General features: G+C 58.3%; 58 protein-coding genes and 4 pseudogenes (1 of these 62 running past the window's edge). 21 read left to right on the forward strand and 41 right to left on the reverse strand.

The annotated features are described in order from the left end of the window. From APH30_RS02880 to APH30_RS02890, 3 genes are all read right to left on the reverse strand, one after another. Positions 1-2,298, reverse strand: a 2,298-nt coding sequence (locus APH30_RS02880) for a diguanylate cyclase domain-containing protein (RefSeq protein WP_054911664.1), incomplete at its 3' end; no start/stop codon positions are given. A 140-nt stretch (positions 2,299-2,438) separates the two neighbouring features. Then, positions 2,439-3,809 (reverse strand): chromate efflux transporter, encoded by a 1,371-nt coding sequence (gene chrA / locus APH30_RS02885; RefSeq protein ID WP_016486352.1) that lies wholly within the window; start codon positions 3,807-3,809, stop codon positions 2,439-2,441. Continuing rightward, a complete protein-coding gene (locus tag APH30_RS02890; protein ID WP_145914299.1) occupies positions 3,802-4,743 on the reverse strand; it encodes a chromate resistance protein ChrB domain-containing protein in 942 nt (313 codons plus the stop codon). The genes chrA and APH30_RS02890 overlap by 8 nt, the downstream gene beginning before the upstream one ends. A gap of 383 nt (positions 4,744-5,126) precedes the next feature. Here APH30_RS02890 and APH30_RS02895 point away from each other — a divergent pair, with 383 nt between their 5' ends. Next, complete coding sequence (locus APH30_RS02895; RefSeq protein WP_016486354.1) at positions 5,127-6,266, forward strand: glutathione-independent formaldehyde dehydrogenase; 1,140 nt, start codon at positions 5,127-5,129, stop codon at positions 6,264-6,266. 181 nt (positions 6,267-6,447) lie between these two features. Here APH30_RS02895 and APH30_RS02900 read toward each other — a convergent pair whose 3' ends face one another. The 4 genes from APH30_RS02900 to APH30_RS02915 all read right to left on the reverse strand — a co-directional run bounded on the left by APH30_RS02900 (position 6,448) and on the right by APH30_RS02915 (position 9,857). Then, the gene (locus APH30_RS02900) at positions 6,448-8,202 is read right to left on the reverse strand and encodes a glycoside hydrolase family 15 protein (RefSeq protein ID WP_024717778.1); all 1,755 of its coding nucleotides are present in this window, start codon (positions 8,200-8,202) and stop codon (positions 6,448-6,450) included. A 180-nt stretch (positions 8,203-8,382) separates the two neighbouring features. Continuing rightward, entirely contained in the window at positions 8,383-8,826 is a 444-nt protein-coding gene (locus APH30_RS02905; RefSeq protein ID WP_054888264.1) for a DUF421 domain-containing protein, read from the reverse strand. A 9-nt stretch (positions 8,827-8,835) separates the two neighbouring features. Next, positions 8,836-9,342: a hypothetical protein gene (locus APH30_RS02910; protein ID WP_024717777.1), complete on the reverse strand. Its 507-nt coding sequence runs from the start codon at positions 9,340-9,342 to the stop codon at positions 8,836-8,838. Positions 9,343-9,353: 11 nt separating this feature from the next. After that, the gene (locus APH30_RS02915) at positions 9,354-9,857 is read right to left on the reverse strand and encodes a CinA family protein (RefSeq protein WP_054888265.1); all 504 of its coding nucleotides are present in this window, start codon (positions 9,855-9,857) and stop codon (positions 9,354-9,356) included. A gap of 153 nt (positions 9,858-10,010) precedes the next feature. Here APH30_RS02915 and APH30_RS28985 point away from each other — a divergent pair, with 153 nt between their 5' ends. Beyond that, positions 10,011-10,172 carry a hypothetical protein gene (locus APH30_RS28985; RefSeq protein ID WP_016486359.1) on the forward strand — a complete coding sequence of 54 codons (162 nt, stop codon included), beginning with the start codon at positions 10,011-10,013 and terminating at the stop codon, positions 10,170-10,172. A gap of 52 nt (positions 10,173-10,224) precedes the next feature. On the opposite strand, the gene APH30_RS02920 is transcribed toward APH30_RS28985, so the two are convergent. Beyond that, positions 10,225-11,082: a glucose 1-dehydrogenase gene (locus APH30_RS02920; protein WP_016486360.1), complete on the reverse strand. Its 858-nt coding sequence runs from the start codon at positions 11,080-11,082 to the stop codon at positions 10,225-10,227. A 196-nt stretch (positions 11,083-11,278) separates the two neighbouring features. Here APH30_RS02920 and APH30_RS02925 point away from each other — a divergent pair, with 196 nt between their 5' ends. From APH30_RS02925 to APH30_RS02930, 3 genes and pseudogenes are all read left to right on the forward strand, one after another. Beyond that, a complete protein-coding gene (locus APH30_RS02925) occupies positions 11,279-11,803 on the forward strand; it encodes a hypothetical protein (protein WP_016486361.1) in 525 nt (174 codons plus the stop codon). 264 nt (positions 11,804-12,067) lie between these two features. Next, positions 12,068-12,226, forward strand: a complete 159-nt coding sequence (locus APH30_RS28990) for a hypothetical protein (RefSeq protein ID WP_016486362.1) — start codon at positions 12,068-12,070, stop codon at positions 12,224-12,226. A 16-nt stretch (positions 12,227-12,242) separates the two neighbouring features. Beyond that, positions 12,243-12,467: pseudogene (locus APH30_RS02930) on the forward strand (DUF2188 domain-containing protein). 65 nt (positions 12,468-12,532) lie between these two features. On the opposite strand, the gene APH30_RS02935 reads toward APH30_RS02930, so the two are convergent. Next, complete coding sequence (locus APH30_RS02935) at positions 12,533-12,949, reverse strand: low affinity iron permease family protein (protein WP_054911665.1); 417 nt, start codon at positions 12,947-12,949, stop codon at positions 12,533-12,535. Between the two features lie 164 nt (positions 12,950-13,113). Here APH30_RS02935 and APH30_RS02940 point away from each other — a divergent pair, with 164 nt between their 5' ends. Continuing rightward, complete coding sequence (locus APH30_RS02940) at positions 13,114-14,457, forward strand: sodium:proton antiporter (RefSeq protein ID WP_054888266.1); 1,344 nt, start codon at positions 13,114-13,116, stop codon at positions 14,455-14,457. Between the two features lie 59 nt (positions 14,458-14,516). On the opposite strand, the pseudogene APH30_RS27475 reads toward APH30_RS02940, so the two are convergent. From APH30_RS27475 to APH30_RS02955, 5 genes and pseudogenes are all read right to left on the reverse strand, one after another. Then, a pseudogene (locus tag APH30_RS27475) lies at positions 14,517-14,711 on the reverse strand (general stress protein); the annotation flags it as partial. 401 nt (positions 14,712-15,112) lie between these two features. Next, positions 15,113-16,438 (reverse strand): SDR family oxidoreductase, encoded by a 1,326-nt coding sequence (locus APH30_RS02945; RefSeq protein ID WP_016486367.1) that lies wholly within the window; start codon positions 16,436-16,438, stop codon positions 15,113-15,115. Positions 16,439-16,457: 19 nt separating this feature from the next. Beyond that, positions 16,458-17,672: a zinc-dependent alcohol dehydrogenase gene (locus APH30_RS02950; RefSeq protein ID WP_016486368.1), complete on the reverse strand. Its 1,215-nt coding sequence runs from the start codon at positions 17,670-17,672 to the stop codon at positions 16,458-16,460. Between the two features lie 376 nt (positions 17,673-18,048). Next, positions 18,049-18,273, reverse strand: coding sequence for a DUF2061 domain-containing protein (locus APH30_RS27480; protein WP_080641021.1), 225 nt, complete (start codon positions 18,271-18,273; stop codon positions 18,049-18,051). A 59-nt stretch (positions 18,274-18,332) separates the two neighbouring features. Further along, positions 18,333-18,842: a ferritin-like domain-containing protein gene (locus APH30_RS02955; RefSeq protein ID WP_054888267.1), complete on the reverse strand. Its 510-nt coding sequence runs from the start codon at positions 18,840-18,842 to the stop codon at positions 18,333-18,335. 258 nt (positions 18,843-19,100) lie between these two features. Between APH30_RS02955 and APH30_RS02960 the strand changes: the two genes are divergently transcribed. From APH30_RS02960 to APH30_RS02970, 3 genes are read left to right on the forward strand one after another with little or no spacing between them, the layout of a single operon-like run. Continuing rightward, entirely contained in the window at positions 19,101-19,979 is an 879-nt protein-coding gene (locus APH30_RS02960) for a manganese catalase family protein (protein WP_054888268.1), read from the forward strand. 16 nt (positions 19,980-19,995) lie between these two features. Then, on the forward strand, positions 19,996-20,226 hold the full coding sequence (locus tag APH30_RS02965) for a hypothetical protein (RefSeq protein ID WP_054888269.1): 231 nt from the start codon (positions 19,996-19,998) through the stop codon (positions 20,224-20,226). A gap of 24 nt (positions 20,227-20,250) precedes the next feature. Further along, the gene (locus APH30_RS02970; protein ID WP_054888270.1) at positions 20,251-20,751 is read left to right on the forward strand and encodes a ferritin-like domain-containing protein; all 501 of its coding nucleotides are present in this window, start codon (positions 20,251-20,253) and stop codon (positions 20,749-20,751) included. 155 nt (positions 20,752-20,906) lie between these two features. Here APH30_RS02970 and APH30_RS02975 read toward each other — a convergent pair whose 3' ends face one another. Then, the gene (locus APH30_RS02975; RefSeq protein ID WP_054888271.1) at positions 20,907-21,701 is read right to left on the reverse strand and encodes an OBAP family protein; all 795 of its coding nucleotides are present in this window, start codon (positions 21,699-21,701) and stop codon (positions 20,907-20,909) included. A 298-nt stretch (positions 21,702-21,999) separates the two neighbouring features. Here APH30_RS02975 and APH30_RS02980 point away from each other — a divergent pair, with 298 nt between their 5' ends. Next, a complete protein-coding gene (locus tag APH30_RS02980; RefSeq protein ID WP_054888305.1) occupies positions 22,000-23,598 on the forward strand; it encodes a hybrid sensor histidine kinase/response regulator in 1,599 nt (532 codons plus the stop codon). Positions 23,599-23,774: 176 nt separating this feature from the next. Here APH30_RS02980 and APH30_RS29405 read toward each other — a convergent pair. Together APH30_RS29405 and APH30_RS02985 are read right to left on the reverse strand one after the other, a co-directional pair. Beyond that, positions 23,775-23,867: pseudogene (locus APH30_RS29405) on the reverse strand (general stress protein); the annotation flags it as partial. Continuing rightward, positions 23,868-24,185, reverse strand: a pseudogene (locus APH30_RS02985) (general stress protein); the annotation flags it as partial. A gap of 260 nt (positions 24,186-24,445) precedes the next feature. Here APH30_RS02985 and APH30_RS02990 point away from each other — a divergent pair. Further along, positions 24,446-24,664, forward strand: coding sequence for a hypothetical protein (locus APH30_RS02990; protein ID WP_054888273.1), 219 nt, complete (start codon positions 24,446-24,448; stop codon positions 24,662-24,664). Positions 24,665-24,751: 87 nt separating this feature from the next. Here the strand turns inward: APH30_RS02990 and cyoD are convergent, their stop codons facing one another. The 4 genes from cyoD to cyoA are packed head-to-tail and all read right to left on the reverse strand — an operon-like array spanning position 24,752 to position 28,607. After that, positions 24,752-25,090 (reverse strand): cytochrome o ubiquinol oxidase subunit IV, encoded by a 339-nt coding sequence (gene cyoD / locus APH30_RS02995; RefSeq protein WP_054888274.1) that lies wholly within the window; start codon positions 25,088-25,090, stop codon positions 24,752-24,754. After that, entirely contained in the window at positions 25,090-25,701 is a 612-nt protein-coding gene (gene cyoC, locus APH30_RS03000) for a cytochrome o ubiquinol oxidase subunit III (protein WP_054911666.1), read from the reverse strand. The genes cyoD and cyoC overlap by 1 nt, the downstream gene beginning before the upstream one ends. A 3-nt stretch (positions 25,702-25,704) precedes the next feature. Further along, positions 25,705-27,678 carry a cytochrome o ubiquinol oxidase subunit I gene (gene cyoB / locus APH30_RS03005; protein ID WP_054888276.1) on the reverse strand — a complete coding sequence of 658 codons (1,974 nt, stop codon included), beginning with the start codon at positions 27,676-27,678 and terminating at the stop codon, positions 25,705-25,707. Between the two features lie 5 nt (positions 27,679-27,683). Beyond that, a complete protein-coding gene (cyoA, locus tag APH30_RS03010) occupies positions 27,684-28,607 on the reverse strand; it encodes a ubiquinol oxidase subunit II (RefSeq protein WP_054888277.1) in 924 nt (307 codons plus the stop codon). Positions 28,608-28,824: 217 nt separating this feature from the next. Between cyoA and APH30_RS03015 the strand changes: the two genes are divergently transcribed. The 5 genes from APH30_RS03015 (at position 28,825) to APH30_RS28585 (ending at position 33,405) form a co-directional block, all read left to right on the forward strand. Continuing rightward, positions 28,825-29,121: a hypothetical protein gene (locus APH30_RS03015; protein WP_054888278.1), complete on the forward strand. Its 297-nt coding sequence runs from the start codon at positions 28,825-28,827 to the stop codon at positions 29,119-29,121. Between the two features lie 1,080 nt (positions 29,122-30,201). Then, the gene (locus APH30_RS03025) at positions 30,202-30,411 is read left to right on the forward strand and encodes a hypothetical protein (protein WP_016488107.1); all 210 of its coding nucleotides are present in this window, start codon (positions 30,202-30,204) and stop codon (positions 30,409-30,411) included. Positions 30,412-30,424: 13 nt separating this feature from the next. Then, entirely contained in the window at positions 30,425-30,631 is a 207-nt protein-coding gene (locus tag APH30_RS03030; protein ID WP_054911667.1) for a hypothetical protein, read from the forward strand. A 621-nt stretch (positions 30,632-31,252) separates the two neighbouring features. Next, positions 31,253-32,515: an AAA family ATPase gene (locus APH30_RS27485; protein WP_054888280.1), complete on the forward strand. Its 1,263-nt coding sequence runs from the start codon at positions 31,253-31,255 to the stop codon at positions 32,513-32,515. Further along, positions 32,512-33,405 (forward strand): DUF4435 domain-containing protein, encoded by an 894-nt coding sequence (locus tag APH30_RS28585; protein WP_139139546.1) that lies wholly within the window; start codon positions 32,512-32,514, stop codon positions 33,403-33,405. The genes APH30_RS27485 and APH30_RS28585 overlap by 4 nt, the downstream gene beginning before the upstream one ends. Positions 33,406-33,614: 209 nt before the next feature. Here APH30_RS28585 and mobH read toward each other — a convergent pair whose 3' ends face one another. Further along, positions 33,615-35,333, reverse strand: coding sequence for a MobH family relaxase (mobH, locus tag APH30_RS03040; protein WP_016488104.1), 1,719 nt, complete (start codon positions 35,331-35,333; stop codon positions 33,615-33,617). 222 nt (positions 35,334-35,555) lie between these two features. On the opposite strand from mobH, the gene APH30_RS03045 reads away from it, so the two are divergent. Next, the gene (locus tag APH30_RS03045) at positions 35,556-35,750 is read left to right on the forward strand and encodes a hypothetical protein (protein WP_016488103.1); all 195 of its coding nucleotides are present in this window, start codon (positions 35,556-35,558) and stop codon (positions 35,748-35,750) included. Positions 35,751-35,877: 127 nt separating this feature from the next. Then, a complete protein-coding gene (locus tag APH30_RS03050; RefSeq protein ID WP_016488102.1) occupies positions 35,878-36,207 on the forward strand; it encodes a histone-like nucleoid-structuring protein, MvaT/MvaU family in 330 nt (109 codons plus the stop codon). Between the two features lie 86 nt (positions 36,208-36,293). Here APH30_RS03050 and APH30_RS03055 read toward each other — a convergent pair whose 3' ends face one another. From APH30_RS03055 to APH30_RS03060, 3 genes are all read right to left on the reverse strand, one after another. Next, on the reverse strand, positions 36,294-37,232 hold the full coding sequence (locus tag APH30_RS03055) for an ArdC family protein (protein WP_016488101.1): 939 nt from the start codon (positions 37,230-37,232) through the stop codon (positions 36,294-36,296). Positions 37,233-37,316: 84 nt separating this feature from the next. After that, the gene (locus APH30_RS28590; RefSeq protein ID WP_139139547.1) at positions 37,317-37,826 is read right to left on the reverse strand and encodes a hypothetical protein; all 510 of its coding nucleotides are present in this window, start codon (positions 37,824-37,826) and stop codon (positions 37,317-37,319) included. Positions 37,827-37,941: 115 nt separating this feature from the next. Further along, a complete protein-coding gene (locus tag APH30_RS03060) occupies positions 37,942-38,244 on the reverse strand; it encodes a DUF3085 domain-containing protein (protein WP_200867647.1) in 303 nt (100 codons plus the stop codon). A 438-nt stretch (positions 38,245-38,682) separates the two neighbouring features. Here APH30_RS03060 and APH30_RS03065 point away from each other — a divergent pair, with 438 nt between their 5' ends. Continuing rightward, a complete protein-coding gene (locus tag APH30_RS03065; protein WP_016488099.1) occupies positions 38,683-39,042 on the forward strand; it encodes a hypothetical protein in 360 nt (119 codons plus the stop codon). 4 nt (positions 39,043-39,046) lie between these two features. On the opposite strand, the gene APH30_RS03070 is transcribed toward APH30_RS03065, so the two are convergent. Genes APH30_RS03070 through APH30_RS03085 form a run of 4 tightly spaced genes read right to left on the reverse strand, consistent with a single transcriptional unit; the run spans position 39,047 to position 43,151 of the window. Next, positions 39,047-40,585, reverse strand: a complete 1,539-nt coding sequence (locus tag APH30_RS03070; protein WP_016488098.1) for a conjugal transfer protein TraG N-terminal domain-containing protein — start codon at positions 40,583-40,585, stop codon at positions 39,047-39,049. A 9-nt stretch (positions 40,586-40,594) separates the two neighbouring features. Then, on the reverse strand, positions 40,595-40,900 hold the full coding sequence (locus tag APH30_RS03075; protein WP_016488097.1) for a hypothetical protein: 306 nt from the start codon (positions 40,898-40,900) through the stop codon (positions 40,595-40,597). Further along, positions 40,897-42,252 (reverse strand): integrating conjugative element protein, encoded by a 1,356-nt coding sequence (locus APH30_RS03080; protein ID WP_016488096.1) that lies wholly within the window; start codon positions 42,250-42,252, stop codon positions 40,897-40,899. The genes APH30_RS03075 and APH30_RS03080 overlap by 4 nt, the downstream gene beginning before the upstream one ends. After that, entirely contained in the window at positions 42,252-43,151 is a 900-nt protein-coding gene (locus APH30_RS03085; protein WP_016488095.1) for a TIGR03756 family integrating conjugative element protein, read from the reverse strand. The genes APH30_RS03080 and APH30_RS03085 overlap by 1 nt, the downstream gene beginning before the upstream one ends. Positions 43,152-43,468: 317 nt before the next feature. Between APH30_RS03085 and APH30_RS03090 the strand changes: the two genes are divergently transcribed. Continuing rightward, on the forward strand, positions 43,469-44,005 hold the full coding sequence (locus tag APH30_RS03090; protein ID WP_016488094.1) for a chalcone isomerase family protein: 537 nt from the start codon (positions 43,469-43,471) through the stop codon (positions 44,003-44,005). Positions 44,006-44,214: 209 nt separating this feature from the next. Further along, positions 44,215-44,517, forward strand: a complete 303-nt coding sequence (locus APH30_RS03095) for a hypothetical protein (RefSeq protein WP_054911668.1) — start codon at positions 44,215-44,217, stop codon at positions 44,515-44,517. A gap of 39 nt (positions 44,518-44,556) precedes the next feature. On the opposite strand, the gene APH30_RS03100 is transcribed toward APH30_RS03095, so the two are convergent. The 12 genes from APH30_RS03100 to nhaA all read right to left on the reverse strand — a co-directional run. Further along, positions 44,557-47,301, reverse strand: coding sequence for a conjugative transfer ATPase (locus APH30_RS03100; protein ID WP_016488092.1), 2,745 nt, complete (start codon positions 47,299-47,301; stop codon positions 44,557-44,559). Then, on the reverse strand, positions 47,301-47,720 hold the full coding sequence (locus tag APH30_RS03105; protein WP_016488091.1) for a TIGR03751 family conjugal transfer lipoprotein: 420 nt from the start codon (positions 47,718-47,720) through the stop codon (positions 47,301-47,303). The genes APH30_RS03100 and APH30_RS03105 overlap by 1 nt, the downstream gene beginning before the upstream one ends. Beyond that, entirely contained in the window at positions 47,683-49,191 is a 1,509-nt protein-coding gene (locus APH30_RS03110) for a TIGR03752 family integrating conjugative element protein (RefSeq protein ID WP_016488090.1), read from the reverse strand. The genes APH30_RS03105 and APH30_RS03110 overlap by 38 nt, the downstream gene beginning before the upstream one ends. After that, positions 49,181-49,987: a TIGR03749 family integrating conjugative element protein gene (locus APH30_RS03115; protein ID WP_016488089.1), complete on the reverse strand. Its 807-nt coding sequence runs from the start codon at positions 49,985-49,987 to the stop codon at positions 49,181-49,183. Before APH30_RS03115 ends, APH30_RS03110 begins: the two co-directional genes overlap by 11 nt. Next, positions 49,987-50,625 (reverse strand): PFL_4703 family integrating conjugative element protein, encoded by a 639-nt coding sequence (locus APH30_RS03120; RefSeq protein WP_016488088.1) that lies wholly within the window; start codon positions 50,623-50,625, stop codon positions 49,987-49,989. The genes APH30_RS03115 and APH30_RS03120 overlap by 1 nt, the downstream gene beginning before the upstream one ends. Beyond that, positions 50,622-51,023: a TIGR03750 family conjugal transfer protein gene (locus APH30_RS03125; protein ID WP_016488087.1), complete on the reverse strand. Its 402-nt coding sequence runs from the start codon at positions 51,021-51,023 to the stop codon at positions 50,622-50,624. The genes APH30_RS03120 and APH30_RS03125 overlap by 4 nt, the downstream gene beginning before the upstream one ends. A gap of 7 nt (positions 51,024-51,030) precedes the next feature. Continuing rightward, complete coding sequence (locus tag APH30_RS03130; RefSeq protein ID WP_016488086.1) at positions 51,031-51,408, reverse strand: TIGR03745 family integrating conjugative element membrane protein; 378 nt, start codon at positions 51,406-51,408, stop codon at positions 51,031-51,033. Between the two features lie 15 nt (positions 51,409-51,423). Beyond that, a complete protein-coding gene (locus tag APH30_RS03135) occupies positions 51,424-51,663 on the reverse strand; it encodes a TIGR03758 family integrating conjugative element protein (protein ID WP_016488085.1) in 240 nt (79 codons plus the stop codon). Then, positions 51,650-51,985 (reverse strand): RAQPRD family integrative conjugative element protein, encoded by a 336-nt coding sequence (locus APH30_RS03140; RefSeq protein ID WP_016488084.1) that lies wholly within the window; start codon positions 51,983-51,985, stop codon positions 51,650-51,652. Before APH30_RS03140 ends, APH30_RS03135 begins: the two co-directional genes overlap by 14 nt. Positions 51,986-52,194: 209 nt before the next feature. Next, entirely contained in the window at positions 52,195-52,614 is a 420-nt protein-coding gene (locus APH30_RS03150; RefSeq protein WP_016488082.1) for a helix-turn-helix domain-containing protein, read from the reverse strand. Between the two features lie 196 nt (positions 52,615-52,810). Then, positions 52,811-54,169, reverse strand: coding sequence for a chloride channel protein (locus tag APH30_RS03155; protein WP_016488081.1), 1,359 nt, complete (start codon positions 54,167-54,169; stop codon positions 52,811-52,813). 131 nt (positions 54,170-54,300) lie between these two features. Further along, on the reverse strand, positions 54,301-55,235 hold the 3' portion of the coding sequence (gene nhaA / locus APH30_RS03160) for a Na+/H+ antiporter NhaA (RefSeq protein ID WP_024717420.1). Its footprint extends 427 nt past the window's final position; only the last 935 of its 1,362 coding nucleotides appear in the window; its start codon lies off the right edge, out of view — the gene reads right to left on this strand; its stop codon occupies positions 54,301-54,303.

Genomic DNA, 55,235 nt, shown 5'->3' on the forward strand with positions numbered 1-55,235 from the left:
GTCGAACGGGTAGGTACGTAGGTAACCCAGAGAGGAGTAACCGGTCCCGAAGTCGTCCATGTTCAGGCGCACGCCTAGCTCCTTCAGTGCCTGCATGGTATGCAGAGCGCCTTCAACGTCATTGAGCATGACGTTTTCAGTAATTTCCAGTTCCAGGCGATGGGCCGGCAGGCCGGTGGTGCGCAATGCGTCTCCGACGTCGCGAACGACATCGCTGCGGCTGAACTGGGCCGGCGACATGTTTACCGACACCATCACTGCCTGCGGCCAGCCGCGGGCTTTATCGCAGGCTTCCTGCAACACCCAGTTGCCAAGCAACACGATCAGGTCTGACTCTTCGGCCAGCGGGATGAACCGATCCGGGCGCAGCAGACCCAGGCGTGGGTGTTGCCACCTCACGAGGGCCTCAGCCGAGGCGAGCGAGACCCCGTCGACCTTGAAGCGCGGCTGGAAATGCAGCACAAGCTCGCCACGTGGTATGCCGTCGCGTAGTTCGCTTTCCAGCACACGCTTGTCCATCAATGCTGCATTCAGTTGCGCCGAAAAAAAGCGCCAGGTGTTTTTGCCCGCCTGCTTGGCGCTGTAAAGGGCCACGTCAGCGTAGCGGATCAAATCGGTTGGCGTACCGGGATACTCGGCCGACATCACGACACCAAGACTCACACCCACTTGAACACTATGCCCCTCGACTTGCATGGGTCGCCTGATTGCTTCGATCAAGCGGATGCAGAATCGGTCCATGTCCTTGTGATCCCCTGGCCGTGTCACTACGACGATGAACTCGTCGCCTCCCAGGCGGGCGACAAGGTCACTCTCGCGAGTAACCTGACTTAGGCGGCCGGCCACCTCGAGCAACACCGCATCGCCGGCCGGATGCCCCAGGCTGTCGTTGATCGGCTTGAAATTATCAAGATCCAGTATCAGCAGTGCTACCTGGAGGGGGCCAGTGCCGGTAATGGTTTGTTCGAGGAACCGGAACAGCTTGTTGCGATTCGGCAGCCCGGTAAGGGCGTCGTGCAAGGAGAGGTGCTGAATGTGGGCATGTGCGGCTACTTCGTCGGTGATGTCGCTGCAAGTGCCACGAAATCCGGTACAGACGCTCTGATCCACGATTGCGCGGGAAGCGATTGTGCAAATACGCTGTTGGCCAAGATGATCCTGGTACTGGCAGCGTAGGGTACCGGAAGAGCCTGTCGCAGCCAGACTATGAAGCCAGGTCTGGAGATGGCTGGTATCACACGACAGCAGCTCGGTAATCGGGCGCTGTCGCCATACGTCGACAGGATGCCCGGTCAGTTCGCTAAACCGGTCCGACAGGTAGGTTAGTCTCAGGAGCACATCGGTTTCCCAGATCCAGTCCGACGCGGCTTCGGCCACGGCCTTGAAGCGTTCTTCACTCGATTGCAGGGCAGCTCTGGAGATCTCAAGCGCACGGTGGCTACGATCGATCCTGGTGCTGGCCCGCATCGCATAGCGTGCAAACAAGGCAATGGTCAGCGCAATCAGGAGCACAGCGATAGCGAGGGGCGTGATGACTGTCTTGATCAATTGGGAACCAGGCTGCGGTAAATCCCAGGTAAGGGCGCGACCGATGCCTTCGAGTGCAAGAGCACCGCGCCCTTTACGCTGCTCGGTCGAATCGCTTACAGCCACGCCGGACAACCCCGCCGACTTGCCCAGTTCCCACAGCAGCTTAGGCGAAAGAACACGAATGAATACCATCACCGCCGTAGGTTCCGGCAGGTGGTGGGGTTGGGCCTGTGGACGTATCAGTGCAGCGCTGTACAACGATGGCAGGCCACGAAACATGATGTATCCCGAAGTCGCCTGGTCATGCTGCGCGGCTTGGCGAGCAAGGTGCAAGATCTTGCCAGTACTGTCGGTTAGCTGCTCAAGCCCCCGCTCGCTGAGCTGACCTTCCAGCATGGCGTACCGGGTACCGTCATCATCGAGCACGTATACCCCCTCGTACCCATCGGAGGTGAAGAGCGTGGCTCCTACATTATCCTCGATGTATGCCCAATGCGCGTCGACCTGTCTCCCCAGGTGATCGTAGGCGGCCTGCCAATCGGCGTGGGTCAGCAGAAACGTCCTGTCGTTCCTCTGCAGTTGGTTGATGGCCGAATCAGCATGGAAACGGCTTTGCTCCATTTGTTGAACATCGAGCGCCTCGGCGAGGCGGTAGAGGGAAAACAGCCCCAGCAACAGGGCTAACAACAAGATCAGGGAGAACACCAGGATGAGTTGCCCCACCACATGACTACGGGTCGACATTTCATTGTCAGCAAGCACGTCCATTGGTTCACCGTCGCGGTCGAGGTCTCCAAGGGTTGACCGGGGAGCCGGCTTGGAGGTCAATGGCGCTGACGACCGGTGGTGGGCGAAAGGCGTGGTTGATCGACCGACACTGGCAGCATTGCTTGGCACATCCACTGGTTTCATGCCCGCCACAGGTGAACTGCCAGGCCGGCCAGGGCGCAAGCGAACAGCACTTCGATCACGCCCCGCTTGAAGCGGAACAAAGCAATCGCAGCTGCAGCCGCAATAGCCGCGCATGGCCAGTCAAGCGCTCCACCAAAGCCTTTCGGCCAGAGCACGTGGTAGCCGAAGAACAGGGCGAGGTTCAGGATCACGCCCACTACTGCGGCCGTGATCCCTGTCAGCGGTGCGGTAAATTTGATCGCGTTGTGGGTCGACTCTACCAATGGCCCACCGATGAGAATGAACAAGAAAGACGGCAAAAAGGTGAACCAGGTGACGAGGCTCGCCGCGACGGCGCCAGCAAGGAATGGGTGTTCGCTCCCGAACATCGGATTGACGTAGCCACCGACGAAGCCGACGAAGGCGACCACCATGATCAGTGGCCCCGGTGTGGTTTCTCCCAAGGCGAGACCATCGATCATCTGGGTGGGTGTCAGCCACCCGTAGTGCCCTACAGCGCCTTGGTAGACATAGGGCAATACCGCATATGCACCGCCAAAAGTCATCAGTGCGGCCTTCGTGAAGAACCAGCCCATCTGCGTCAGGGTGCCGTCCCAGCCAAACGACAGTGACAGAAGTCCCAGGGGCAGGACCCAGAGCCCAGCACCTATCAGCAGCAGGCATACCAGATGCCTCAAGCTGAAACGGGCATGTTCGGGTGTTGGGGTATCGTCATCGATCAGGGCAGGGCCATAGCTGTTCTTCGCGCCCCCATGACCGCCACCGATCACGAATTTGCCTGGGGCGAAGCGACCACCCACGTAGCCGATGATGGCAGCCACCAGCACGATCAGCGGGAACGGCACGTTGAGGGCGAAGATCGCCACGAACGAGGCGCCGGCCATGGCCCACAGCCAAGCATTCTTCAGGGCTCGCGAGCCAATCCGGTGGGCTGCGTGGAGGACAATCGCCGTCACCGCCGGCTTGATGCCATAGAAAATCCCTGCGACTACCGGTACTTCGCCAAAAGCGACGTAGACCCACGACAAACCGATCAGGATGAACAGCGAAGGTAGCACGAACAACGCGCCGGCAATTACCCCGCCCCATGTGCGGTGCATCAGCCAGCCGATGTAAGTGGCCAGCTGCTGAGCTTCAGGGCCAGGCAGCAACATGCAGTAGTTCAGCGCGTGCAGAAACCGCTTCTCGCTGATCCACCGCCGGCGCTCAACCAGCTCCTGGTGCATGATCGAGATCTGCCCGGCGGGCCCGCCAAAACTGATGAAGCCCAATTTGAGCCAGAACAGGAAGGCTTCATAGAGGCTAATCGGCTGCAGAGTCGCTTGCGATGGCGGCTGCTTGCTCACTGCAGAGGTGGTCTCAGCCATTTGGGGTTTCCTCAATCGCGAAAGCCGTCAGCAGGCCATCAAAGATGCCTCCGGCGACCATTGTCAGTTGATCGTCATCGCCAATGCTCTCTCTCAGGCCGGCGAGGACACGCTCGATACCGGGTGCTTCGGAAGGTTGGTATCCCCCAACATCCAGGTAGTGGATAACACCTGCCAGGCGTGCCAAGCCTGGCTGCTGAACGGCAAAGCTCTCAATGAGGGTTTCGAAGGAAACACGGTGGCCGACGTGGCTGAACATGGCCCCATCAAAATCGAAGCCGAGCGCATCGCTTGGGCAGTCACCTGGACTGTCCAGCCAAATGAATCGGGCGTCGGGATCGATGAAGCGACGGATCAGCCAGGCACATGCCAACCGGTCTACCCATGGGCGCTTTCGCGTTGCCCATCGGCGACCTTGGTATTCGCTGCGTTCCAGCTGGCTGATGGCCTCATCGTGTGCCCTCGGCTCATCGGGGGACAGTGCACGGCTAATCGAGGTCTCAAGCGCCTGCAGGGCCAAATCGGCTTGTGCCTTGAGCACGCCTGGGAAGAAGTCGATCGCCGCCAACTGACCGAAAGCCTTCCTGAGCTTGCGCACCTGCCGGGCTATCTGCAGTGCATTATCCGGGGACAGGTCAGCCCGCCAGCCTGCAATTTCCTCCAGCAGCTTTTCGTACTCATCGCTTCTGTCGAATAGCCCGCTGAAACGCTCCTCGCGCTCAGACAGCGACAGCAGAAATGCCGTGCCGTTGATGGCCAGCACATCTCGCTGCACGGCTTGAAACGCTTCACGGCCCACGCTTTTTTCAGGCAGCAGGTATACGCCATCCCGTAAAACTGCCGCACCAGAGGCCTTCAGGGTTCTCCAAGCGCGCATTCGCTCGGTAGCGTTCGCCGTGGGCAAACCAAGGATCAAAAGCGACCAATCAAGCATGTAGAGATCTCAACATAAAATGTTTATCTATTTACATTATGCAAGACCCACAGAAAAGCAATCCAACACAGGCGGAAGTGGCGTTGGTCAATATCTTCATGAATGCGCGTGACGCGCTCATCGGCCGCAAGCGCCCGCACGTGTTCATTGCTTGCGCGCAGGGTGAGGCAAGTTCTCGATGGCCCGACCGGCGTGGGGTGAGGTTGCGAGGCTGTCCTGCCTCTGGGCTTGACAGTCTAAGCGTGTTTGCAACGCCCGTAGCAACGTTGATTAGCGCCACTGATCCGGCTCAAGACGTGACGCATTGAACACTCAAACCTGAGTGAACGCCTGAACAGGGTAGGGCAACTTTTCTGTCGCCCCTCACTTTCAGGGAGTTCAACATGAAAGCAATCGTGTACAACGGCCCACGTGACGTAGCGGTCAAGGATGTGCCGGACGCAAAAATCGAAAAGCCTACGGATGTGCTGGTACGCATCACGACGACCAACATCTGCGGTTCTGATTTGCACATGTACGAAGGCCGCACCTCATTTGAAGCCGGGAGAGTGTTTGGCCACGAAAATCTCGGTGAGGTCATCGAGGTTGGGGCAGGGGTTGACCGGGTCAAGGTCGGTGATCGGGTCTGCCTACCTTTCAATATCGGCTGTGGGTTCTGTGAGAACTGTGAAAAAGGCCTCACTGGGTTTTGCCTTACAGCGAACCCTGGTGCTGCGGGCGCCGCTTACGGTTTTGCCGACATGGGCCCTTATCAGGGCGGGCAGGCTGAGCTGCTGCGTGTGCCTTATGCGGACTTCAACTGCTTGATACTGCCGGAGGACGCCCAGGAGCGTGAAGACGACTACGTCATGCTCTCGGATATTTTTCCCACCGGTTGGCATGCAACAGAACTGGCCGGCCTGCTTCCGGGTGAGAGCATTGCGATTTACGGCGCGGGGCCTGTCGGCCTGATGGCGGCCCATTCGGCAATCATCAAAGGCGCGTCTCAGGTGTTCGTCATCGACAACCAACCGGATCGGCTGCAACTTGCCGCGCAGCTGGGGGCAACCCCAATCAATGCAGTCGAGCAAAAAGCAGTCGAAGAGATCATGAACCTTACCCACGGCAAAGGCACCGACCGGGGCTGTGAGTGCGTGGGCTACCAGTGCTGCGACAAGCATGGCCATGAAGCGAACTACCTCACCATGAACAACCTGGTCGCTTCCACCAAGGCTACCGGTGGCATTGGCGTAGTAGGCGTGTTCGTGCCTGAAGACCCTGGTGCGAAGAACGACTTGGCGAAAGAGGGCAAGATGGCCTTCGATTTCGGTGCGTTCTGGTTCAAGGGCCAGCAGATCCGCACAGGTCAGGCGAACGTGAAGGCCTACAACCGTCGTCTTGCAGAGCTCATCCAGCATGGGCGTGCCAAGCCTTCCCAGATTATCTCTCATCGTTTGAAGCTTGCTGAAGGCCCAGATGCCTACAAGCACTTCGATGCGCGGGATGATGGCTGGACGAAAGTGGTGCTCAAGCCTGCGGCGTGATCCGCTCTCACTGCTTCCAAGGACGGAAGTTTGGTGAGAAGGGCAACCTGCATGTATTAGAAGCAACCCTCACCGGCTTGTCAGTGCGTTATCACCCGGCAATTTCCAGTTGTGTGTTCTTCCGCCATCCTCGCAGATTCATGGCGCAAGCGAGACGGTTCAACGCAGATGATGTCTGGCGTCATCGTTCAGGATGGCAGCCCCCGATAGCCATTGCAGCCTTGAGGGCTGCCAGGTGAGTCAGGCCCTGCGGAAGGTTGCCCAGATATTGCCCAGTCTGCGCATCGATCATCTCCGAGTAGATGCCTACCCCGTGTGATAGCCCTTTCAAAGCATCTGCATAGGCGGCTACGGCGCGATCCTGGTTACCCAGAATGGCCCAGGCTTCGATCAACCAGAATGTGCAGGCCAGGAAGCAACCTTCCTCTTCCTCTGCATCGGTGTAGCGATAATGGAAAGCTCCGGCCCTAAGATCATGATCAATGGCTTCCAGTGTGCTGCCCATACGTTCTTTACTGGGGTAACCGAACCTGACAGCCAGTGCCAGTGAAGCGTCAAGTCGGTCGCTGTCTGGATAGAACAGGTACGCCTGGCGTTCTTCGCTCCAGCAGTGCGCCTCGATCCATGCCTGGATGCGCTGCCGCTCGCGATCCCAGCGTTCCCGGCAGGTGGTGGGAAGGTGGCCACCATCTGCCAGTTCGATGGCCCGGCTCAAGGCTTGCCAGCAACTGATCTTGGACATCGTGTAGTGCTGCTTTTCCGGTAACTCCCAGATACCGGCGTCCTGCTGACGCCAACAGTCGGCGCATTGGTCGGCAAGGTCTGAGAGGAGCATTGCGCTCGGAGAATCAAGAATGTTGCCGCTGTCGATGAAGCAGCGCGCTGTTTCGAAGATATCGCCGAAGACGCCGTGTTGGAGTTGGTCGCGGGCATCATTGCCGACGACTGGCGGGGAGTTCTTGTAGCCAGGCAGATCGACGGGGCGCACGCAATCACCGATAGCACCGTCCAGGGTATAAAACACCCGTGGCCCATGTTCATCCAACCGGCGCAGTAGCCAAGTGAACGCAGCTTTGGCTTCCGGCTGCGCGCCGATACCCAGAAACGCTTCGATGGTGTAGCCGGCATCGCGTATCCAGGCGAAGCGGTAATCGTAGTTCTTGCTGCCGCCAATCCGTTCGGGAAGGGATGAGGTCGCTGCCGCCATGATCGACCCACTTGGAGAGGACAGCAGAAGCTTGAGGGCCAGCGTATTGCGGACTACTTGGGTCTGGTACGGGCCGTCATAGACCAACCCCTTCGACCATTGGCACCACTCCCGATGCGAGCCGTCGATGCGTTCATCGATCAGGGCCAATGGGGGTACCACCAAGGGCTCATCTCGTCCTGCGATGATTGCGACCACTGAGCGTTGTCCTGCTGCAAGGCTAAGGACAGCACGGACGCCCATGTCGTCTTTGCGTTCGATGTGCACATGATGGTCGTGCAGGAACATGCCGAGTATTCGGCCCGCATGAAAAACGCAGGCATTGTCATTCGGCGCCACGTAGGGGCTTACCGTGTCGGCCTGGGTTCCGAAGTCGATAGCTATCACGAAATCGACTTTACCCTCGATACCTTCGATGCGTCTGGCAAGTTCGGCCCAAGGCAGGCGTCCAGCAGGGCCACTGTTCAAGGATTCCGTCAGCCGGGCACGACCCTGACGGGTAATGAAAATTGTCTCAAGGACGTTGCTGTCTGCCAGGTAGCGGCGCTCAGCAACGAATGGCTCGCTAGGGGTGATGGCAAAGAAGCCTCCAGTCTGAGGGGCCAGCAACTTGTCGAACAGGGGGGGTGAATCCATGTGCGGCACACACCACCAGTCGATGGAACCGTCCAGTCCAATCAGTGCCACGGAACGTCCATCCCCGAGCGCACCATACTGCTCCAGGGGCAACCATCCATCCTCATCTCGCTGAGGTTTGCCCTGTTGGACTTCTGCCGGTTCTCTTTCCATCGGTATGCCTACCAGATCATGTGTTCTGCTTCCGACATGGCTACCTGGCGTCTGGTTCGTCTGAATTGAGTACTGAGCAATCGGGGGCAATTCGGGATGAGCGAGGAGCGGCCCCGTGCCTTACTCGGCAGGAATGATCGAAATCTTTCCGTTGCGTTCGACGATAGCGAACTTCACCTGCTCAATCCTCTCGATGCCTTGGCTGTCCCGCGCTGATTCAAGGATATCGTCCTCCGTGAGGCGTGCCCGACGCATGCGGTGATGCAGAAAGCGCCCATTCTCGACAACCAAGGTAGCGTGCCCATCCAGAAACCTGGCCAAGGGCCTGGAGTTCAGCTTCGCGAGTGAAAGGCCGACGTCCAGAACGATCAGCGTGGCAATCACCAGCATGGCATTGGTGAATGAAAAATCGTCACCCAGAAGCGCCTGCTGGGTGGCTTCCCCGATGATCAGCAACAACACGAAGTCGAAGGTCGTCAAATCGGCCAGCGAGCGCCGCCCGGCCACGCGAAACAGCAGCATGAGGGCGACGTACATTCCGGCTGCGCGGAGGATCGAGTCCATGACGCACTCCTAGGGGTAAAGGAATGTGGAGAAGTGAACGGCGCTTTCAGGGCCAGCCTTGACGCTGCACTCCAGAGTCCCCACGTGCTCACTTCGTAGGGTCAGGTACAGGGTGGCGACCCCATCGTGCTTGGTACCCAGCTGGAACAGCATGGCCTGGCCATGCGACATCGAACGTTGCGGCTCCGGTTGTAACGTCTCGATGCTGGCGTCACGGAGCAATGATCCCTCGAGTTGCAGCTCCACCGGCTGACCAGGAATACCCTGAACGGTGATGAAAAGGCTGTCTGTCGTGCCGCTTCGGCTGAGGCGTTGATACTCAACCCGTACCCGGCCATCCTGGCTGACCACCTCGGCATCGCTCAACGGGCCATTACCGAACAGGCCTGCCAAGGCAAGCAGTACGATGGCCACAAGCACATACCATCCCACGCGCTCGAAGCGCCAGACACGCTGCTGCATCGGCATGTCTTCTTGAACAGGATGACGCCTGGATAGCAGTTCATCTTCCGACATGATCACAGCCCTCAGGCGCGCTCGCCGCGTAACCAGCGCTGGTGATAGTGGGAAAGCCGGGTCAACCCGAACAGCGCGCCTTGGCGCATGACCTCAGACCGCTCGCCGAAGAAACGTTGAGTGCGCGTGAAAACGGCAACGGGGTCGCCGGCAAAAGCCCACGCAAAGCACATCGTCCCCGGTGGTATCCCGGACTCGGGCGCCGGCCCGGCTACCCCGGTGGTGGCGATCACCACATTGGCATCGCTGTCTCGCAAGGCGCCCAAGGCCATTTCCCGGGCTACTGCTTCGCTGGTCAGGCCGTATCGCTCGATGGTTTCGGCGCTGACCCCCAGCAGGCGTTTCTTGGCGCTGGGCGAGTAGACGACATAGCCGCTTTCCAGCACCTCTCCGGTACCCGGTATCGCCGCCAACAACGCCACAAGGCAGCCTGCAGTGCATGATTCTGCTGTGCTCAGAACCAGTTTGTTGTTTTTGAGATAGCCGAGAGTGGCCAGTACAGGGTCGTTTTCCATTCCAGCGTCGACTCGCTTGTTTTGCGGTGGACGCGATCCTGGTGTGTTTGGTTCATCTCATCTACTGCCCGGCTATCTCGAGAAGTGAACCTGACATGAACTTTGCCCGTGCTTTGGCTTCCCTTGTTCAAAGGCAAAGGACAGGAGCGCAAGATGAAGAAACAGAGCAACAGGCAAGAGGACGCCGCGCAGACGAGGCCGCCCGGCGAAGAGGAGCGAGATAACGATGCCCATCGTCCGGATGGGTCCACCGGCACATCCCATGACTCGACAGCGCAAAAAACGGCCCGTGATCACGATCAGCACAAACGCTGAAACTGCCACGCTAAAGGGGGTGAGGCTCGCCAGCACGGCGAGCCTCTTTTGGCTAGAGGATCGGTTTGCCACCCGTCACTGCGTAACGTGAGCCACTGATGTAACTGGCCTCGTCGGAGCCCAGCAGCACGTAGATCGGCGCGACCTCCACCGGTTGACCGGGGCGCCCCATCGGGTAGCTGGAACCAAAGTTCTTGACGGCCTCGTCCGGCATGGTGGCCGGAATCAAAGGCGTCCAGATAGGGCCTGGCGCGACGCTGTTGACCCGAATACCTTTCTTGCCTAGCAGCTGAGCAAGGCCCGCAGTGAAGTTGGCAATGGCCCCCTTGGTCGTGGCATAGGCAAGCAGGCTGGGGGATGGATCGTCGGAATTGACCGAGCTCGTGTTGATGATCGAACTACCCTTGGGCATGGAAGGCAGTGCCGCCTGGCAAATACGGAAGATGGCGGTGATGTTGGTATCGAAGGTCTTGACCCATTCGTCATCGTCAATTTCCTCCAGGGTCTCGTGGGACATCTGGAACGCCGCGTTGTTGACCAGGATGTCGATACGCCCGAACTGGCTGACGGTCTTTTCAACGATGTCGTAGCAGTGCTGTTTATGCGCCAGGTCTCCGGGCAACAGAAGGCATTGACGGCCTGCGGCCTCGACGCAGCGTGCGGTTTCTTGCGCGTCGTCATGCTCATTCAGATAAGCGATGGCGACGTCGGCTCCTTCACGGGCGTAGGCAATCGCTACTGCCCGCCCGATGCCGCTGTCGGCTCCGGTGATGAGTGCAATCTTGCCTTCGAGTCGATTGTGGCCGGTATACGACTGCTCACCACAATCCGGGTAGGGCTCCATCTTGCGCTGTGAGCCGGGGACATTTTGTGGCTGTGAAGGGAAGGGCGGGGTAGGGAAGTCTCGCATGGTAAAAGCTCCTGCAGTTGAGAACGGTCATACCGGTTCGAAAGGCCTGGCCTGTGTGTGTTGGTTTCAATCTGCGGTTGGTACGACGAGCGGTGCGGGCTATCAATTCAATTGAATTCCATGCCCCATCGCCTGTTCTACCGAATTCAGCTCCAGGCTCATCCCGTAGCTCGGAGCCCTACTCCCGGAGCAGCGAGTGCCTCGAATCATTACCCCTACGACCCCTGAGCACGAGATCAGCGAACACAATGCCAGGATGTTTGGCTCTCCCAAGGAGCGTCTGGATTTTTACCGGCGGGAAATCCAGTACGAAACCAGCATCCTCGCCAACCGCACGGACGCCTACCTGGCGGCGCAGTCATTCCTGGTCATCGCCTTCGTCTCCTCCATGGGCAACCTCAATCAAGGATGGGGCGAGATGTTCACCCTGATCGTACCGGCGTTCCTTGCCTTGCTCGGGGTATTGAGCTCGCTCAACGCCTGGCCTGGCATCCGCGCGGCGTACAACATCATCGATCACTGGCAGCTCAAACAAAGTCATTTGCTGCGCAGCGAGCCATTGATGGGACTGGCTTACGACGAATCGCCGCTGTTCTGCGAGGCGGAAACCTCGCGTGCCGGGCATCGAAAGTCATTGCTGTTCTCGCTACGGACGCCGTGGATCTTTCTGGTGTTCTGGGTGCTATTGGGTAGCTACTCGGTATACATCCAGCTGGCCTGAACACGTTTGCGTGAAAACATGGAGGTAACGTTTTGAAGACTGAGGGATTACTGACCGAGCTCCTCAATGCCCGTGGGCCGTGGCGGGCAGGACGAATAGCCCCGGCGCGCCGTCTATACGCAGTGGCTTACCACCTGCCATTTCGATGGAATTATTTGTTCCCTGGTTTGCTCAATAACGCATGACCAGGGAGGGAATTCTGGTGGTCGGTGCTACCTAAGGGGCCTGAGACCTGCATTCCATCAACGTGCTGGAGGTGTTGCCATGCAGCCTAAAACCGAAGGCTCTGAAGAGAAAGGCCCAAGCGACGTACCCTTCATCAACGATCCGGAAAAGCCCACGTCGCCGCCACTGAATGACGCTGATGCCACGGATGCAGCGGAGGCTGAAGAAGACATTCAGGACGATGGCCAATCCCTTTAGAGAGGAGAACCAGCCGATGGACAATTATCACCTCAGCCCGACTTCGGATGGCTGGGAATTGAAGAAAGCCGGTGCTGAGCGAGCCTCGAAACGAGCCGCCACGAAGCAGGAGCTCGTCAGTGTCCTGGCAGATTTCTTCGAGGGCAAGGCGGCGTCCGTGTAGATTCACAAGGCGGACGGCACGCTCGAGGAGGAACGCACCTACCCACGTTCAGCTGACCCGCGCCGTAGCAAAGGTTGAAGACTATAACTGCCTGTGACCTCGGCATTGAGGTCACAGATGCCCAGGGCGTGTTTAGATGGTGGCTAGCGCTGCTGGTTATCTCGAGCAGCTTCATCATCACGCTTATCACGAGGAGCCTGGTGGTGAGGAGCGCATTCGCTGCCCATCGCCTGATACGCCTTACGAAGTTGATGGATTTCCCGGTTATCGAGCGCTTCGAGATCCAATACTGACTGCTCCGCAGATTTTGTAGCGCGGATCAGTTCGGCGAGCTTCACGTGGATGATGTCGTTATCCCGGTTCTGGGTGTTCTGAATCAGGAAAACCATCAGGAATGTGATGATGGTGGTCGACGTGTTGACGATCAGTTGCCAGGTATCGTTGTAGTGAAACCAGGGCCCAGAGGCAGCCCACATGGCAATCAACACCACGGCGATCAAAAAGGTGCTCGGCTTACCGGCGTGGTTGGCGAGCCATTGGCAGAACTGGGCGAATTTCATGACGTCATCTCCATTGCGATCTATAGGGTTTGACCGCAGCGGCGCGCTGAAATCTTTTTTTACATTTACCCCAGGTATCGGGTTAACCACTAAGCGCAGCGGAACGACGTGGCGTCCTGGAACGTCAAAAAAATACTCGAAATCTTCCCAAGGCTTCTGCGCACATGACCTTCATCGTCTGGTTCGCCATGCTGGGCGCAGTCTTGCTGCTGCTCGCACTCTCATCCTCCTATTTGCGCTGGATCCCTGTGACCTCATCCGTAGTGTGCCTTGCCCTGGGTATCGGGCTGGGTACATCGGGGCTGGGTTTTCTTCAACTGGACTTGAGCAAGTCGAGCGGGTGGATGGAGCACCTCACAGAGGTCGCGGTGTTGTTCTCGCTGTTCTTCAGTGGCTTGAAATTGCGCCTGCCCTTGCACAACCGCCGTTGGTGCAGCGCCTTTTTTCTAGCGGGGCCGGTGATGTTGATCTGCATCGGTGGGGTAACGCTGGTGCTGCATTACGGCCTCAGCTTGGGGTGGGGAGTCTCGCTATTGATCGGGGCGATACTCGCACCCACTGACCCCGTGCTCGCAACCCTGGTGCAGGTGGTTGATGCCCAGGACGATGATCTTGTCCGCTTCAGCTTGTCGGGTGAGGCAGGGCTCAACGACGGCGTGGCGTTTCCCTTCGTCATGCTTGGACTGTTCCTGCAACTGGACACTGGCCAGCCTTGGTTCAGTGACTGGTTGCTCAAGGACATGCTGTGGGCAGTAACCGCAGGCCTCTTGCTTGGCTACTGGATGGGGCGCGGCCTGGGCAAACTCACGCTGTTCTTGCGTCTGCGCAACGACGACAGCACTGTCTCGCCCGATGACTATCTGGCCCTTGCCCTGATTGCGTTGACGTACGTGAGCGCCGAGTCGATACAGGCCTATGGGTTCCTCGCGGTGTTCGCTGCGGGCCTCGGTTTACGGCAGGCGGAGGTCAAGACCGCCAATAGCCCAGAAGGGCCGGCTGCTGAACATCTGGTACAGCCTGTGGTTGGTCACCAGCACGTGGCGCCGGAGCTAGCCGTCAAAGGCGATGTGAAAGGGCTCGACGACTCGCAGGTAGCAGCGGGGATCATGTTGGGTGACATGCTGGCTTTCGGAAGCATGATCGAACGGGCAATGGAAGTGTTTCTGGTGACCCTGCTCGGGGTAGTGCTCATTGAGCATTGGGACTGGCGGGCAGTGCTGGTTGCCAGCGCTTTGTTTTTTGTCATTCGCCCCATCAGCATCCTGCTGTTCCCGGCTCGAGGAATGCTGGATATCCGCCAGCGCGGGCTTTTAGGGTGGTTTGGCATTCGAGGTATCGGCAGCTTCTATTACTTGTTCTATGCCCTCAATCATGGGCTGCTTCCCACCTTGGCCGAGCAGAGCATCAACCTGGTGCTGTCAGTGGTGGCGTTGAGCATTCTGCTGCATGGGTTGAGTGTCCAGCCGCTCCTTGCCAGATACGAAGCGTGGAAGGAGAGGGTTTCCTGATGGCTGTTCAACAGAAAAGTGCCAGGGCAGCTATTGCCCTGGCACTGTATCACCCGCAGTTAGCGATTTTCGCTACCGCGTCCGCCGCCGTGGCTGTTTTGCCCGCCTTTACGGCCTGCCTCGGAGGCACGCTCACGGTCGTTGGCAAAATTGCCGCCTGAACTCTGCCCGCCTTTGCGACCTGCCTCTGACGCTTTCTCGCGATCATTGGCAAAATTGCCAGGATTGTTCTGAGCAGTACCACCTTGATTGCCACGGTTGGTTTGGTTGTTAGCCATGATCTTTCACCTCATGTCGTCACACAGGAAAGTCTGTGTTCAACTCGGACGTCAGGGCGCGGGGTGTTTACTTCGTGTTTTTTCGCCGAGGCCGACGGGTTGCGCGAAAGAACCGGTGCAAGTGTGTGTGGCGTCATTAAGCTTTGCTCGCGAACATTTGGGAAGGATCAAGCTTGGCGCCGACCTTCCAGCCAGGCCGGCGTGGTTAAGCGACCTTCTGGGCGCATCGACGCCGCTGACACGCTATACTGAATCCCTGAGAGCGGTAGCAGGGGAAGGCTATCACCCGGTTAATCGCACGAGCTCGTCAGCAGAGTAGGGATCGAACGTGATTTCGCAATGAAACCACGCTCATTCCTCTGTAAGTAGAGCTCCCGCTAGCTATCCCTGCGTCGTGAGTGTGTGAGTGTATAACCCACAAGGATTCCCAGTGCCGCTGCGCCGATCAGCAGCGGCGTCTTGTCGTTTGCCTCCCTCCAGCCTCCGACGATACCCCTCCTGCCACTTGGAGGCTCAAAAAGGTTGCCTGATGATGCTTCGGCTGTGGGGCTGCGATTTATCCCCCAGCGCGTCAGCTTCCCTGACAACAGAGGCAGCCCTGGTATCAGGTAGCTGGCCAAATGCGCGATGCGCGCTGCGGCGCCAACGGTGGTGTGAGCCCGAGGCGAGATTGCGCAGGCCACCATAGCCTTTGCCACCCTCTCGGGATCGTATACGGGGCCTGGCGGTCTCAGTGTATGTCCGGTGTAGTTGCCGCCGTCTCGGAAGCCTGGTGTGTCCATGACTGCTGGATAGATATCGCAGACATGGATGTCGGGATATTCAGTCAACTCGCCTCGCAATGCCTCGGTCAGTCCACGCAAGCCGAACTTGCTCGCCGAATAAGCGGCGGCATAGGGTTGGGCCATCCAGCTGCCCAGCGACAGCGTGTTGATGAGAATGCCGCTGCCCTGTGCCTTGAAGAAGGGAAGGGCGACGTAGGCGCCTCGCAGATATCCGATCAGATCTGTCTGGATGACCTGCTCGTGTGCCTCCAACGGCGTTTCTTCAAACTTGCCGACCGCGCCGACCCCGGCATTGTTGACCCAGATATCGATTCGTCCATGGCCAAAGTCTGCGGCCTGAGCAGCCAGCGCTTGAACCTGATCGCTGTGGGTGACATCGGTCATGATAGCTATGGCATCCGTACCACAATCGGTGCATTCATCCAGGACGTCGAACAACGCCTCTTCGTCGCGTGCTGCGAGTACCAGGCGAGCACCTTTGCACGCAAAGGCATGCGCGGCGGCCCGGCCTATACCGCTGGATGCGCCGGTGATGACCACAACCTTGCCGCCCAGAGGCCCTTTGAGCGTAGCGCCACGGTCAGGTGCTTCTCGTTCCGCACCCGAAGCGGCGGGGTCAAGGTGGGCAATGGTGTCGCTGGCCTCGATCTGCGAGAGCTCAAGGGAGGTACCATCGACCAGGGTCAATGTCAGCCCTTCGATCGTGCCTGCCTCCCGGTTTGGAAATACGGGCTCACCTGCGGCATCCAGGCTGTCGTAGATGAAGCGCGTACCTTCGAGCCAGCCCACGGCGGTGAGAAGCTCAGGGCCGAGGTAATACTTCCCGTCTTGAAAGAAGCCTGGAAACTGATGTGCCCGCTCCACGTTTTCCACGCGATAGCGTTCGCCGGATTTCATGCCTGTCGCTTGATCGATCATCTGACAGCCTCCTGTAGGGTCAGCCTTTGCTGTGCTCGTCGGAAGGGCCCAAGGTGCCCGCTGCCGCGCCTGGCACCAGGATCACCTTGCGGCAGTTATCCTCTTTCTGATCGAACATCTTGTAGCCCATGGCCGCTTCTTCGAGGGCCAGGCGGTGGGTGACGATCAGCTCTGGTTTCAGGCGCCCTGCTTCGATGTGCTGCAGCAGTTCGGGCAAGTATTTCTGGACATGGGTCTGGCCCATTTTGAAGGTGAGTCCCTTGTCGAAGGCATCGCCGAACATGAAGGCGTGGATGAAGCCGGCGTACACCCCCGGGACACTGACAACGCCGCCGCGACGCACTGCAGCAATGCTCTGGCGCAGCGCCTTGCCACTGCTGCCTTCGATCTTCAGCGCCGTCATCACCGTTTCGGCAGTGCTGCCTTTGGCCTCGAAACCGACCGCATCGATCACTGCATCGACGCCGCGCATGCCTGGCGTCTGGCGGATGATGCTGTCTGCGGGGTCGTCGTCCTGCTCGAAGTTGATCGGTATGACGCCGTAGGCCTCTCGGGCGTAGGCCAGGCGGTAATCGTTGTCATCGACCATGAAGATGGTCTGAGCCCCGAGCATTCGCGCACAGGCGGCGCTCAGCAAGCCGACTGGCCCGGCGCCGTAGATGGCTACCGATGAACCCTGGCCAATCTCGGCATTGATGACCGCCTGCCAAGCGGTTGGAAGAATATCCGAGAGGAACAGTACCTTGTCATCGCCCAGCTCGGTGGGCACTTTGAACGGGCCGACGTTGCCCTTGGGAACCCTGACGTAGTCAGCCTGGCCACCAGGAATACCGCCATAGAGATGGCTGTACCCGAACAGCGCTGCGCCTGGGGGAATGCCCTTCTTGTTGATGATCGCGCCACGGCCTGTGTTGGTGGTTTCACAGGCAGCGAACAGGTCGTGCTGGCAGAAGAAACAGCTGCCGCAAGCGATCACGAAGGGAATCACTACGCGGTCGCCGATCTGCAGATTGGTGACGGCACTGCCGGTATCTTCGACGATGCCCATGAACTCATGGCCGAAGATATCGCCCGCTTCGGTTTCTGGAATTTTGCCTCGGTAGAGGTGCAGGTCAGAGCCGCAAATGGCTGTGGCGGTGACCCTGAGGATGATGTCGTCTTCCTGCTCAATGATGGGATCGGGGACGTTATCGACCCTGACGTCGTGTGCTCCGTGGTAGGTCAATGCTCGCATAAGGTCAGCTCCTGCAGTCGTTTTTCCGTGATAGGTATGCAGGGGAAGCCATGACAGATGGCAAAGTTCAGACCAACAAGTCCAGTGGTACTTAAAACTCATTCTCGACCCTACCATTTCAAGCTAACCCTTCCTGATCCCACCGCTATCGAACGATCTGAGCCCGTGCCAGAAGAGCCAGGCCGTTCAAACGAGGGGCGTGGCGATGGACGACAGGATGTTGGCATTCATGGTGTTCGCTGCCTCACGACCTGACGTGCTTGAGCAGGTACATAATATTCAGAGAAGGTGGGTCAGGTGGGCGATCTCGCACTTTTACATTTGAGTGCCCACGTTGGGGGCAGGGGCAGGGGCAGGCGATCTGCGCCGCTTGTTTTCATCTGCGCTCTAGCTGGCGCCATAGTTTTTCGTGAAAATAGAATGCTAAGGTGTTACATGCCGGCTCAATTACAGCTATCAGTCCGCCTGTGAGCGCTGAGCCGGTAAGTAAATATGCAACTGTGAATGCAATGGTGAAGTGAAGAATGCTAAAGCTGAACGTTTTCCATAATGGGCCTTTCGTTCGTCCGGAGCAGCAGCGTGTGTCAGATAGGCTTCGCATTGGCGCCCCTTTATCAGTTGTTTGCGCCGCCGGGTATCGCAGACGGCGCAAATATTGGGTCATCGTTTCGCTTCTTCGCCAGGTGTTGCCGACCGGCTCAGGAATGCGCGGGTGATTTCTGGCAAGTGCTCCCTCAACCAGTCGGCCATCGCGACCTCCTCCTTCAAAATCGCTCGGCACGCTTCGGCAGTAAGCTCATCACCTGAGGCCGTTGCTGCCTCAATAAGCACGGTATAGGAGGCGATTTCAAGGTTCTCAAATACATAACCAGACATAGCCCCTTTGACGACTTCATCACTCATGGTCATACCACCCACAGCCTGCCCGAATGCCATGAGCTTTCCTGCAAGATCTTTCAAAGTTGAAGGACTTCCTCCCAAACGCTTAATGCATTCCCCAAGTAGACGTTGTTGTCCCTCCGTCTCTGCGATGTGTTGAACGATCCGCTCACGAAGCTCGGGATAATTTTCTAACCGCTCTGCTTGTGCTTTGAGCATTTTCTCCGCTTGCTGCTCCATTGCATGAGCATCTCGCAGCCAATCGAGTAAGTTTTCAGTCGGGGTCGTCATGGTCAATATCCTCGGAAATGAGTTATTGGGAATCCGGATTGTCTCAGGGGTTCGTTTCGGTCGACGAATGGATGGGTACGCTAAAGATTAGAGTTAAGGTATTTTCGAGTGATGTGAAATTTCGATTGAACTTATCTTCCCGGTCCATTCATCCAGAAAGCGGATATAGATTTAGCACGTAATAACATCTGTTCGCTCCTAAGCATTGATGGTGCCTACATTAGAGGGCGCCTGCTTACTAGCCGCGAGGAGCAAACCATGTTTATCCATAACAAACGCTTGCAATATACCGTGCGTGTCGCCCAGCCCAATCCCGGCCTGGCCAATCTGTTGCTCGAACAATTCGGTGGTGCTCAGGGCGAGCTGGCCGCTGCTAGCCGATATTTCACCCAGGCACTGGCGGAAGACGACCCAGGGCGTAAAGACCTGCTGATGGATATTGCAACCGAAGAGCTCAGCCACCTGGAGATCGTCGGCTCCATAATCGTCATGCTCAACAAGGGTGCCAAAGGCCGCTTGGCCGAAGGGGTCGAAGAGGAAGGCGAGCTGTATCGAGCAATCAATGGTGCGGGTAACGACTCCCACATCACCAGCATCTTGTATGGTGCCGGTGCTCCACTGACCAATTCGGCTGGCGTCCCTTGGAGCGCTGCCTATGTCGATACCATAGGCGAGCCTACAGCAGACTTTCGTTCGAACATTGCAGCTGAAGCGCGAGCCAAGATCGTCTACGAACGTCTGATGAACGTTACCGATGACCCGGGCGTGAAAGAGGCGCTGGGCTTTCTCATGACCCGGGAGATCGCCCATCAGCTTTCCTTTGAAAAGGCGCTTCATACCATTCAGCCGAACTTCCCCCAAGGCAAACTCCCTGGTATGCCGGAGTTCACCAACAAGTATTTCAATATGTCTGGTGAGCCCAATGTGCGTGGCCCTTGGAACGAGGGCAGTGAGTGGGAGTACGTGGAAAATCCATCAGCTGCTGTGGATGGTGGGGATGGCACCGCTTCGGTGACGCTCACTCCTGCCGAAGCTGAAACAGTTGAGGCGATGAAGCTTCGGACAATGTCTGATCCAACCGCCAACCCGGTTACAGGCGCAGATCTCGGCTCCGGCTTGATTAATGGCAAAGACTGAGAAAGTCGGAGGCATCATGAACATTCTGCGCAAGAAAGCCTCGCTACATCGCCTGTTTGGTGTTGAGCACCTCATGAGCCAAGCGTTGGCCGAATTTGAAGCTGAGTCCCGCCTGGCCTGTCGAGCTCTGCGTGTACGCATGGCCGTAATGACCTTCGGAGTCGGCTCGCTTCTACCCAACGACCTTCCCGGCGATGCGCCGGAAGTCGAGCGCCCGGAAACTTTTCTGAGTAACACCCTGCACTGATCACTACCGTCTAGGAGATAACCAATGGCTGCACGGAAAACTGTTGAAGACCTGTTTATCCATGAACTGTCTGATGTGTATAGCGCAGAAAAGCAGATCACCAAGGCGCTGCCTCGGTTGGCCAGGGCCGCCACCAATCCACTACTGGCCGACGCCTTCACATCCCACCTGGCCGAGACCCAGGGTCAGATCGAGCGCATCGACCAACTGGTGGAGTCGGCAGGTTTGAAGCTCAAGCGGATGAAGTGCGTTGCGATGGAGGGGCTGGTGGAGGAGAGCAAGGAATTGCTCGATGAAATCGAACAAGGCGCGGTGCTGGATGCCGCACTGATCGGCGCCTGCCAGAAGGTAGAGCATTACGAGATCGCCAGCTATGGAACGCTGATCGCCATGGCCAAGCACTTGGGAATGAAGGAAGCAGTGTCGTTGCTGGGCGATACCTTGGCCGAGGAAAAAGCGGCGGACGACAAGCTTTCTGCTATCGCTGAAGAAGGAGGTAACCAGGCGGCCACACTCGAAAAATGAAGGCGCAAGCCCGGTGCCGATGCACCGGGCTTTTCACACCTTACTTTCCCTTGGATTTTGGGGGATGATCACCATCATGATGATCGCCAAACACGACAGCCTCTCCCCGAAGGGGGCGCGCCCAAGACCTTATCTAACACAGTTGTTGCAGGCGGCTATTGGCTAGACCGGCTATTCGTAGTGGATGGCGTAGCTGTTGAAGAACGATGTACATGGGCACCGGTTGGATCGGTGATTTGAATGACATTACCGTGCTGCCAGCCATCCGCCTGGGGATCAGCATCAGGAATACGGATGTCAGCCCGCTCGCCTTTGGTTTTCCCAGCATCCACACCCAAGCGCCCATTGCGCTGTTCGACCATCGCCGGGTCAGCCTGCCCATCTGCGGTAAAGCCCATCATCAACTGCGGCACCCCCACCGGCAGCGCTTTGTCCTGATCGGTATGCCAGGTGTGCCACGTCTTCCCGTAGGTGTGAGCCAGTCGCGCCATCAGGGCATGTTCCGCAGGATCAGGGATGCCTGGGGCGATCAACTGCCCAGAGGAGACCTCGTAGCCATGACTGTGCCATATCGCCTTCTCCCTCGTTGGTAAGCCGGCAAAAAGCTTCTCGTCGATGATGTACTCGACGCCCATGATCTTCGCCCCCTTGGTATTGCCGTCGAATATCACACATTGAATGACATCCTCGTTGAGGATGGAGCAGTAGTGGTGCGCTTCCATCTGCACGTCCGGATGCCCGTTGTAGAAGTGAAAGCCATCCAGGTAAGCGTTGATGGCCTCAATGGGCGGCTTGGACTGCAGCGTCGCGGCGCCGGCTTCCAGCAGCTGGGTTTTAGCAGACTCGGGCCTGCCTGGTGTCTCCACAGGAGACTTCGTTTCGTGAGCGGAGCAGGCCCACAGCAGAGAGCAAGCGAGGGGAAGGGTTATCGTTTGAAATAGCTGTCGCATGAGAAAGGCTCTGGCTGGTGTCCTTAGAGGACAACCATGGCCAATAAAGCGGACAGCCCAACGGACGAGTGGTCTGAGTCAGTTTCAAATGGCTAATCCATCCAATAACGGCCTCTTCGCTGGCCAAAGCAGTGCTCGACCAGCTGAGGTAGTTGCCGTCCAGGGTGTCCAGCAGCGAGTGGATAGCCTGTTCCCTGAAACTGCCGACGTCGTGCAACTTGGCGGCTGACCGGGAGCAACCTGCCCACGAAAGTTGTCCAGATTTAACGAACCAGGCGCAATGATCAAGGAGATTCTCGTGACCGAAAAGAAGGCGCGCGTCAGCAACCAGGCTTCGGGCGACATTTCCGGCTTGGCCCGCGATATGTTCTTCGCCGCGGTGCAAACTACCCGGATGCCGATGATCGTCACCGATCCTAACCGAGACGACAACCCGATCATCTTCGCCAACCGGGCCTTCCTGGAAATGACAGGTTATGCCGCGGAGGAGATTCTGGGCCAAAACTGCCGATTCCTGCAGGGGCCCGACACCGACCGCACGGTGGTAGACAGCCTGCGTCAGGCCATAGAGCAGCGCGTCGATATTGCGGCTGAGATCCTCAACTATCGTAAGGACGGTTCAAGCTTCTGGAATGCCTTGTTTCTCTCGCCGATTTTCAATGAGCGCGGTGAGCTGATCTATTACTTTGCTTCTCAGCTGGATGTCAGCCGACGCCGCGACGCCGAAGACGCCCTGCGTCAGGCGCAAAAAATGGAAGCGTTGGGGCAGCTGACAGGCGGAATCGCCCACGACTTCAACAACCTGTTGCAGGTCATGGGTGGCTACCTGGGCCTGATCGCCCGTCAAGCCGAGAAGCCCCAGGCGGACCTGAACCGTATTCGCCGTAGCGTCGGGCATGCGCAATCGGCAGTCGACCGTGCCAGTACCTTGACCAAGCAATTGCTGGCGTTCGCCCGTAAGCAGAAGTTGCATGGACGGGTACTGAACCAGAACCACCTGATTGACGATGCGCGCCCAATCATCGAGCGTACGTTCGGCGCCGAGGTGACGGTGGAGTTTGATCTTGAGGACCAGCTGCGTAGCTGCCGGATCGACGCGACACAGGCAGAAGTGGCCCTGCTGAATATTTTCCTCAACGCCAGGGATGCCCTGATAGGCCGCAAGCGGCCGCACATATTCATCGCAACCCGAAACGTCCTGATCACCGATCCAAGCCTGTCGTTTGACGGATTGCTGCCGGGTGGCTACGTGAGTATATCCATCACCGACAACGGTGTCGGTATGCCTGCGGGCATCCGTGACCGTGTGATGGACCCTTTTTTCACCACAAAGGAAGAGGGAAAAGGGTCGGGGCTGGGGTTGTCGATGGTGTACGGTTTTGCCCGCCAGTCCGGGGGCGCGGCGCGTATCTACACCGAAGAAGGCGAAGGTACCACGTTGCGCCTGTACTTCCCGGTGGATGACGCTCAGCTGGTGCAGCAGCAACCGTCGAAAGTGGCTAAGCGCAGTGCTGGCAGTGAGCGCATCCTGATCGTCGAGGACCGGCCGGATGTGGCCGAGCTGGCGAAGATGGTGTTGGAGGACTACGGCTATGCCGCCGACATGGTGCTTAACGCCCGCGAGGCGCTTAAACTGATCCAGGCTGGGGAGCGATATGACTTGCTGTTTACCGACTTGATCATGCCGGGCGGCATGAACGGCGTAATGCTTGCCCGAGCCGTGCGGCGCCTGCAACCTGGGATCAAAGTCTTGCTGACGACAGGCTACGCGGAAAACGCGATCGAGCGGACTGACATTGGCGGCGCCGAGTTCGAGGTCATCTCCAAGCCCTGCCAGCCACACGATCTGGCTTGCCGGGTCAGACAGGTACTAGATGGTCCGACTGGCGTGGCGTGATGGGCAACGGGGCGCAAGCAAGCTGTTTTGATGGCAGGTGCGCGTGAGGCCGCCATGATGCCCGGATTGGGCTGCGCCACGGGCACGGTGTGTTGCAATCTTATTGTGCATGAACATGGGACGTCCACATCAGCGCGCAGGAGCAGCCCGGCTGCCCCTGCGATTTTCACGGATGACTAGCGGTTGTCATCACTCTTGCGACCGCCACCGTGGCTATGCTGGCCACCGACCCGTCCGGCTTCCGAGGCTTTTTCGCGGTCATTGGCAAAGTTGCCGCCGGACGCCTGGCCGCCCTTGTGGCCAGCTTCGGATGCCCGCTCAGGGTCGTTCTTGAAATTACCGCCGGATGCCTGGCCACCCTTGTGACCTGCTTCCGAGGCGCGCTCTGGATCGTTCTTGAAATTACCTCCTGACACCTGGCCGCCTTTGTGCCCGGCCTCGGATGCCTTTTCCCGGTCATTGGCAAAGTTGCCTGGATTGGTGTTGGCGTTGCCACCTTGATTCCCGCGGTCGTCTTGATTGCTAGCCATGATTGACACCTCATGTCGGTAGTTACACAGGAAGGTCTGTGTTAACCAGTGACCCATGGAAAGCGGCACATCGTGCAAAGAATTTCACTCGGGCGGACAAGAGTCTCTAATGAAAGTTGGCCTTTCATCTTGTGGCAAACAAAACTGGCGACCAAGCATGCAGGAAGCCTTAATCATGCACCACCAAAGCCTTGCACGATGGCAAACAGAGTTCACCCTTGCCGGCTGCCAGCCGTCTTTTGGGCTGAACGAATGCGAACCGATAACGATCAATCCTACTGAGTCGTCCATCCCCATCTGAAAAAAGGAGTATCCGTATGGCCAACTACCTGTACTTGATCAGCTACATCCTCGACAACCAACCCGGCACCTGCGAGCTGCGCAGTGAACAGGAAAACTTGAGTCGCGAAGCGGCGCGCGATTACCTGCAAGGCCTGCATCGTAGTGAAGCGTCGTCGTTTACTGACGTGCAGGTGCAGCGCCTTGAGCATGACCACGAGCGCGGCACATCGCCGGGGCATTGCCAACAGCCCTGAGCAGGGGCGGCACGCATGGTTTCATCCATTAACCCGCTCAGCAACACCATCGCCAGCCGGCAGGACAAGCCCGTGGGCGAGGACGGGTCACAAACCGAGCATGTTGTAGTGCACGTAGTACATGATCCATAGCGACAACCCCACCAACAGCACGATGATCACCACGGAGAACACCAGCGCCACCAGGCTCCAGCGCTGCTCACGCGCGGTGGTCAGGTGCAGGAAGAACATCATGTGCACCAGAATCTGCACCACCGCGCAGACCAGCGCCAACAGGAAGGTAGCGGCGCGCGGCAAGCTGGGAAACATGGCCAGCCCGAACGGCACAATGGTCAGCAACGCAGCCAGCAGGAAGCCGATATTGTACGATCTGTGGCTGGACTGGCTGGCGCCGGCACTGCTGTGAATCTGGCTTTCGTTGCTCATCAGATCACTCTGAACAGGTAGACGACGGTAAACACGCACACCCACACGATGTCGAGAAAATGCCAGGACAGGCTCAGGCAGCTCAGCCGTGTGGAGTTGACACAGCACAGGCCACGCTGCTGGACCTGGATCATCAGCAGGGCCATCCACACCAGGCCGACCAGCACGTGCAGGCCATGGGTGCCGACCAGGGTGAAGAAGCCGGTGAGAAACGCGCTGCGCTGCGGCCCGTAGCCCTCGGCGATCAAGTGGTGGAACTCGTTCACCTCCATGGCGACGAAAGCCAGGCCCAGCACAAAGGTGACCCCCAGCCACTGCAGCACCCGGCGCTTGTCCTTGCGGTGGTTGGCCAGCATGGCGTAGCCATAGGTGATGCTGCTGAGCAGTAGCAGGCTGGTTTCGCCCAGGACGTAGGGCAGCTCAAAGATGTCCGCAGGGCCAGGGCCGCCCGCCACGGACTGGCCCAGCACCGCATAAGTGGCGAACAACGTGGCGAACAGGATGCAGTCGGTCATCAGGTAGATCCAGAAGCCGAACAGGCTCAGCGAACCCGCATCCTCGTAGCCTTGCCCCTGCTGGTGGGCGCTTTCGTTCAAGATGATGTGCGACATGGCTCAGGCCTCCGCCATCAGCTGACGCCGTTGGGTTTCCACGCGTTCGACTTCCTCGGCCGTCACGTAGTACTCGGTATGCCGGTCGTAGCTGCGTACGATCAGTGCTGCCACCGTGGTCAGCAGTGAGGCAATCGCCAGCCACCAGATATGCCAGACCAAGGCGAAGCCCAGCACTGTGCTCAATGCGCCGATCAACACGCCCAGGCTAGTGTTGCACGGCATGTGAATCCTGCGAAAATCCGCCTCGATCAGCGTCTTGACCCCACGCTCCTTCATTCCCCAATAGGCGTCGATGCCGTGCACCACCGGTTGCTCGGCAAAGTTGTAGAACGGCGGCGGTGACGCAGTGGCCCACTCCAGCGTGCGGCCATCCCAGGGATCGCCGGTGTGGTCGCGGTTTTCGTGGCGCTTGCGGATGCTCACAATCAGTTGCATTACCTGGCAGGCCACGCCGCAGAGGATGATAAGCACACCAACCATCTCCAGCAGCAGAAACGGCCGCCACTCAGGCACATTGAAATGGTTCAGGCGCCGGGTCATGCCCATGAAACCGAGAAAGTAAGATGGCATGAAAGCGAAATAGAAACCCGCCAGCCAGCACCAGAACGCGGCACGCCCCAGCGGGTCGTAGAGCTTGAAACCGAACGCCTTGGGGAACCAGTAGGTCAGGCCACACAGGTAGCCGAACACCGCGCCGCCAATAATCACGTTATGGAAATGCGCGATGAGAAACAGGCTGTTGTGCAGCAGGAAGTCTGCGCCCGGCACCGCCAGCAGCACGCCGGTCATGCCGCCAATGCTGAAGGTGACGATGAAGCCCACCGTCCACAGCATGGGTGTCTCGAAGCGCACCCGACCGCGGTACATGGTGAACAGCCAGGTGAAGATCTTCACCCCAGTCGGGACGGCGATGATCATGGTCATAATGCCGAAGAACGCGTTCACGTTCGGCCCGGCGCCCATGGTGAAAAAGTGGTGTACCCAGACGATGAACGACAGCAGGGTGATGACGATGGTGGCCCAGACCAGCGAGTAGTAGCCGAACAGCCGCTTGCGTGAAAAGGTAGAGGCCACCTCAGAAAAGATTCCGAAAGCCGGCAGGATCAGGATGTACACCTCCGGGTGGCCCCAGGCCCAGATGAGGTTGATATACATCATCGGGTTGCCGCCCATCTCGTTGGTGAAGAAATGCATGCCCAGGTAGCGGTCCAGGCTGAGCATGAACAGCGTGGCGGTGAGAATGGGGAATGCGGCCAGAATCAGTATCGAAGTGCACAATACCGTCCAGGTGAACACCGGCATGCGGAACAAGGTCATGCCGGTGGTGCGCATTTTTAGGATGGTGACGAAGAAATTCAGCCCGGTCAGCAACGTCCCAACGCCGGAGATCTGCAAGGACCAGATGTAGTAATCCACGCCTACGCCCGGGCTGTAGCCGATACCGGACAAGGGCGGGTAGGCGACCCACCCAGTGCGGGCGAACTCACCGATCCCCAGCGAGAGATTCACCAAAACCGCACCCGATACGAACAGCCAGAAGCTCACCGCGTTCAGAAACGGGTAAGCCACGTCGCGCGCACCGATTTGCAACGGCACGACGATGTTCATAAGGCCGACCACGAATGGCATGGCCATGAAGAAGATCATGATCACGCCGTGAGCGGTGAAGATCTGGTCGTAGTGTTCCGGTGGCAGATAGCCGGGCGAGCCGTCCGAAGCCATGGCTTGCTGAGTACGCATCATCAGCGCGTCGGCAAAACCCCGCAGCAGCATCACCAGGGCGACCACGATGTACATCACGCCGATGCGCTTGTGGTCGACCGAGGTCAACCACTCCTTCCACAGATACGTCCATTTGCGCTTGTAGGTAATCATCCCAAAGCCGCAAACGCCGATCATGCCGACTACAGCAAGGGTGTACATGATGATGGGTTCGTCCATGGGGATGGCGTCCCAGCTCAACTTTCCGAACATGCGGGTCACTCCTTGCTGCCTTTCGGCGCTTCATCATCAGGGATGCTCAGGCGCCGTTCGACGTCGTTAGACCGGTCAATGCCCTGGTACTTGTCGATCAGGGACTGGAACAGGCCGTCGTCCACCTTGGCGTAGTGCTCCACAGGATGGGCGACGCTCGGTTTGGCCAGCTGTGCATAGCGCGCCTGGTCAAGCCGATTCGGTGACCTGCGCACCGCTGTCACCCAGGCGTCGAAACCGGCTTGGTCTAAAGCCAAGGCCTCGAAATACATATCGGAAAAACCCGGCCCGTTGTAGTTGGCAGCGATGCCGTTGTAGGTACCCTTGTGGTTGGCGATCAGATGCAGCTGGGTCTGCATGCCCGCCATGGCATAGATTTGCCCGCCGAGGGCCGGAATGAAGAATGAAGTAATGGCGCCATCGGAGGTCACCCGAAAATCCACCGGGGTATCCACTGGCATGGCCAACTCATTGACCGAGGCGATGCCGAGTTCGGGATAGACGAATAGCCATTTCCAGTCTGTGGCGATCACCTGAACCTTTATCGCCGGTCGGTCAGCCACGAGTGGTCGGTACGGGTCCAGCGCATGGGTCGAGCGCCAGGTCACCACGCCGAGCACAATGATGATGATAAGCGGCACACCCCAGACCACTGCCTCGATAGCGCGCGAATGGTTCCATTCCGGCGTGTAGCGCGCCTTTTCATTGGAGGCGCGGTAGTGCACCGAGAATACCAGCGCCATGATCATGACCGGGACTACCACTATCAGCATAAGCAGCGTGGCGAGAATGATCAGGTTGCGCTGCTCCAACCCGACCTGACCTTTTGGATTGAACAACACCATGTCGCAACCCGAGAGCTGCAAAGCACCGATGCTGAGCAACATAAGACCGAGCAACCGTGCGCCATACGTGAATCTCGTGGCCATGATCTTGTCCTGTAGCGATTGCCAGTTGTTTTGCTTGTGGCGTTAGAAGGACGGCGACGAAACGAAGGTTGTATGAGATTTGCGGATTGGCGACGAATGGTGGATGTACAAAAAAACCGCTTTGTATAACTCGGCCGCCTGTCCGATGGCGTCGTTTCATTTGGACTGATTACGCGCGCGAGGCTATCTACCGCTGACAACAGCAGAGGACAGGCAGATGAAAAGAAGAGGGGAAACCTATCGTCAATGGTGCGATCCGATCCTGCACCACCAGATCCATGAGGAAACGCTGGACACAGGAGCCTGTCTCGAAGTGCAGGCACGCTTGTCACGAACGGGTGCCACTCAGTTGTTCATCGGAGTTTATCGCGCCGATGGCTCGATGATGAGTGAGCAAGCCTTTTTCCAATGCCCTGGCGAAACCATGAGTCGGGCGATGGTGTGGGGCGTCGGGTATGCCAGGCGAGTCGCGACCGAGGGCAAGGCGTTCGATGTCGAAGTGGTTGGAAGTTGAGGTGCGGGAGGAACCAGGCGAAGCAGCTGTTCCGATCGGATTGCTACCGGCGGGCGGTGATGGTCAATCCTTACTGTCAGGCTGTTCACCAGAAGGGGTTTACATCGCATGGATGGTGTTGCTTTACCGGTCGAGGGGCTGTAATGGGTGGATAGTTGTCATCCGCGACCCACCACTACACCGCGTCATCCCATAAGACGACCATGTACAACCAGTGGGCTCAATGGAAAGGAAGCATGTCTCTGCCGCGCGCCTTGGGCATGACCCGACGCGGGTGGCAGCAGACGGTGGAGCATCCTTTCGGAACGCTCAAACTGGGAACCACCCACTTCCTGGTCAAGACCCTGCCGAGGGTAATCGTCGAGATGAACCTTCAAGCTATCCTACAACCTCAAATGAATGATGAAGATAATCGGAATTGCAGGACTACGTAAGCGATCAGGGCATGAGGCCAGCTGCCGCGGTCCAGATGGCACAACCACCATGCCTATGACCGATCCAGGGTGATCCACGCCTCCATCTGCTAGACCTACAGGCCTGGTCCGCATATCTTCTTCGTGAACTGGGGCTTTTTTACACAGCCTGGGATGATAGCGCACACTTTTGCTCGGAACGGATCACACTGCAATCGAGAAAGTTCGAATCCCTACGCTTCCGCCACTAATTCTCATTAAAGCCCTGATTTTTCGGGGCTTTTTTGTGCCTGTGTGTTTTTGGTCCCCCATCTGGTCCCCCATTTTTAGTGTGGCTTATGCTGGTTTGCTGCGGATTGTGATGGACATATGGCCTAGCAACTCACGTTTGGAAGGGAGCGATTTTTCCAAGGCAGCCTAGGTATGCTTGGCTCTTGCCGGCAGCTATCGACCCGGCGCCTGAATATTGGGGTCGCTTCGCGACACATCGCCGATACGCGCGGCTCTCACAGAGGCTGGCGCAGGTCTGGAAGCTGGTGATATTCCTATGGGAACCGGTTTGCCGCGATGAGGCCTGAACTGCTAAACACAAGGCCTTGGATCGATGCCGGCCATCAGACCGTCGCTATCGTCCTATGATGGATCAACGTAGCAGAATGGGCAGAGCATGAAGCGAACCTTGGAAGGCATGGCCAAAGCCGGCGAGCCGCTACTGCGCGAAGCCCTTGATGCGATAAGGGCGCATCAGGCCGCGCAAGATAACGGGGCATCTCCAGAGACAATCGAGCGGCTTAGAGTGTTGGCTGACTCCGTTTATCACGCGGTAGTGGATTTCCAGGTGCTTGAAGCCGGCAGTCTGTCTGAATCAATTCACTGATATCGAGGCACTGATGCCCAAACAGTCGAAGATTTTGCCGCCCGACCACCCAGCCTACACCGAGGCAATTGAGGCAATGCGCCGTTACCACGAAGCTCAGGATACCGGCGCGCCTGCGATAGAGGTGGAAAGATTACGCCTGATAGCTGAATCTCTGTTCCAAGCTGTAACCGACTATCAAATGAAAGCCTATGGCCACGGCGGCGGAACTGTTCACTGATTGGCAGTTGCGCGGAAGATGAAGCGTCCTGCTGAGTGTCTGTTTTTGACCCCATTGCGGACTTCCGGATGTTAGCGCCGCTGCTCGGCCCATCGCCTGCAAGCGCGACTCCCACAGGTGTTTCGCGGATCTGGAAGCTGGGCGGCTAAAATCGGTTATGGCGCCTACGCTGACAACATGAAGTCTCTGATCAACATCTGCTTTGGGTCGGTTAACGCCTCTGGACCGGGCTGACCATCGTTGCCTTAACGAGCACCCGGGCTATCCACATCCGAAGTCCTGACTCGGTCTCACTTTTCGTGGGTTTCAGCTTTAGCTTTCAGTCCAGCCTCAGGGCTTCAGCATCAGTATTTGAAACGTAAGCCTGGAAATGGTCGCGGGCGAACTCCTCGCTGTTGCTTTAGGCTTTCGTTAAGCTTCGGCGAACTGCGCCGATTTACCTCGCTTTTGGCTAAGGTCCGTCCGTCACAACCGATCAACGCGTCGGCGAGGTAGAGGTATGGGGATCTAGGTACCCGGTCGAGACGCCTCTATAGGGGCCTAAGCAGTCTTGGAGGTAATGCATCAAAGCCTAAGCTGTGCCATCATTGTGCCCACCGGACCTGTAAATAGTAGGAAGCTATGAATCTCATTGATAGTGTGATGATTAAAGGTTTTTGGGGGAATCACGAAGTATCCTTCAAAGCAAGCGAGGATTTGAATTTCCTCATCGGTCCAAATGGTTCAGGTAAATCCACTACGCTCAAAATAATCTCTGGCGTTCTTCGCGCTGACAAAGATTACCTCTCTGAGCTTGACTTTGAGTCGGTTCGTATAAATTTGAAGGATCCACGCTCCAAGCGAAAACCATATATTGAAGTAGTTAAAAATCTTGGGGTGCCATTCTTTCATTGTGATTATAAGATTGTAGAGTCTTCTACTGAAAAACCCTATGCGTATGTTTTGAGTGATGTGGATGGTTATGATACGGTTAGCAAGGGCTCGTTTTTTATAAGAGCTCAGTTAGCTGGGAGTACTGCCGCGAGCCGTACTCTAGCAAAGCATCTCTCTGAAATGGTGTCTTTGACTTGGCTATCTGTTCAGCGAGCCGCTTCGCTGAAGGGGCCAGGTGGAAATGATCCGGTTGATTTGAGGTTGGATGATTTCTCGAATCGATTGGTTAGATACCTTTCCTCTTTGAGTAAGCAGGTGAATGCTCTGCATGAGCGTTTTCAAGAACATGTATTCTTATCTTTGCTGGTCAAGGAGAATGACAAGGTGGCAGCCCTTCCTGGGCGTGAGAAGGTCGACAGTGAAAAGCAGGCACTCCTACAAATATTTTCTGAATTTAAGTTGGACAAAAGAAGTTACCAAAAGAAGCTAGATGGACATTTTGGTATGCTGGAGGATCTCCGAGGGCGATGGGGTAAAAGTACAGATCTCAAACCGGCCGACTTTATGGCGATTTTCTCCCTGCACAGAATCGAAAGTACCGTGGATGTCTGGGAGGGTATCACCAAAGAGAAAAATCGGATTGTTTCTTCTCGGGATCTTTTCTTAGCTATACTGAATAAATTGCTTTTGAAGAAAACCATTTCGCTCAATGAGCGTAATGAGTTAGTGATTAAGACTGAATCTGGAAAAATTTTGAAGCCCTCCCAGCTTTCTTCTGGGGAAAAGCAGATCATCGTTATTCTTGGTGAGGCTTTGCTGCAGGAAGGTCAAAGCTTTATATATATGGCAGATGAGCCTGAGATTTCGCTTCACGCAGCTTGGCAAGAAAGTTTGGCAAAAAATATAAAAAGCCTTAATCCTGCCGCTCAGATTGTCTTCGCTACCCATTCCCCTGATGTGGTCGGGGCCAACCAAGATCGTTTGATTCACATGGATCGCTGCGTGAAATGACATTTACAAGAACTGTGTCAGGTCGATCGAATTTGCCTGCGTTTTTGGGCGTCAGTATGGTGGTCTATACAGAGGGTGGCGAGTTCAATAAAGAGAAAAAACAAAGCGACTGTTCAATTGATGCGGTTTTTTGGAAAGGATTTTTTTCACGATTTTTACCAGGTCTGAGTTATGAAATTAGACCTCTTGGCTCAAAGGATAATTTATTGCCTTATGCTCAAGATGTTGCCGCATCAAAAATATCCAATACCATAGTGGCTATGGATAGAGATCATGATCATCATCGCCATTGTTTGATTGATCATCCGTTTGTTCTCTATACATATGGTTACAGCTGGGAGAACGATGCTTGGCAAGCTGAAGCTATTATCTCTAAGCTTGAGAGAATTTCTGTGAAAGGCGTTAGTGCTGAAGCTGCAGAAGTGATTAGAGTTAAGTGTCGTAATTTTTTGGTGGATTTCAATAGGTTGATTTTTGTAGATGTGCTCTGCTCGCTAAAAAGGGTGCAGGGAATTCATCGTGAAAAATTCTGGGCGTATGTTGATGTTCGTGATTCTAATAGATATAGAGTCAAGAAAGAATCTTTTAGGAAGTTAATTGGCACCATTAAGTCGGGTAGAGTGGAAAAATTTCAGTTTAGTGGTTGCGATAGGGTTGTGGCAGCCCGCGACTGTTACGGTAAGTTGTGGGCAAAATTTTTGTATGGGATTTTTTGTGAGTGTTTTCGTGATGTTACAGGTCAAAAAAATCTGAATAGAGAAATGGCGGATGTATTGGTCGCTGAGCATTTTCAGTATACGGATCTAGACAAGGATCCGGATTTGAAAAATTATTATCAGGGTATGGCCTCGGCTTTGCGTGCACGAGTCGCTGATGCTACTCGAATATAGAGGTTGATCTGTGGGGTTGTCTGTGGTGATGTCTTTATTTTTTGATAATTTTGAATGCGTTTTTGTCATTCTCATGGCCTGGAGATAAGGCAATGCTAAAGTCCCCTTGTTGGATCTCGATAGTTTTGCGGGAGTCATTAGTTGCAATGACGATTCCATCGAGAATCCATAATTTTGGATCTGTTTAAGTGGCTAGATGCAGGTTGGAGTTACTTGACCAGTACGAGATGTGAATTATCCGCAGGCAGGGCAGCGAAAATATCTGTTGAGCTGTTCAGTAAGTATCCATTCAGAATGTTCGTTTTGCGAGGACCTCTCACAGTGCAAGCCCAAATGTTTTGCCCATTAGACCTTTTCCGATGAATGCCCAGTTTCTCAAATTGACGCTGAACGCGCCGCCAATGCTCGATCTGGTTGCTTCCATCAGACTGCTCCGGTTGCTCGGCAGCATAGCGCTGGAAAATGCCCGGTGTGACCAGGAAGAAAGTACCGTCCACCGTATGGACCTTGGCCTTACTGTCGTTGATCACTAAGCGATGACTGTTAACTCCCTCGCGCAGCCACTCGATAAAGGCCTGCCCCACGGAATACTGTGGTGGAGGAGTGGCAGATTGAGCCATCTCAACAGCTGATCCACTCTCGCGTTCGCCCTGCACTTGCAACATGTCCATAAGGTCGTCGAGGTAGTCGAATTCCTGATTCTGCAGCACGGCGCCGGCTTGTTTTGCTTCTGGTGTTGCAGGCGGCTGATCCGGGGCCGACTCGTTGGTTTCGCTGGTCGGTAGTGGGCCATCCATCATCGGCTCTACCGTGCCGCTAAAGTAATCTGGCCTCGGCTCATTGGCCCAGATCAGGCTCGGCTGCAGGCGAAGAAAGGTAAAGCGATGTTGCCAGTCATCCTCTGAAACGGTGGCGCTCCACACCGCTTTGCCCTCTGGTGTCACATCCACCAGTCCATGCGACTGCAGCTCATCGAACAAGGCAATGTTGGAGGAGGGGATGCCATCCACTGCCTGGGCGAGCAGGTAAGCGCGCAGTTTGTCGGTGGCGGTCTTGCTGACCAGCCACAGATGGTCTTGGGTAAGCCAGCCAGCCGCGCCGGGCTGGTTGAATTTGAACTCTTTTTTGGCCAGGTGACGCAGGCCTGTGAGTAGGTGATGCTGCAACGAATGTTTGGGTGCCTGCAGGGCTTTGGTGGGATTGGCGCCGATGTTCTGCGCGGTGGAGACCCGGTCAGCTTGTAGCACCAGTTCCCCGAGGGTGCCGGCGTGCTCGTAGTGATTGGCCAGCAGGAACAGTAGGTGTCCCCACAGGATTGGATAGTTGCTGAGCCAGTCAAGCTGACGGGATGTCAAAACTTGTGTGTACAGCAGCCCGGTGGCGGCGCCGTGAAGCTTGTAATCGCGGCCGGCTACGTAGCGAAAGCGGTAGGGCAGGGTCAGAGGACCGTGCCAGGGGTGCCACACCTCACCATTTTCATACTCGACCTGCAGGTCGACGGCAATCTTACCAATGTCGTGAAGCAGGGCGCCGTAGGCAATCGCCGCGCTCCAGGCGTCGGCCTGGGCGGCCTGGTCTTCCGGTGCGGCGCCGCTGGGTAGCAGGTACGACTGGCGCAGCTTCAAACTGCAGGCCACCAGTTCCAGTCCATGGTCCAGCATGCCGCCCGGATAGGCATGGTGGTGGCTTTCGCTGGCGGGGAGTTGCTGTACATAGCTGGCGTAGCGGTGGATCGGGTCAAGGTAGAGCTGATTGAACTGCGGCTCGGAGAGCGCCGTGTATTGCCAGATGCGCTGCAGCAACTTTTTCCGGTGGTCGGCACAGAGCAGGGATTCGGCGAGTAGTGGGAGGAGAAATCCCTCGGGCGCTGGAGCGAGTATGGGCTCCGCAGCATTGCCTTTTTCATGCTTGAACCACCAGCGCTTCATCGGGTTACCTGCTTTGTATTCAGAAGGTCCTTTTGCCTTTTCGGATAGGCCTCTTACCCTTGTGCCCCCTTACCATTGCCGCCGTTACCCTTTAACGCCTTGAGCCTTTTCGCGAACGCGAAAATTCGAAGCCTGGCGCATCGGGTTACCTGTGTTACCGGAATGACCTGTCCTTTTCCTGTGAGGTAGACTGTCCGGCATTATTTCGAGGAAGGTGGCCTGATGACGTTGAGCGATGCCATTTTGATCGTGCTACTGGCTGACCGGATTCATGGTACCGATGCTGCCATTCGATCGGCCGCCACGCGCTGTGCGAAACAGCTGCCACGCAGTCAGCGCGATATGTTGTTCAAGATCGGCAACAGTGCCGCACCTCGTGAACTAGTGGGGCACCTTTGCCAGTTCTTGCCGGACTGATTAGTCACATGGATATGTGCACATTTTGAGGGATGAAAAGTTAGCTGGAGAGTCAGTTAACGCTCGGCTAGTAGTTGTGCCTCAGGTAATATCGCCGCACATGCCCCAACCCTAGGAAAGATTTCACATGTCCAAACTTGCCGAATTCAAAGCACTGGAAGCTCAACTGGCTGCTCAACTTCAACAGCTGGACGCGATGAAAAACGATTCCGGCCTGAAGCAGGAAATCGAGTACGGCATGAACCTGCGCCAGGTCATCACCATTCTCGACCCGTCCAAGGGCGCAAGCGTGAGTACTTCCAGCTCCACCGCCGCTCAGCGCAAGCCGCGTGAGGTCAAACGCTACAAGCACCCGCACAGCGGCGAGATCGTCGAAACCAAGGGCGGCAATCACAAGATCCTCAAGCAGTGGAAGCAGGAGCACGGCTCGGATGTCGTCGAGAGCTGGCTGCAGTAATCGCTTGCTCAATTGCAGCGGCCGATGGTCGGCGTTGCAGGCAAAACAAAGGCCCCGGTTGGGGCCTTTCTATTTGAAGTGAAAAGTCACGCCGTGAGCCGTTCGGTCGTCTCGCTGGCCTGATCCAACTGCAGCGCCAACAGGTACTCGGAAGCCTCACGGGCCAGCCCACTGGCGCGGAAGATGGCTCGCTTATCCTCCTTGAGGATCTTCAACCAGGACGCCAGGTACTCCTCATGGCGTAACTCGCCCTGGGTGCCGGTGAGGGCGCAGAGAAACGCTGCGCCCATCTCCGCGACCAACTCCTCGAAGGCGTACGCCGCAGAGCCGAATGCGTGTCCGCCTGTGATGCCTTCCCGGTTGAGGCGGGCGTGGTGACCCGACCAGTGCGTCAGCTCATGCAGCGCGGTCGCGTAGTAGCTGCCGACGTCCACGAACTGGGCCTTGGTGGGCAATTGAATGAGATCCCGGATCGGTAGATAAAACGCGTCATCCCCGTAGCGGTGTTCGATGCGTGCGCCGCTGGCGGCCAACAGACGCTCGGCAGGTGCATGATCGATGAATGCCATCGGATCTTTACCCTCGTCGTGGTACTGCTCGTCGTTGGGTAGTCCCTCGGTCTGCTCGATGTTGAACAGGCAATGCGTTCGTAGCAGTGCGAACTGCACCATCTTGACGTTACCTTGCTCATCACGGACGACCTGGCCGTCTTCGTCGTGTGCTTCCTTGCTCATGGGTTTGTACAGCACTGCGAGGGTCGATTGTTCGCCCTTGCGCACATGCCCACCGGCTTTCCGTGCCTGGTTGTAGGTGAGCCAGCGATCCTGGCGGTACCCGCGCAGACGCGCTTCGGCCCATAGCAGTGGAATGTTGATACCGGCATAGGGGCGCCGGGTAATCGCGTTAATGGGGAAAGGTGCGTCAACACTTGAGCCTGAAGTGGTCCAGGGTTTGATCCACGGGATCACCCCCTGATTCAGAGCGTTGACGATCTTGTTGGTGACGTCCAGGTAGATATCGGACATGGCGTTCTCCAGTCAAGGAAGGGGAACGCTGCCCGGCCGGGAAGGGTTCCCGGTGGGGTAAGTGGACAGTGGTAGGGTGGGCGTTCAGGCCGATGAGATGTCCACACCGATCTCATGTGGCAACCTGATATGAAGAAAAACAGGGCCGGTTTCTGGCGTGATGTGAGTTACCTGAAACTGAGTGACTGACGCCGAGGAGCGTGATTCACTCTGGGAAGCTTGATCGAGTAGCAAGTCGAGCGATTGGCGCAAGTGGTGATCTACCGAAGCCAGAGCGATGCCCAATACGGTCTGCAAGCGCTGTCCTGATTGCTCAACTGTGTCAGTAGCCGTACCAACCTCGGCGATGAATTGCCATACCCCTGGGCTCAGGACAATGGCAGGTAAGGAGCGGTTATTCCTGGACACTGGTGCCTCCCGGGAGCTGATCCAGCGATGGCCTCCAGGAGCATCCCGGGTAAGTTCCATCGCCACCGCGCTCACTGAAAACTTGGCGTGTCCAGGCATTAAAACGCGCTTGCTCGTGGGGTCAACGCCTAATCCAGCCTGCCTTGCAGGTCGAGTTTCCAGCCGCTTCCAGCGAAGTTTTTCCATCCCAAAACTTCAGATGAATCGCTCGCTGTTGTTGGCGTGGAGATTGAAAGGAGCGATGTCCCAGAGAGGCACAAATTCGTGCTTCCCTGGAACATCGCATGTGTCTCCAGAGCAGTCAGGATTTCCCGGGCAGGGCAATCTCAGCAGCGATGTACAGGTGCGTGGATGTGGCCTCAATCACCAATGCCCCGTCGGTGCCGCGTAGGCTTTCCAGAACGGGATCATCAAGGTCGAAGTACTCGGCAAAATCGTCGCCACCGAATTCACTGCGAGCGCGATTCCACCAGGCGTCAAAGTCGTCGACGTCAGGGTTGCAACCCATGGCGTAGGCAATGTGTTTGCGGCTACTTCCGTCGGATTTGCTTTCGCCGAACTCGGACATGAGGTAGACACCGTGGTCTTTGACCCCTCCAGGCAGTGCGGAGGAATGCCACCCATGCGGGAAGAATTCCCAGCACGGAAATGGAAAAGGAGCTTCAACGGAGCAGGGCTCAGTGAGGCCGATGTAAAAGAGCGCTCATCACCGCGGGAGCGGTAACCGGGCGAGCCACCGAACGCTAATCGCCCTTGGGACAACCGTCACGGGAGTGACGTGGCCTTGAAGGTTGAGGCCACCTGGGGTGCTGGAATTCCAGCGCTTGCATGTCCGGTGTATCAAGCGGGCCGGCATTGCGTCAATGAAGATTTTCAGGGGGGCGTACTGCGTCAATCCATGCGGTGCCACTGGTGATCAGCAGCGTAAACCAAGTGATCAACGGTCATGGAAAACTGCGTGAGAGGAGTAAGCTAAGGCTTGGATCCAAATTGTTTAAAGCGGTTTGACCGCACGTGCGGTGAAGTAAATGGAGATAGGAAAATGGCGACTCCAGCGTCTTCAAACTCCAACCGGACTTCTTTCGGCAAGTATTTGATTCGTGCCGCAACTCGCGCGGGTCGATTGGTGAATCAGCTAGAAGCCAGCGTGCTGCATTCACCGATGTTGGCGAGCGTGCCGTTTGGGTATCGCCGGCTCGGTATGCAGATTGTTAAGGTGATTCTTTTGCTTGCTGTTGCATCAGTTGCATTCTTCCTGGCGGTCGGAATGGTAGCCCTATGGGCGTTTGCCGCGCAGCCTATTGAAGCGAGTGATGATGAGCCCGATGTATTCGAGGTTAGCCATCCTCAGCATCGTTTCAAGTATCCAGAAATGTACGACGAACACGGATCACTTCGTTAACTGATTACTTGAGCTTTTGTACGCTTCCAACAACTTGTGATGTTCCCTTCCCAGCTTGGAGTTTGGCACTCTCTGCACCTTGAGTAAGAAGGCTCTGGACGTTGCTGCCAACGTTGTACCCCGCCCAACTCATGGTTCCCAGAAAGAACATCGGGAGCACCAAAAACATCGCCCCCATCACGTACTCGATCACCTGTGCGGTGACCGTCCCATCCATGAACCCTGCCGTTGGTAATGTTAAAAGCGCCTGGTCCGTGACAGAGACCTGGTGATACAGCGTGTCGAGCATGCTCGAGTCGATCCAGCGGGCCAGCTCCCACCAAAACGTCAGCATGTGTAGGGTGAACAGCGCGAAGGTAATCGTCATCAGCGCTTTGAGCTGATAGGTGCTGATCAGCAGCACCAGCGGCAGGCTGATGATCGTGCCCATGATCAGGAAGGCCTGCACCATTGGCAGTGCCGCACGCAGCGCATTCATCGCCGGGAAATTGCTGAACGAGCCCAAGGCCAGGCCGGTGTTGGTGGCCAGGTTGTTGAGCCCCTGTGTCAACGATCCACCTCGGGCACTGCTGCCATAGTCCTGGAACACCTGGCCAGGCGCCATGCTCAATGACTGCTGGCGCGGGCTCACCAGTTCACGCAGGGTAGCGTTTTCGATTTCGGTGGAGCTGTGTCCGGTCAGCCAACCGCGCAATTGCGTGAGCAGGTTTGGATCGACCTCGGCGACCAGGCGGTCGCGCAAGCCGACCGTGGCATCGCTCCACCACTGCTTGCAGGTTGGGTAGCCCGCACCGTTGTCCAACCGGGGCAGGGAGGTGTCTCGCGTCTCGTCATATGGCCAATCAACCCGGGGCGTGCGCGAGCGATCCGTGTCGTAATAGCCCGGCGTGTCGAGTAGGTAAGTCGAGCCAATCCAGGACGCATCGTAGCTCTGCGATTCGTCCAGCTCGGGGCGGTTAGTAAACAGCCGCGAGCGCGAATAGCCATAGCAGTCGCGGGTGAAATCGGCGACTTCCTGTAGCAGCACTTGATCGTTGATCCGTGAGCTGTCGATCTCCATGCGCATCGCGCGGATGTCGGGTGCGCAGGGGATGGACGCAGTCGCTGCAGCGGTGATGCCTTTGCTCATGGCATGCACCAGGTACCACCACACCGGCACGTTGGCGGATTTTTCGCCAATGGTGTTGAAGGTCATGCCCCAGGCCGTGTCTGTGGGCTTGGCCATCGACACCCCACAGCGCTGGCTCGCCGCATCGTCGAAGGTCACGGAGGAGAGGTTCAACGGGAAAAACGGCATGCAGCCAAACAGGATGACGACGTAGCTCATCCACAGGCGGTTCTCGACGCGGGGGATCGACAGCAAGCCCTTGTTGCCCTCGTCGGCGCCCTGTTGGCGGGCCGACAACCATTCCTGCAAGATGATCGCGCCAAACGGCGCGGCAAAGAGTCCGGTGTCCGCCAGCGTGTTCCAGATCCCGTTGTTGATGATCCACGCCAGCAGCGACAGGTAGTACTCGAGGTAGCTGTTGGTGCTCATGTTCATGACTGCACCTCACACTCGTGACAGTTCGACCAGGACGATCGAGCCAAAGCCGACCAGCCCCAAGCGCATGAGCCGTTGCTGGTCTTTAGGTAACGGCCGCGAGCGCAATGCTGTGGTCCAGCCGGCGAAGATCAGGCTGTATAGCAGAGCTCGCCAGTAGGCGAAGTAGGGCGTATTCCCCCGCGCATCCTCGAACCAATCGACTTGGGGGCCGTTCAGTTGCAGCGCCATCCAGGCAACCAGCAACGTAACGATCATTGAGCCGAAGATCAGCAGCACTCGGGCAACCGTGCTCCTCACAGAACGCGGCATCATGGCGTGCTCCTTCCTTGCTCCGCATGATGTAGGCGGTCTGGCTGCGGATCGCGCTGGTCGATGCTGCGCGAGGCATCGGCGCCGCCGGCGTGGCGATCAAGGACCAGGCTGGCGGTGTTGGTGGCCAGGGCTTGGCGCACCTGCAACTCGGTTTGCAGCAAGCGGATCTCGCGCTCCAGTGTTTCGACATTGCTGTTGAGGGCAGTGGTAGCGGGTTGTGCCGACGCCACATTGGGTTCGTGGCTGCCGGCGAGCAGCGTGCGTTGCAGCAGCATCGCCTTGTAGATCACGCTCGACAGCGCGGTCTCGCTGGCCAGGCGTCGGGCCAACAGGTTCTGGTCGGGATCATCGCGCAGGCCCTCGATGACCCCACGGGAGACCTGCAGCAACGGGCTGGAGACTTTGCCCAGGTTCTCCGGCGTGGGCTCCTCTGCGCCCGACAACATGCGCTGCAAGCCTTCAAGGTGCTGGGTGTAGGTTTCCTGGATCAATGGCGTGAGACCTGCACCCGCGCTGACGCGCAGCGTCTCGCAGTCATCACAGGTCTCCACTTCGGTCTCACCGAGCACACGTGTGGCCCACTCAGCGGCCTCGTCGGGGCTCCCCCAGGCCTGGCAGATTGCGCCGTTCTGACAATTTGAGCCGACGGCCGAGGTGTCCTCGACCGAACGGTTGTGCAGTAGGTTGTAACCCGCCTTGACCACGTCCGAGGTCACTCGGATCGGCGCCTGGCCATAGCCGCCGGCCTTTTGCCCGCCGACCCAGCTGACACCGTTGTTGCCGTTGTTGGATTCGGTGTCCTTCACCGCGGTCACGGCATCACCGTCGGACTGCTCCAGGTTGTGCTGCATTTCCTGGTTCTGTGCCAGTGCTCCCCAACCGGCCTGATCCACCTTGTCAGCCATCTTCGCCGCCATCGCCTGGCAGGTGAGCTTGGAGCGGTCGAAGTCGATGCGCCCCTGGAGCACGCCGTTGCTCAGCAGCTCATACAGCCCGGGATTGGCGCGCTGGATGATCATTGCCGGCAGCGACATCACCGCCTGGGTGGCGTTCTGGATGACGTTGCCCATGATTTGTTGGAAACCCTGCGTGGCACCATTGAGCTGGTTCTGCAGGGTGTTGGAGAGGTTCATGTTTCCGCACATCATGTTCGCGCGCCAGGACAGGCCTACGCCGAGTCCGCTGGGGCGGTAGAGCGAGGAGGGCGCGCCCACCGCCGATCCGCCACCGATGGTGTACATCACCCGATCGTCCAATACCTGTGCCTGGTCGCCCAGGTGGTAGCCACTCTCGGCGGCGTGGCCAGCGGCGCACACGAAAAGACATACCAACCCGAACGAGAGGGTGTTCATCACTGCCCTCCATCAAAGTCGATGCTGAACAGAAAGGTCTGTCCCATGCGTTGGCAGCACCTGTACGGGCGCCACAGCGACCAGGCGTAGGCGCCCTCGGCACTCTGGAGGGTGGCGCTCGGGAAGATGGCGCAGGTGCTCTGCACCATCGGAGTGAGCAACTGCCAGCGGTGGTTGTTGATGTTGTTCTCCATCACCGGCTGCGGCGGCCAATATCCGGGCGCTGGCATCGGCTGCAACGGTAGGTAGACGTGCGGCTGGCCAACGCGGGTGATGAAGTCGCTGGCGCGCTGCGCCATCACCGCGGCGGCCTTGAAGTCATCGGGTTGTACCAGGAATCCCTGCCGCGGGTAGACGCTACCCCACATGTTGCCGAAGGCCTGGCTACCGATCTCGCGCATGCCCGGAGTCAGCGCCTGCGGGTAAACGGACTCGGGGATGGCGTGGCGCCAGGCCAGCGGATCGAGCGTGCTCAGGTAGTAGGGCGCAAGCGGCACCGCCCCGCTCGGACACGCATAGCCGAAGCCGAAACTCTGGGCCAGGGCCGTCAGGGCAGCGCCGCCGGGATGCCCGATGCCGTCGACATTCTTGAAACGGGGCAGGTTGTCGCGTTGCGACGAGGGCGTGATCAGGTTGCCCCCGCCTTGCGACAGGGGCGTCGGTACCGAAAGGGCAGACATCTCGCCCCAGGGGTTACTGCCGGTGTTGGAATAGCTCGACACCACCAACTCGGGAATGAAGTGCCGGACCTTGGGTGAGGTTCGCACTGTGCAGCCGAACGGCGTACACAGTAGCCAATAGCAGATCCCGACGATTCTGTACTCCAGACACTGCAGCGACGCGACCGAGGCAATGATGGCGGGGGTGGTCAGTGCCAAGCATTGTTCGGTGAGGAACATCGTGAGAGATGCGGCAAATATCCGCTTGGCATTTCCGCGCCTGCTGCTGCGATGTGCTCCGGAGTGCCGACCTAGAGAGACCGATCTGTCTAATGAGTCTTTCATAGCTATACCCAGCACCTAATCGATGTAACGACGACGGCGTGGTTGAGTGTCTGAGGTCTGACTCACGCGGTGGACCAACTAAATGAGAGCCGAAGCATCGTTTTTGCAGGTTCTCAAGCCAGCGTAACGTCCGAACCTCGGGGCATGGGCAACGAAGGCAAGCTGTTTTAGGGATAAGCTTTACTACTGAAAGGGGAGAAGACGTGGTTGCTATGGGCACGCACCTGGAACACTGGTCTAGAAACCTGCGGGTGGTGACACTCGTGCTGTTGCTTGCTGCGCCAGGGGCTGACGCCGATCTATTTGATGATATCCCAGGAGCACGCTCCATTGGGGCAGGCGAGTTTCGCTGGTTTGGCCTTACTATCTATGAGGCTCGTCTGTGGAGCCGCCATCCTAAGCCGACGCTAGACACCGCTTTGGCCCTGGAGGTCACGTTCCTGCGTGATGTCAGCAGAGCCACGCTTGTCGAGATGCTTCAGGACGAATTCCGCCGATTGGGCGGCGACAAGCTTGAGGAAGAGCAATTGGCGAAATGGAGCTTTGAGATGCGCAGGGCGTTTGGCGATGTTCGGGCGGGACAGCGGCTGATAGGGGTGTACCTGCCTGGGCGCGGTTGTCGTTTCTATGTGAATGATCAACTGAGCCGAGAGGTGCTTGACCCTGACTTCGCCCGAGCGTTCTTCTCCATCTGGCTAGATGGCAGAACACGCTTTCCAAAGTTGCGGCGCGCGTTGCTGGGCGATTAACGAATCCGAACATGCGAAGGCGCGATGGGGGACAATCAAAGGGTTGCATTATGACCAGTTGATTAGCGATTTATTTCGAAAATGGCAGCTGGCGTTGACCTCTTGTCAGACGGTACCTTTCAGGGCCGGTATAGGCGGTTGCGAAATGGGGGGCGTTCGCTATCGTGGCATTACACGCTCCGTATAAAACTAAAGTTATAGGAGGCGACATGAGAATTCGCGGTGATGTGTTTTGGGATTGGGCGGATCAAACGCTCCATCATCGCACTCATGACGAGACCCTTGACGGCGGAACCTTTATCGACGTCCAGGTGCGATTGTCGCGTACCGGCAGTACGCAAATGTTCATTGGCGTATACGCGCCACAGGGCATGGCGGTACATGAGGAGGCTTTTGACTCGCGACCCGGCGAATCGATGACGCGGGCGTTGGCATGGGGCGTTGGGCGTGCCAGACGGATATCCCTCGAACATGCTTCCACCGGAGACAGCCCTCTATCAAAACAAGGCTGAATGCCTTTGTTCGCCCCGCTGAGGACACGTGCTGTTGGATTACGGCTTTATACCCCGTCGCCGATCAATTTCCGCCGCGATGCTCAGGGCGGCTTCCAATTCAGTGATGCGCTGTTCTTCCATCAGTCGCCAGCGTTGAGCCTTTTCTTCGGGCTCGGTCATGGCCAGGGCGAGGTACAGGCTTGGTGGTACCGCGCGAAACAGCGTCTCCAGCTGCTTGGACAAGACCACGCCCTCGGTGTACTTGCCCGAGGCCTTGCTCGCCGACAGCAGCAGAGTCTTCTGTGCCGGCGTGAGCTTCTTGAACCGCGCGATCTCTTCGATCTCTGCCGGCGGCATGTTCAGGCAGATCCACCACTCGATCATGTTGAGCATGGTCTGCGCCGCATCGGGGAAGTCGGCCAGGTTCTGCGTCGCCAGCCAGAACCAGGCACCCAGCTTGCGCCACATCTTGGTGCCCTTGACCACGAAGGGCGCCAGCAGCGGGTTTTTGGTGATGATGTGGCCTTCGTCCGTGACCATGATGATCGGACGACCGAGGTACTGGTCGCGTTCGGCAAGGTTGTTCACGGTGTTCATCAAGCTGATGTAGCTGATCGACATCTGCGCTTCATAGCCCTCGCGGGCATAGGTGGCGAGGTCGACGATGGTGACATCGCTTTCCGGCCAAGGGGTGCCTGGTCGGTCAAACAGCGCACCCTCGAAACCTTGGCAGAACAGGTCGATGGACTCGGCCATTTCCTGGGCCCGCTCGCGACGTTTGTCGGGCAGGTGGGCGTCGCTGGCTACCGTGCGAAGGGCATCACGGACATGGCGCGTCATGACCTGCTGATCGCTGGCCGCACAGTGCCTGGCGGCGTCGAGAATGCACTCGCGAATCAGGCTGCGGTCTGCCCGGGTGAGGCGCGCCTCTTCCTTGGCTTCGCCGCCGGTGATCATCAGGCGGGCGGTGATCTCCAGCTCGCCCAGCACATCGCGTTGCTCGTCGCTGCCCGAAGCGTCTTCATCCAGGACCTCGGTCGACAGGCTGGCGACCTGGTCGGGGCGTTCGATCAGTCGGCGGGCATCGGCGAAAGGGGCCAGGCTCAAGCCGCTGCCCGGTTTGAGTTGGACCTTATTGACGGTCAAACCTAGGGTGGCGAAGTAGTCGCCCTGCAGGCCAAAGGAGTTGCCGGCTTCGACGATGAACAGCCGCGGCCGGTACACCGCCATGATCTGCATCAGAATCGAGACCAGGGTGGCCGACTTGCCGGCGCCAGTCGGGCCGAACAACAGCAGGTGACCATTCATGGAACGGTCGAAGCGTGACAGCGGGTCGAACGATAGTGGCGCGCCACCCCGATTGAAAAAGGTGATGCCCGGGTTGCCGGTACCGATGCTGCGTCCCCACAGCGGCAGCAGGTTGGCCACATGCTGGGCAAACAAGAGCCGGGTGTACCAATTGCGTTTATCCCGTGCGGGGTTGTAGACCATCGGCAGCCAGCGCAGGTAGCTGTTGCACGCGGCCACCTCATCGCCCTCGCGCACCGGTTGCAGGCCGGCGCCGAGCAGTACATTGGCTGCCTGGATCGAGCGCTGGCGCAATTGCTGTTCATCGGCGCCGCGCAGGTACAAGGCCAAAGTACCGCGGTACAGCTTGTGCTGGCGACCGATCAGCGCGCGGGCCTCTTCCACATCCTGGCGAGTCTGGGTCGAGGCCAGGTTTTCGCCGATTGCTTTGCGCGCCAGGCGGTTGAGCTGCTCCTCGAGCACATCCTGGGGCGTGATCACCAAGGTCAGGCTCAGGATGGCCTGCTCCGGCAACTGGTCGAACAAGGCGTTGAGCGCCTCACCCTTGCGGGTCTCGCCGGTCAGCTGGCCGATAAGGGGCGGCCTGCGCAGCTTGTCGACTACCATCACCGCGTGCGGCTGCTGATCGAAATACCACAGCCCCTGCTCGCTGTCCGAGTGTGGCTCCTGGAAGAACAGCCGCTCGGCAAAGGCATGGTCGAACGGCAGCGATAGGCCCTCGCCGTCATCGGTCTCCGGGTAGGGCACCCGTCGATAGAACGCTGCTGGTGCTTCACCGGTGAGGGTCGGTGCCGGGTTAAACCAGGGCAGCAACCACGCATAGAAATCCCGCCCCGTCAGCCGGCGAGGATTGACGCCGCAGGCCTGCAACGACGCTACCAGGCGGTCACAGGTTCTTTCCAACAGCTGAGTGGGTTTTTGCCCGTCGTCGTCGGCCTGGTCACCGAGCCAGCGATAGACCACCAGTCGAATCCGCCGATTGCTGCCGCGCCAGGGCAGGTGCGACACGACAGGGTCGTCAAACAGCCCAACCGGTTTGGCAATGGTTTCGAGGTGGTGCTGCATCAAAGCAAGGAAGGCAGCGGTGAAGGGTGTGCCTGTCGCTCGGGGTGCAACGTATTGCTCCAAGCGTTCCAGGTACGGGGAAAAGTCACTGTCGTCCTGGCAGAAGAACTGCACCACCCATGGCGCCTGGTCGAACTCGTCGAAGCTGTCCTGCAGCGCATCTTCCAACGCATCGCGCGCTGCCGTCAGCCATTCCGGCTCACGGCCCTCGGTGCCGATCGGCTGCAACTCGAACACGGCGCCGACCGAGCGGTTGTCGTCGAGCAGAAAGCACTGCTCCTCCTCAAGGTATTCGACCCAGGGCAAGTGGTCGGTGAAACTGGGGTTGTGCGCATACTGTGCAGCCTCATCCGCACGTGTTGCGCGCCGACGCTGCGCCGCGCGCCAGGGCTTCCAGCGCGGCGGGGTGCGATCTACATCATCATCCATCACAGATCGTCCAAGCGTTCGCCGGGCAGCGCATACTGGACCTTCTCGTACAACGGGAAGACGGTCGAATAGCCGGGCACGGGCGTCTGTTGGGTACCGGCCAGGTGCGGGTAGATGTACATCACCAGATCAGGGTTGGGCAGGCGTGGGAACTGGGCGCGGATCTCGTTGGCGGCTGTGCGGGTGTAGGCGCTCTGGTCCTTGATCAGGCGCTCGGGATCAAGCACTGGCCGGCGCAGCTCATCGCGGGCCTCCTGCAACTGCTGCTGCGTACCGACGGCGCCGCCGCTGTTCCAAATATCCAGCATGGTGTGGTCGCCGTGGGGCAGCATTTCGTCCTTGCTGGTGGTGCAGCCCGCCAGGTGCAGGCAAAGCAGCAGGCTAATCCAGGTCCAGTACCGAAACGGGTGGGCTTTCATGATTCACTCTCCGGCCTTTGGGTTCGTAATCGATGCTGATTTCGTGATCCAGGTGCAAGGCCACCTTGGCACCCGGCGGGACGTAGATGGCGGCAAACGCTTCGCCGTAGAGCTTGTTGACCCAGTCACGAATGTCGCCGATGCCACCGCTGATGACCGAGTTCAGTGCGCTGTTGCCACTGTTCTGACTCAGCCCCAAGCTGCCGCTGGCCGAGTTGATGAAGGAGGTGTTGGTCTGTTCGCTGCCCAGCGCTGCTGCAAATCCAGCGCCGGCAGCGGTGATCAGGCTCTGGCTGCCGAGGTACTGCTGGGCGTTGGAGCGACGCTCGCCGGCGATGCAGGGAATGCCGTAAGGGTCGGAGATGTAGCCGAGGCCGCCGCGGATCTTTTCGGTGTCCGAGGTCTGGGTGCTGGCGCGGTTGCGGCTGATCACCTTCTGCGGCTGCGGCACCGTGCGGACGGTGCCGTCGCTGAAGACAAAGGTGAGCGACTCGACCTGGCCGCGCACGCAGGACAAGGTCCAGTCGCCGGCCGCGGTACCGCTCATGACCGCGCCGACCACGTCCGGTAGATCGATGCCGTTGGCGGTGAGGTTGTCCGGTCCCACCAGTACCTTGAACGGGTAGGGATCATTCACCGTGCCGTCCACCGGCACGCGGCCAATCAGCGCGGTCATAGCGATCGAGCCCATCAGGGTCGAGTTCTCCGGGATGGTGTAGAGGGGCTTGGCACCCTCGGCCCGGTCCTGAGTGCCTTCCAGGTCGTGCTCGCCTTTGGCCACGGCACGGAGATGGTCTTGGCCGCGGTCAATCGCGTTGTTGTCTAGGCCATGCAGGTCTTTGAATTTCGACGTCAGCGACGACAACGGTCCCTCAGCTTTGCTGGTGCCCTCCTGGCCGGCACGGGCATTCGATGGCTCGATCCACTGCACCGCATCCGCCGGCAGTTGTGCCCCGGAGAATTGTTGCTCGTCACCCGGCTCGAGACCGAAGCCCACAGGTATTTCGGACTTCGCGGGCGGCTTGTTGGTGAGTTGGTCCTTGAGCCGGGACAGCAAACCCTGGGTCTCGCGGTGCTGTTGCTCGGCCTTCTGCCGGGCATCGTTGGCCTGTTGGCGCTGCTCGGTGACCTGCTGGGTGACACTGCTCAGCGTGCTCTGAATGCGGCTGTCGATGTTGCCTTCGCGCGTGCGCAGGCGGTTGTTCTCGGTCTGCAGCGTCTCGTTACCTTTCTTCAGTGACAGCATCTCGCTGCGCATCGCCTTGACCTGGCCAATCAGCGTGGCCACGGTGTCGCGCGGCGTGTCGCCAGCAATGCCGAGGGCCTTGGCCTGGTCCGGGCTGAGTGCGGTGTTTTCGGGATCATGGGCAGGTTGACCATCCGGCGCCGCCACCCAGGATTTGCCGATGATCAGCACAATTCCCAGCAGGACCGCCGGTACCAGCCATTTCAGCAAACCGTTAGCTTTCATGATCGGCAGCCTCCGGCGCTGGCGGTGGCAACAACAGCGCGTGCCTCAGGTCGCCGCCGCGGGTGACGAGGTACGCCACGGTGGTGTCTTCAGGTGTGCCAGCGTGCCCCAGGTATTCGTGCTGGAAGGTGGCGGCATACAGCGTGGCCTGCAGGTGCCGCGGGTCCAGCTTGACCTTGGCCGACCCACGGTTGACGATCTTCACCGCCGTCACCCAATAGTCGCCCAGCCGCCAGGCGGCGAGCCCCTTTATGGATACGTGCTCGGTCGGCAGCAGTGTGCTGAACCCTGAGGACTCGTCCAGCGGGACTCGACGCACACCGGGCAAGGGCGCCACGGTGCGCAGCGGCGCATAGAGGTTCTGCGCCGCGTAGCGAGTCAGCACCACCGGTACCGGCGTCGCTGCGGGGGCTGCATCCTTCGCGGTTTCCTCGTCCGGGGCCTGAGTCTGGGCAACGATCTTGACCGCCTCCAGCGACTCATTACCTTCGAGCGCTTCGATGTCGATCAGGATGATGTCCCCCGACTTCACCGACTGCAATTGGAGGCGGGTAGGAGGGAGGGCTTCCGACGCACGCAGGTACACCGTGCCGCCGACTGACTGCACACGCAGCTTGCTGGTGATCGCGCTGGGTAGCCCGACGCGAACATCCTCATCCAGCATCAGGATACGTTCCTGACCCACCGTCAGCGGCACGGCCAGCGGCAGGCGGTCCCAGTATTTGACCTCGACGGCGGCTGCGGCTGAACACCACCCGGCCACCGACACCAGCATCAAGATCAAGAAACGCATCATCATGCACCTCCAGGCAGCGTCAGCTTCTGCGGTGTGCCTTCGTAGCAGTCCAGGGCCAGGCCCCATTTGTTGTGCTCGGGGTCGACGTCGAAGCGCACTACGCGTAGCGGATAGCGCACGACGACGCGCTTCACCGGTTCGGCGGCGTAGTACTCGTCGGCATTGAGGTCGAGCTTGACCAGCCAGCTGTGCTTATCCAGCTGCTTTACCCGCAGGTCGGGGTCATCGCTGTAGCCACGACCCAGCACCTCGTACACGCCGCGCACGCGGCCACGTAGTTCGCCGGCTGCCTTGCGGTACTCGAAGTCGCCATCGAAAAACGTCTTGCAAGCGGGTGTCAGGTAGGGCTGCAGGGCGAAGATCGCGCGGTGGTAGTCGACCTCGCCGTCGGTGGGCCAACGGTTAAGCTGGCCGAAGATGTACAGGGCAAAGGCGTAGATGTTTTCCGGCGGCACATCCCACCATTTGCGCGTGCTGCCGGAGCGCAAGTCCGGTGGTACGTGAATGGTCAGTTCGGATGGTGCGGACTGCCAGCCATACCAGAGTCCGGTGCACAGCAGCGCCAGCACGGCCACGGCCAGGCGCAGGCTGAGAATGTGCGCCTGCTGCGCATCCACCTTGTTGCGGAAGCGGCTCATGGGGTGGGCCTCGCAGGTCGGCGCGTACGGCGGACCGTCCACGGGCCGGAGTGTAGGATCAGGTAGTGACTGCTGATGCCCCAGTGCACAGCCAGCTGCCACTGCAGGCGTCGGTACAGCCAAGTTTCTGGACGAGCACGCTTGGCCCGGCGCAGCAACTTGCCGCCACCGAGCAGCACCAGCGCCATGCACAGGAACATGCAGGTGGGGAGGGTGGCGATGGAGGCGGTGGCCACCGCCAGCGGTGCGCCGAGAATCAGGCCTAGTACGGCACCGACGATCAGCGCGACCCACATCTCGTCGTTGGTGAGGCCGCGCAGGACGGCTGGGTCGCGGTTGAGGCGTTCCGGCAGGAAGGTCAGCGTGCCGTCTGGGAGAGTGGCAGGGACGTCGGACATGGCAACCTCACAGGATCGTCGCAGCTTTGGTGAGGAACCACAGGATCACCACCACCAGCAGCGCGCCGACGCCGACCACGGCGCCGAGGTCCTTCCAGGTCTTGCGCTGGTTTTGCACGTCGGCGTAGACGGTGAGCGAATGCCAAGCCACGCCCAGGAAGGCGAGGGTGGCGATCAACAGACCGAGCAGGATGCCGCCGTCATAGGCGTAGTTCTTGATGGTGTCGATCAGGCCTGAGCCCTCGCCGCGGGAGGGGGCTTCCATGGTCGGCAGATCAGCCCTGGCCAGCGTCGAGCTCAGCAACACCGAGCCGCCGAACAGGGCTTTTGTATAGATAGCTCGCAGCCGGAGCAGCGGAAGGAGGCAGTGACGGGAGAGTTTCATGGCAGGGTCTCCAGACTACGACAGCATGAAAAACATCAGCACGATCAGGGCTAGGGCCAGACGCAGCGTGCTGCCGCCGAGCGCACCGAAATTGAGATTGCCGGCCGCCCAACCGCGGTAGCCGGTCCACAGTGCCCAGGTGCACCAGAGCAACGCCAACACCAGCACCGAGGAGCGCCACAGCACCGAACTGAGTTGCGGGGCAAAGCCGGCCACGGCCGAGAACGCGCTGAGTTGAGCGTCAGTCATGCTCATCGGAGGGGCTCGAGTGAGGCGCATCAACTCGATACTGACCGGTCATTTCGACCTGGTCAGCTGGCTGAGCGCGGGAGGGCGACAAGTATTTATGGATGCCTTCACGTATTCGTTCGAGGTCCGCCGTAAACCTCGGATAGTCGAAGCGATAGCGCGTTCCTGCGGCGTCGTCTGAGCCGCTTTCGGCACGATCGGCCAACTGTTCGATGGCAGTGAACTGTCGTTGCACGAGTCCCAGATCTGAGCGCTCGCGACTTTCCTGTGCGACAGCCGGAAGTGCTGCCAGACAAATCAAAAGCGACGGGAAGGCATATGTCCTCATGGCGGGCTCCAGAGCGGTCTCTGGTCGTCACCATTACTGCGCGGGGGAGTTGACGCACGAGTTAAAAGGATTCTCGGCGTTTCGTTTTCTGGCGAGGTTGGGCAGGGAGCGGGGTGAGCCTGAAGTTAAGGCATTGAGGGAGGATGAGAACCTGCTGGTGCTGAGGTCTTACGAGTGCTGCAGCGAGCACCTGAACGGCTAGCCAGGCATTACTCGGAGAATGACAGCTCCGCCTGAAGTGCGCACGGTGCGCGCGAAGGCATTTTCGTTCGGGGATTGCGTGAGTTGGCCGGCAAAGCAGTCTCAGCTAGATCATCCCCCAGTGTGGCCTGTAGTCCAGGAATTCGACCCTCTGACTCAAGTGCTCGAATCTCGCTCCTAGTCCTGACGATCAGCTCATTTGCCGTCTGCCCTGTATCCTCGCTCAGCGTCAAAGCCACCAGCGTCAAGGGACTCACTTCCAATCGCTCGCTAAGCTTCTCAAGTTTGTCCAGCGTGAGGCTCGATCTACCGGATTCGAGCTTGGACAAGTAGGTGCGGCTGGTCGTGTCGGCAAATCCGCGTTGGGTGATGTTGCGGTGACTGCGTAGTACTCGAAGCACGTTAGCGAACGATGACTTTAGTGTCATTGAGTTACCTAAGACATAAGGCAGGTATAGCGACCTTGTCGTCTCATCGACGTTGATTGGCGCAAATGACTGGACGCGACCGTTGCAACGAGCATTCTTGGCTTGTGGCAGATCGGCCCTCAACAACCTGCGTCATTGAACTACTTGGGTGAGCAATTGAAGTCGCCCCCCGGTTACAGCGTCATGTCTACGCGATTCACGGTTTTTCGTTAAGCTGAATTTGCGTAACGGTGCCGTCGTTCGATTCTCGTCCGGACGCGTGCAGTTTGTCGATAATTTGTCGCGCGAGTGCATGGTAGAGCGAGACAGGTGAAATCCAGCCCGAGATGGCGGTAGCCATCAGTGTGGTCGCGAGCATGGGTATGGCAAGGTCGGGGCTGTGGGTCAGTTCGAGGACTATGACGGAGGCAGTGAGCGGTGAGCGTGTCACGCCGGCCAGATAGGCCCCCATACCCAGCAATGCACATGCTTGCGGGTCAACATCGGGTATCAACGACAGCAGTGGCGCGAACGCCGCGCCTATGCTCAGCGAAGGTGAAAACAGCCCGCCAGGAATACCGGAGAGGTAGGACACGACGTTGGCCAGAAATTTCCACAGCAAAAAACTTGGATCGGTGACGGGTTGTGCCCCAAGCAGGGCGCGCGTTTCTTCATATCCGGTACCGAACACGTGATTGCCGGAAACCAACCCCAGTATTGCTAGAGTAAAGCCGCAGAGGGCCGCGAAACGGACTGGATATCGACTGCGCAGCCCGCAGACACGGCCGAGGATGCCGTGATCGGTGGGCAGCACCAGCTTCGCGTAAAAACCTCCCAGCAACCCGCCCAGTGCTGCGCATGCAGGGACCACGCTCCAACCCCATCCAGTTGGCATCCGTCCACCGATTTCGCCAAAGTAGGCGTAGTGTCCCATCAGGCCCAGTGTCACGACGCCGCCAATCAGCACTGCCGTTAGCACCAGTCCGCTGAAACGTTGCTCAAACGTGCGGCTCAATTCCTCAATGGCAAAGACCACCCCGGCCAATGGCGTGTTGAAGGCTGCGGCAATGCCTGCGGCGCCGCCGGCGAGGATCAGTCCAGCGATCGTGCGTCGCCCATGTAGGCCCAGCCGGCGGCCGAAGGCATACAAAACGGCGGCCCCGATATGAACGGTTGGGCCTTCCCGTCCTACCGAGCCCCCAACTAGGAGTGCACCGAGGGTCAGGCTCATGCGTGCAGCGGCGACTGGCAGTGAAAGCAATCTGGCTCGTAAACGGCGGGAGGGCATTTCAAGGGCGGCGATGACTTGGGGAATGCCGCTGCCTTTGGCATTTTCAAACCAGCGCTGTGTCAGCCACGCCAGCAGCGCGAAACCGAAGGGCGTGATCAGCAACGGGGACCAAGGCGCCCATTCAAGCAAGCACCTGAACGACGCGAACGCGGCGTCGGCCAGCCACGCGAATGCCAACGCCGTCAGCCCGACCAGAAGTGCGCCGATCCAGAATGCCAGGCGTTGTCGCCATTCTCGCCAGTATGAAGTGCTGGAAGAAGGGGTGGCGGTTTTCAAATCGGCCATTGTTTGTCATGTGATGGGAACAGACAGAGAGTATGGCGTGATTTGTCGAGCGGGCATACCCGACCGAGGTGGTACTCACGCACAGTCTGGCAGGCGAGTCATCTCGCATCTGCCAGACATCCGCCGTTTTGTTATGACGTCGACCGGACCTCGCCAGTTGAAGAACGGTTGCGCATGGCGATTACACCCCACGTCAAACCCAGCGCTGCGGCGATGACAGAAGCGGACAGCACCCCCAATTTGGCGGCGCCGAGCGCTGCAGGATCGACGAATGCAAGGTTGGCAATGAAGATCGACATGGTAAAGCCTATGCCTGCCAAAAGACCGATCAACATGATGCCCCGCCAGTTGACTTCGGCCGGGAGTGCACACCAGCCCAATCGGACCATCAACCAGCTGACGCTGACGATTCCCAACGGTTTGCCTGCGATCAGGGCGGCGGCCACTGCCATCATTACCCAGCGTGATGTTTCGGCGGAAAGGTCAGCGCCCGACAGGCTCACCCCAGCGTTGGCCAAGGCGAACAACGGCATGATGCCAAATGCCACCCAAGGGTGCAGCAGGCCTTGTATGCGTACTACCGGAGGTACCAGTTCGCGTTGCGCTGAGCGCAGACGTTTCAACGGGTCCATCAGATCGCTGGCATCCTTCTCGGGTGCCTTGGCATTGCCCAGCAGCTCGCTGGTAAAACGGCTGACAGCATCCAGCGGACGCTCGCGCATGGGCATCGCCGTTACTGGAGTCATCAGACCTAGCACAACACCGGCAAGCGTCGGGTGAGCACCGGTCATCAGCATACCCAGCCAGGTAATGGCGCCCGGGAGGATGTAGGCCCATGCACTACCCACGCCGATTTTCTGCAATCCCATGACCAGCAGCAGCCCAACCGCAGCCACCGCGAAGCCGCTGTAATCGAGGCCGCCAGAGTAGAATAGGGCGATGATCAGCACTGCGATAATGTCATCGATTATCGCCAGGGCGAGCAAGAAGACGCGGACATTGGAAGGAATCGATTTGCCCAGCAGTGCCAGTACACCCACGGCAAAAGCGATGTCGGTGGCTGTTG

The sequence above is a fragment of the Pseudomonas sp. NBRC 111127 genome, assembly GCF_001320345.1.
Lineage (GTDB): Bacteria > Pseudomonadota > Gammaproteobacteria > Pseudomonadales > Pseudomonadaceae > Aquipseudomonas > Aquipseudomonas juntendi.

Coding starts and splice junctions, on each gene's coding strand:
- chrA (WP_016486352.1), bottom strand. CDS start 3,809: ATGGCTGAGACCACCTCTGCAGTGAGCAAGCAGCCGCCATCGCAAGCG.
- APH30_RS02890 (WP_145914299.1), bottom strand. CDS start 4,743: ATGCTTGATTGGTCGCTTTTGATCCTTGGTTTGCCCACGGCGAACGCT.
- APH30_RS02895 (WP_016486354.1), top strand. CDS start 5,127: ATGAAAGCAATCGTGTACAACGGCCCACGTGACGTAGCGGTCAAGGAT.
- APH30_RS02905 (WP_054888264.1), bottom strand. CDS start 8,826: ATGGACTCGATCCTCCGCGCAGCCGGAATGTACGTCGCCCTCATGCTG.
- APH30_RS02910 (WP_024717777.1), bottom strand. CDS start 9,342: ATGTCGGAAGATGAACTGCTATCCAGGCGTCATCCTGTTCAAGAAGAC.
- APH30_RS02915 (WP_054888265.1), bottom strand. CDS start 9,857: ATGGAAAACGACCCTGTACTGGCCACTCTCGGCTATCTCAAAAACAAC.
- APH30_RS28985 (WP_016486359.1), top strand. CDS start 10,011: ATGAAGAAACAGAGCAACAGGCAAGAGGACGCCGCGCAGACGAGGCCG.
- APH30_RS02920 (WP_016486360.1), bottom strand. CDS start 11,082: ATGCGAGACTTCCCTACCCCGCCCTTCCCTTCACAGCCACAAAATGTC.
- APH30_RS28990 (WP_016486362.1), top strand. CDS start 12,068: ATGCAGCCTAAAACCGAAGGCTCTGAAGAGAAAGGCCCAAGCGACGTA.
- APH30_RS02935 (WP_054911665.1), bottom strand. CDS start 12,949: ATGAAATTCGCCCAGTTCTGCCAATGGCTCGCCAACCACGCCGGTAAG.
- APH30_RS02940 (WP_054888266.1), top strand. CDS start 13,114: ATGACCTTCATCGTCTGGTTCGCCATGCTGGGCGCAGTCTTGCTGCTG.
- APH30_RS02945 (WP_016486367.1), bottom strand. CDS start 16,438: ATGATCGATCAAGCGACAGGCATGAAATCCGGCGAACGCTATCGCGTG.
- APH30_RS02950 (WP_016486368.1), bottom strand. CDS start 17,672: ATGCGAGCATTGACCTACCACGGAGCACACGACGTCAGGGTCGATAAC.
- APH30_RS27480 (WP_080641021.1), bottom strand. CDS start 18,273: ATGCGAAGCCTATCTGACACACGCTGCTGCTCCGGACGAACGAAAGGC.
- APH30_RS02955 (WP_054888267.1), bottom strand. CDS start 18,842: ATGACGACCCCGACTGAAAACTTACTCGATTGGCTGCGAGATGCTCAT.
- APH30_RS02960 (WP_054888268.1), top strand. CDS start 19,101: ATGTTTATCCATAACAAACGCTTGCAATATACCGTGCGTGTCGCCCAG.
- APH30_RS02965 (WP_054888269.1), top strand. CDS start 19,996: ATGAACATTCTGCGCAAGAAAGCCTCGCTACATCGCCTGTTTGGTGTT.
- APH30_RS02970 (WP_054888270.1), top strand. CDS start 20,251: ATGGCTGCACGGAAAACTGTTGAAGACCTGTTTATCCATGAACTGTCT.
- APH30_RS02975 (WP_054888271.1), bottom strand. CDS start 21,701: ATGCGACAGCTATTTCAAACGATAACCCTTCCCCTCGCTTGCTCTCTG.
- APH30_RS02990 (WP_054888273.1), top strand. CDS start 24,446: ATGGCCAACTACCTGTACTTGATCAGCTACATCCTCGACAACCAACCC.
- cyoD (WP_054888274.1), bottom strand. CDS start 25,090: ATGAGCAACGAAAGCCAGATTCACAGCAGTGCCGGCGCCAGCCAGTCC.
- cyoC (WP_054911666.1), bottom strand. CDS start 25,701: ATGTCGCACATCATCTTGAACGAAAGCGCCCACCAGCAGGGGCAAGGC.
- cyoB (WP_054888276.1), bottom strand. CDS start 27,678: ATGTTCGGAAAGTTGAGCTGGGACGCCATCCCCATGGACGAACCCATC.
- cyoA (WP_054888277.1), bottom strand. CDS start 28,607: ATGGCCACGAGATTCACGTATGGCGCACGGTTGCTCGGTCTTATGTTG.
- APH30_RS03015 (WP_054888278.1), top strand. CDS start 28,825: ATGAAAAGAAGAGGGGAAACCTATCGTCAATGGTGCGATCCGATCCTG.
- APH30_RS03025 (WP_016488107.1), top strand. CDS start 30,202: ATGAAGCGAACCTTGGAAGGCATGGCCAAAGCCGGCGAGCCGCTACTG.
- APH30_RS03030 (WP_054911667.1), top strand. CDS start 30,425: ATGCCCAAACAGTCGAAGATTTTGCCGCCCGACCACCCAGCCTACACC.
- APH30_RS27485 (WP_054888280.1), top strand. CDS start 31,253: ATGAATCTCATTGATAGTGTGATGATTAAAGGTTTTTGGGGGAATCAC.
- APH30_RS28585 (WP_139139546.1), top strand. CDS start 32,512: ATGACATTTACAAGAACTGTGTCAGGTCGATCGAATTTGCCTGCGTTT.
- mobH (WP_016488104.1), bottom strand. CDS start 35,333: ATGAAGCGCTGGTGGTTCAAGCATGAAAAAGGCAATGCTGCGGAGCCC.
- APH30_RS03045 (WP_016488103.1), top strand. CDS start 35,556: ATGACGTTGAGCGATGCCATTTTGATCGTGCTACTGGCTGACCGGATT.
- APH30_RS03050 (WP_016488102.1), top strand. CDS start 35,878: ATGTCCAAACTTGCCGAATTCAAAGCACTGGAAGCTCAACTGGCTGCT.
- APH30_RS03055 (WP_016488101.1), bottom strand. CDS start 37,232: ATGTCCGATATCTACCTGGACGTCACCAACAAGATCGTCAACGCTCTG.
- APH30_RS28590 (WP_139139547.1), bottom strand. CDS start 37,826: ATGGAAAAACTTCGCTGGAAGCGGCTGGAAACTCGACCTGCAAGGCAG.
- APH30_RS03065 (WP_016488099.1), top strand. CDS start 38,683: ATGGCGACTCCAGCGTCTTCAAACTCCAACCGGACTTCTTTCGGCAAG.
- APH30_RS03070 (WP_016488098.1), bottom strand. CDS start 40,585: ATGAACATGAGCACCAACAGCTACCTCGAGTACTACCTGTCGCTGCTG.
- APH30_RS03075 (WP_016488097.1), bottom strand. CDS start 40,900: ATGATGCCGCGTTCTGTGAGGAGCACGGTTGCCCGAGTGCTGCTGATC.
- APH30_RS03080 (WP_016488096.1), bottom strand. CDS start 42,252: ATGAACACCCTCTCGTTCGGGTTGGTATGTCTTTTCGTGTGCGCCGCT.
- APH30_RS03085 (WP_016488095.1), bottom strand. CDS start 43,151: ATGTTCCTCACCGAACAATGCTTGGCACTGACCACCCCCGCCATCATT.
- APH30_RS03090 (WP_016488094.1), top strand. CDS start 43,469: ATGGGCACGCACCTGGAACACTGGTCTAGAAACCTGCGGGTGGTGACA.
- APH30_RS03095 (WP_054911668.1), top strand. CDS start 44,215: ATGAGAATTCGCGGTGATGTGTTTTGGGATTGGGCGGATCAAACGCTC.
- APH30_RS03100 (WP_016488092.1), bottom strand. CDS start 47,301: ATGGATGATGATGTAGATCGCACCCCGCCGCGCTGGAAGCCCTGGCGC.
- APH30_RS03105 (WP_016488091.1), bottom strand. CDS start 47,720: ATGAAAGCCCACCCGTTTCGGTACTGGACCTGGATTAGCCTGCTGCTT.
- APH30_RS03110 (WP_016488090.1), bottom strand. CDS start 49,191: ATGAAAGCTAACGGTTTGCTGAAATGGCTGGTACCGGCGGTCCTGCTG.
- APH30_RS03115 (WP_016488089.1), bottom strand. CDS start 49,987: ATGATGCGTTTCTTGATCTTGATGCTGGTGTCGGTGGCCGGGTGGTGT.
- APH30_RS03120 (WP_016488088.1), bottom strand. CDS start 50,625: ATGAGCCGCTTCCGCAACAAGGTGGATGCGCAGCAGGCGCACATTCTC.
- APH30_RS03125 (WP_016488087.1), bottom strand. CDS start 51,023: ATGTCCGACGTCCCTGCCACTCTCCCAGACGGCACGCTGACCTTCCTG.
- APH30_RS03130 (WP_016488086.1), bottom strand. CDS start 51,408: ATGAAACTCTCCCGTCACTGCCTCCTTCCGCTGCTCCGGCTGCGAGCT.
- APH30_RS03135 (WP_016488085.1), bottom strand. CDS start 51,663: ATGAGCATGACTGACGCTCAACTCAGCGCGTTCTCGGCCGTGGCCGGC.
- APH30_RS03140 (WP_016488084.1), bottom strand. CDS start 51,985: ATGAGGACATATGCCTTCCCGTCGCTTTTGATTTGTCTGGCAGCACTT.
- APH30_RS03150 (WP_016488082.1), bottom strand. CDS start 52,614: ATGACACTAAAGTCATCGTTCGCTAACGTGCTTCGAGTACTACGCAGT.
- APH30_RS03155 (WP_016488081.1), bottom strand. CDS start 54,169: ATGGCCGATTTGAAAACCGCCACCCCTTCTTCCAGCACTTCATACTGG.